At 31.4% G+C, this 57,671-nt stretch carries 53 protein-coding genes and 1 tRNA gene (2 of these 54 running past the window's edge); 25 read left to right on the forward strand and 29 right to left on the reverse strand.

Going from position 1 to position 57,671, the window contains the following annotated elements; all coding sequences use genetic code 11:
* The 3 genes in view from ACZ098_RS07510 to ACZ098_RS07520 are tightly spaced (at most 2 nt apart) and all read left to right on the forward strand, a layout consistent with a single transcriptional unit that may run on beyond the window.
* Positions 1-480, forward strand: the 3' portion of a protein-coding gene (locus ACZ098_RS07510) for a hypothetical protein (protein ID WP_487311124.1). It extends 468 nt beyond the left edge of the window; 480 of the gene's 948 nt are visible here — the last part of the coding sequence; the start codon falls outside the window, past its left edge; the stop codon is at positions 478-480.
* Positions 481-482: 2 nt separating this feature from the next.
* A complete protein-coding gene (locus ACZ098_RS07515) occupies positions 483-1,979 on the forward strand; it encodes an oligosaccharide flippase family protein (protein ID WP_487311125.1) in 1,497 nt (498 codons plus the stop codon).
* A complete protein-coding gene (locus ACZ098_RS07520) occupies positions 1,972-2,736 on the forward strand; it encodes a glycosyltransferase family 2 protein (protein ID WP_487311126.1) in 765 nt (254 codons plus the stop codon). Before ACZ098_RS07515 ends, ACZ098_RS07520 begins: the two co-directional genes overlap by 8 nt.
* Positions 2,737-2,757: 21 nt before the next feature.
* On the opposite strand, the gene ACZ098_RS07525 is transcribed toward ACZ098_RS07520, so the two are convergent.
* Together ACZ098_RS07525 and ACZ098_RS07530 are read right to left on the reverse strand one after the other, a co-directional pair.
* A complete protein-coding gene (locus ACZ098_RS07525; RefSeq protein ID WP_487311127.1) occupies positions 2,758-3,297 on the reverse strand; it encodes a hypothetical protein in 540 nt (179 codons plus the stop codon).
* Positions 3,298-3,341: 44 nt separating this feature from the next.
* The gene (locus ACZ098_RS07530; RefSeq protein WP_487311128.1) at positions 3,342-5,852 is read right to left on the reverse strand and encodes a DUF6311 domain-containing protein; all 2,511 of its coding nucleotides are present in this window, start codon (positions 5,850-5,852) and stop codon (positions 3,342-3,344) included.
* A gap of 121 nt (positions 5,853-5,973) precedes the next feature.
* Between ACZ098_RS07530 and ACZ098_RS07535 the strand changes: the two genes are divergently transcribed.
* Entirely contained in the window at positions 5,974-6,693 is a 720-nt protein-coding gene (locus tag ACZ098_RS07535; RefSeq protein ID WP_487311129.1) for a glycosyltransferase family 2 protein, read from the forward strand.
* 31 nt (positions 6,694-6,724) lie between these two features.
* Here ACZ098_RS07535 and ACZ098_RS07540 read toward each other — a convergent pair whose 3' ends face one another.
* The 11 genes from ACZ098_RS07540 to ACZ098_RS07590 all read right to left on the reverse strand — a co-directional run bounded on the left by ACZ098_RS07540 (position 6,725) and on the right by ACZ098_RS07590 (position 16,473).
* Positions 6,725-7,438: a glycosyltransferase gene (locus ACZ098_RS07540; RefSeq protein ID WP_487311130.1), complete on the reverse strand. Its 714-nt coding sequence runs from the start codon at positions 7,436-7,438 to the stop codon at positions 6,725-6,727.
* Complete coding sequence (locus ACZ098_RS07545; protein WP_487311131.1) at positions 7,426-8,181, reverse strand: hypothetical protein; 756 nt, start codon at positions 8,179-8,181, stop codon at positions 7,426-7,428. The genes ACZ098_RS07540 and ACZ098_RS07545 overlap by 13 nt, the downstream gene beginning before the upstream one ends.
* Positions 8,182-9,024: a dTDP-4-dehydrorhamnose reductase gene (gene rfbD, locus ACZ098_RS07550; RefSeq protein ID WP_487311132.1), complete on the reverse strand. Its 843-nt coding sequence runs from the start codon at positions 9,022-9,024 to the stop codon at positions 8,182-8,184. It abuts the gene before it with no gap.
* Positions 9,018-9,569, reverse strand: a complete 552-nt coding sequence (rfbC, locus tag ACZ098_RS07555) for a dTDP-4-dehydrorhamnose 3,5-epimerase (protein WP_487311133.1) — start codon at positions 9,567-9,569, stop codon at positions 9,018-9,020. The genes rfbD and rfbC overlap by 7 nt, the downstream gene beginning before the upstream one ends.
* A gap of 62 nt (positions 9,570-9,631) precedes the next feature.
* On the reverse strand, positions 9,632-10,498 hold the full coding sequence (gene rfbA, locus ACZ098_RS07560) for a glucose-1-phosphate thymidylyltransferase RfbA (RefSeq protein ID WP_487311134.1): 867 nt from the start codon (positions 10,496-10,498) through the stop codon (positions 9,632-9,634).
* A gap of 4 nt (positions 10,499-10,502) precedes the next feature.
* Positions 10,503-11,480, reverse strand: a complete 978-nt coding sequence (locus ACZ098_RS07565; RefSeq protein WP_487311135.1) for a hypothetical protein — start codon at positions 11,478-11,480, stop codon at positions 10,503-10,505.
* 11 nt (positions 11,481-11,491) lie between these two features.
* Complete coding sequence (locus ACZ098_RS07570; RefSeq protein ID WP_487311136.1) at positions 11,492-13,183, reverse strand: DUF6909 family protein; 1,692 nt, start codon at positions 13,181-13,183, stop codon at positions 11,492-11,494.
* Positions 13,184-13,226: 43 nt separating this feature from the next.
* Positions 13,227-14,096, reverse strand: a complete 870-nt coding sequence (locus ACZ098_RS07575; RefSeq protein WP_487311137.1) for a carboxypeptidase-like regulatory domain-containing protein — start codon at positions 14,094-14,096, stop codon at positions 13,227-13,229.
* Positions 14,097-14,129: 33 nt separating this feature from the next.
* Complete coding sequence (locus tag ACZ098_RS07580; protein WP_487311138.1) at positions 14,130-15,611, reverse strand: GH3 auxin-responsive promoter family protein; 1,482 nt, start codon at positions 15,609-15,611, stop codon at positions 14,130-14,132.
* 3 nt (positions 15,612-15,614) lie between these two features.
* Positions 15,615-15,965: an SdpI family protein gene (locus ACZ098_RS07585; protein WP_487311139.1), complete on the reverse strand. Its 351-nt coding sequence runs from the start codon at positions 15,963-15,965 to the stop codon at positions 15,615-15,617.
* Between the two features lie 4 nt (positions 15,966-15,969).
* Positions 15,970-16,473, reverse strand: coding sequence for a peptidase (locus ACZ098_RS07590; RefSeq protein WP_487311140.1), 504 nt, complete (start codon positions 16,471-16,473; stop codon positions 15,970-15,972).
* Between the two features lie 213 nt (positions 16,474-16,686).
* On the opposite strand from ACZ098_RS07590, the gene tatA reads away from it, so the two are divergent.
* Complete coding sequence (tatA, locus tag ACZ098_RS07595; RefSeq protein WP_487311141.1) at positions 16,687-16,866, forward strand: twin-arginine translocase TatA/TatE family subunit; 180 nt, start codon at positions 16,687-16,689, stop codon at positions 16,864-16,866.
* Between the two features lie 161 nt (positions 16,867-17,027).
* On the opposite strand, the gene ACZ098_RS07600 is transcribed toward tatA, so the two are convergent.
* From ACZ098_RS07600 to ACZ098_RS07620, 5 genes are all read right to left on the reverse strand, one after another.
* Positions 17,028-19,154, reverse strand: a complete 2,127-nt coding sequence (locus ACZ098_RS07600) for a Tex family protein (protein ID WP_487311142.1) — start codon at positions 19,152-19,154, stop codon at positions 17,028-17,030.
* A gap of 13 nt (positions 19,155-19,167) precedes the next feature.
* Positions 19,168-21,075: a DUF3858 domain-containing protein gene (locus ACZ098_RS07605; protein ID WP_487311143.1), complete on the reverse strand. Its 1,908-nt coding sequence runs from the start codon at positions 21,073-21,075 to the stop codon at positions 19,168-19,170.
* Complete coding sequence (locus ACZ098_RS07610; protein WP_487311144.1) at positions 21,072-22,931, reverse strand: DUF3857 domain-containing protein; 1,860 nt, start codon at positions 22,929-22,931, stop codon at positions 21,072-21,074. Before ACZ098_RS07610 ends, ACZ098_RS07605 begins: the two co-directional genes overlap by 4 nt.
* 130 nt (positions 22,932-23,061) lie before the next feature.
* Positions 23,062-23,493 carry a ribose 5-phosphate isomerase B gene (rpiB, locus tag ACZ098_RS07615; protein ID WP_487311145.1) on the reverse strand — a complete coding sequence of 144 codons (432 nt, stop codon included), beginning with the start codon at positions 23,491-23,493 and terminating at the stop codon, positions 23,062-23,064.
* Positions 23,494-24,189: 696 nt separating this feature from the next.
* Positions 24,190-24,423 (reverse strand): DUF2007 domain-containing protein, encoded by a 234-nt coding sequence (locus ACZ098_RS07620; protein WP_487311146.1) that lies wholly within the window; start codon positions 24,421-24,423, stop codon positions 24,190-24,192.
* Between the two features lie 109 nt (positions 24,424-24,532).
* Here ACZ098_RS07620 and rnr point away from each other — a divergent pair, with 109 nt between their 5' ends.
* From rnr to ACZ098_RS07640, 4 genes are all read left to right on the forward strand, one after another.
* Positions 24,533-26,713 carry a ribonuclease R gene (gene rnr, locus ACZ098_RS07625; RefSeq protein WP_487311147.1) on the forward strand — a complete coding sequence of 727 codons (2,181 nt, stop codon included), beginning with the start codon at positions 24,533-24,535 and terminating at the stop codon, positions 26,711-26,713.
* A 97-nt stretch (positions 26,714-26,810) separates the two neighbouring features.
* Positions 26,811-27,476: a head GIN domain-containing protein gene (locus ACZ098_RS07630; RefSeq protein ID WP_487311148.1), complete on the forward strand. Its 666-nt coding sequence runs from the start codon at positions 26,811-26,813 to the stop codon at positions 27,474-27,476.
* Between the two features lie 92 nt (positions 27,477-27,568).
* Positions 27,569-28,252 (forward strand): LysE family translocator, encoded by a 684-nt coding sequence (locus tag ACZ098_RS07635; protein WP_487311149.1) that lies wholly within the window; start codon positions 27,569-27,571, stop codon positions 28,250-28,252.
* Between the two features lie 10 nt (positions 28,253-28,262).
* The gene (locus ACZ098_RS07640) at positions 28,263-28,922 is read left to right on the forward strand and encodes a hypothetical protein (protein WP_487311150.1); all 660 of its coding nucleotides are present in this window, start codon (positions 28,263-28,265) and stop codon (positions 28,920-28,922) included.
* Between the two features lie 392 nt (positions 28,923-29,314).
* Here the strand turns inward: ACZ098_RS07640 and ACZ098_RS07645 are convergent.
* Positions 29,315-29,385 (reverse strand) — tRNA-Cys (locus tag ACZ098_RS07645).
* Positions 29,386-29,491: 106 nt separating this feature from the next.
* Positions 29,492-29,851: a dihydroneopterin aldolase gene (gene folB / locus ACZ098_RS07650; protein WP_487311151.1), complete on the reverse strand. Its 360-nt coding sequence runs from the start codon at positions 29,849-29,851 to the stop codon at positions 29,492-29,494.
* Positions 29,852-29,977: 126 nt separating this feature from the next.
* Between folB and ACZ098_RS07655 the strand changes: the two genes are divergently transcribed.
* The 4 genes from ACZ098_RS07655 (at position 29,978) to ACZ098_RS07670 (ending at position 33,290) form a co-directional block, all read left to right on the forward strand.
* A complete protein-coding gene (locus ACZ098_RS07655) occupies positions 29,978-32,074 on the forward strand; it encodes a glutamine--tRNA ligase/YqeY domain fusion protein (RefSeq protein ID WP_487311152.1) in 2,097 nt (698 codons plus the stop codon).
* Positions 32,075-32,352: 278 nt separating this feature from the next.
* On the forward strand, positions 32,353-32,682 hold the full coding sequence (locus tag ACZ098_RS07660; protein ID WP_487311153.1) for a YtxH domain-containing protein: 330 nt from the start codon (positions 32,353-32,355) through the stop codon (positions 32,680-32,682).
* The gene (locus ACZ098_RS07665; RefSeq protein ID WP_487311154.1) at positions 32,682-33,032 is read left to right on the forward strand and encodes a competence protein; all 351 of its coding nucleotides are present in this window, start codon (positions 32,682-32,684) and stop codon (positions 33,030-33,032) included. Before ACZ098_RS07660 ends, ACZ098_RS07665 begins: the two co-directional genes overlap by 1 nt.
* A 3-nt stretch (positions 33,033-33,035) precedes the next feature.
* Positions 33,036-33,290, forward strand: a complete 255-nt coding sequence (locus ACZ098_RS07670; protein WP_487311155.1) for a DUF6327 family protein — start codon at positions 33,036-33,038, stop codon at positions 33,288-33,290.
* 29 nt (positions 33,291-33,319) lie between these two features.
* Here the strand turns inward: ACZ098_RS07670 and ACZ098_RS07675 are convergent, their stop codons facing one another.
* Entirely contained in the window at positions 33,320-34,306 is a 987-nt protein-coding gene (locus tag ACZ098_RS07675; RefSeq protein ID WP_487311156.1) for an SPFH domain-containing protein, read from the reverse strand.
* A 73-nt stretch (positions 34,307-34,379) separates the two neighbouring features.
* On the opposite strand from ACZ098_RS07675, the gene ACZ098_RS07680 reads away from it, so the two are divergent.
* Positions 34,380-35,039, forward strand: coding sequence for a porin family protein (locus ACZ098_RS07680; RefSeq protein WP_487311157.1), 660 nt, complete (start codon positions 34,380-34,382; stop codon positions 35,037-35,039).
* Between the two features lie 22 nt (positions 35,040-35,061).
* Entirely contained in the window at positions 35,062-36,504 is a 1,443-nt protein-coding gene (locus ACZ098_RS07685; RefSeq protein WP_487311158.1) for a hypothetical protein, read from the forward strand.
* A gap of 33 nt (positions 36,505-36,537) precedes the next feature.
* Here ACZ098_RS07685 and gltX read toward each other — a convergent pair whose 3' ends face one another.
* Positions 36,538-38,055, reverse strand: coding sequence for a glutamate--tRNA ligase (gene gltX, locus ACZ098_RS07690; protein WP_487311159.1), 1,518 nt, complete (start codon positions 38,053-38,055; stop codon positions 36,538-36,540).
* 376 nt (positions 38,056-38,431) lie between these two features.
* On the opposite strand from gltX, the gene ACZ098_RS07695 reads away from it, so the two are divergent.
* The 6 genes from ACZ098_RS07695 (at position 38,432) to ACZ098_RS07720 (ending at position 48,603) form a co-directional block, all read left to right on the forward strand.
* Entirely contained in the window at positions 38,432-41,833 is a 3,402-nt protein-coding gene (locus ACZ098_RS07695; protein WP_487311160.1) for a hypothetical protein, read from the forward strand.
* A complete protein-coding gene (ybeY, locus tag ACZ098_RS07700; RefSeq protein ID WP_487311161.1) occupies positions 41,826-42,245 on the forward strand; it encodes an rRNA maturation RNase YbeY in 420 nt (139 codons plus the stop codon). The genes ACZ098_RS07695 and ybeY overlap by 8 nt, the downstream gene beginning before the upstream one ends.
* A 137-nt stretch (positions 42,246-42,382) precedes the next feature.
* Positions 42,383-44,251: a tRNA uridine-5-carboxymethylaminomethyl(34) synthesis enzyme MnmG gene (gene mnmG / locus ACZ098_RS07705; protein ID WP_487311162.1), complete on the forward strand. Its 1,869-nt coding sequence runs from the start codon at positions 42,383-42,385 to the stop codon at positions 44,249-44,251.
* Between the two features lie 290 nt (positions 44,252-44,541).
* Complete coding sequence (locus ACZ098_RS07710) at positions 44,542-45,393, forward strand: class I SAM-dependent methyltransferase (protein ID WP_487311163.1); 852 nt, start codon at positions 44,542-44,544, stop codon at positions 45,391-45,393.
* Positions 45,394-45,637: 244 nt separating this feature from the next.
* Positions 45,638-46,216, forward strand: a complete 579-nt coding sequence (locus ACZ098_RS07715; RefSeq protein WP_487311164.1) for an OmpH/Skp family outer membrane protein — start codon at positions 45,638-45,640, stop codon at positions 46,214-46,216.
* Positions 46,217-46,329: 113 nt separating this feature from the next.
* Complete coding sequence (locus ACZ098_RS07720; RefSeq protein WP_487311165.1) at positions 46,330-48,603, forward strand: helix-turn-helix domain-containing protein; 2,274 nt, start codon at positions 46,330-46,332, stop codon at positions 48,601-48,603.
* On the opposite strand, the gene ACZ098_RS07725 is transcribed toward ACZ098_RS07720, so the two are convergent.
* Genes ACZ098_RS07725 through ACZ098_RS07740 form a run of 4 tightly spaced genes read right to left on the reverse strand, consistent with a single transcriptional unit; the run spans position 48,600 to position 50,707 of the window.
* Positions 48,600-48,893, reverse strand: a complete 294-nt coding sequence (locus tag ACZ098_RS07725; protein ID WP_487311166.1) for a type II toxin-antitoxin system RelE/ParE family toxin — start codon at positions 48,891-48,893, stop codon at positions 48,600-48,602. The two genes, ACZ098_RS07720 and ACZ098_RS07725, sit on opposite strands and share 4 nt — an antisense overlap.
* Positions 48,890-49,129: a hypothetical protein gene (locus ACZ098_RS07730; protein WP_487311167.1), complete on the reverse strand. Its 240-nt coding sequence runs from the start codon at positions 49,127-49,129 to the stop codon at positions 48,890-48,892. The genes ACZ098_RS07725 and ACZ098_RS07730 overlap by 4 nt, the downstream gene beginning before the upstream one ends.
* Positions 49,130-49,163: 34 nt before the next feature.
* On the reverse strand, positions 49,164-49,547 hold the full coding sequence (locus tag ACZ098_RS07735) for a DoxX family protein (RefSeq protein ID WP_487311168.1): 384 nt from the start codon (positions 49,545-49,547) through the stop codon (positions 49,164-49,166).
* 11 nt (positions 49,548-49,558) lie between these two features.
* Positions 49,559-50,707: a DNA polymerase III subunit gene (locus ACZ098_RS07740; RefSeq protein ID WP_487311169.1), complete on the reverse strand. Its 1,149-nt coding sequence runs from the start codon at positions 50,705-50,707 to the stop codon at positions 49,559-49,561.
* Between the two features lie 154 nt (positions 50,708-50,861).
* On the opposite strand from ACZ098_RS07740, the gene ACZ098_RS07745 reads away from it, so the two are divergent.
* The 4 genes from ACZ098_RS07745 (at position 50,862) to ACZ098_RS07760 (ending at position 55,940) form a co-directional block, all read left to right on the forward strand.
* The gene (locus tag ACZ098_RS07745; protein WP_487311170.1) at positions 50,862-52,049 is read left to right on the forward strand and encodes a phosphoglycerate kinase; all 1,188 of its coding nucleotides are present in this window, start codon (positions 50,862-50,864) and stop codon (positions 52,047-52,049) included.
* A 97-nt stretch (positions 52,050-52,146) separates the two neighbouring features.
* On the forward strand, positions 52,147-54,456 hold the full coding sequence (locus tag ACZ098_RS07750) for a LysM peptidoglycan-binding domain-containing protein (protein WP_487311171.1): 2,310 nt from the start codon (positions 52,147-52,149) through the stop codon (positions 54,454-54,456).
* A gap of 40 nt (positions 54,457-54,496) precedes the next feature.
* Positions 54,497-55,480, forward strand: coding sequence for a DUF4837 family protein (locus ACZ098_RS07755; protein ID WP_487311172.1), 984 nt, complete (start codon positions 54,497-54,499; stop codon positions 55,478-55,480).
* 7 nt (positions 55,481-55,487) lie between these two features.
* Positions 55,488-55,940 (forward strand): GNAT family N-acetyltransferase, encoded by a 453-nt coding sequence (locus tag ACZ098_RS07760; protein WP_487311173.1) that lies wholly within the window; start codon positions 55,488-55,490, stop codon positions 55,938-55,940.
* Here the strand turns inward: ACZ098_RS07760 and ACZ098_RS07765 are convergent, their stop codons facing one another.
* The 3 genes in view from ACZ098_RS07765 to ACZ098_RS07775 are tightly spaced (at most 2 nt apart) and all read right to left on the reverse strand, a layout consistent with a single transcriptional unit that may run on beyond the window.
* Complete coding sequence (locus tag ACZ098_RS07765) at positions 55,941-56,771, reverse strand: OmpA family protein (protein ID WP_487311174.1); 831 nt, start codon at positions 56,769-56,771, stop codon at positions 55,941-55,943.
* Between the two features lie 2 nt (positions 56,772-56,773).
* Positions 56,774-57,589 (reverse strand): OmpA family protein, encoded by an 816-nt coding sequence (locus ACZ098_RS07770; RefSeq protein ID WP_487311175.1) that lies wholly within the window; start codon positions 57,587-57,589, stop codon positions 56,774-56,776.
* Between the two features lie 2 nt (positions 57,590-57,591).
* Positions 57,592-57,671, reverse strand: partial view of a S41 family peptidase gene (locus ACZ098_RS07775; RefSeq protein WP_487311176.1) — the final stretch only. Its footprint extends 1,555 nt past the window's final position; the window shows 80 of its 1,635 coding nt (coding positions 1,556-1,635); its start codon lies beyond the right edge, outside the window; it ends in the stop codon at positions 57,592-57,594.

Below are 57,671 nucleotides of genomic sequence, written 5' to 3' on the forward strand. Positions count from 1 at the left end.
ACTACAGATGTATTACAATTGGGCAGAAAATGGAATGAGTATCATGATAAAATTAAACCAATAGAAACTAGTTTTGTTTACAAATATGAAAAGCAAGCTGGGCAAATAATTTTTAAAACTCGCGATGAATTTTTAGAAGGATTAGCAAATTCTAAAATATCAATATGTGTTCCATCTGATATTACTCATCCGGAACGTACTGGCAAAATTTCTACGTTAACCAACAGATATTTGCAGTCCATGGCCTCAAGGTGTTTAATTTTAGGTAAATTACCTTACGATATGCAGTTTCTTTTTGATTACAATCCAATCATTGAAATTGATGAAGAAAATCCGATAGACCAAATCAATAGCATTCTTGAAAACTATTCTTCTTACATTCCATTAATTGAAAAAAATTATGAAATCGTTGTAAAGCATCATAATTGGAATGCAAGAATCAACCAAATGGAAAATTATATTTCTGATATAAAACTCTGATTTTGCAGAAAAATAAAATAATAAAAAACTCTCTTTCGGCAATTATTCAAGTAATAGTTGTTGGCTTAATTTATTTGCTTTTGTACCGTTATTTGCTCGATACTATTGGCATTGAGTTATTAGGAGTTTGGTCGTTAATTATTGCAACAACATCATTAGCACTAATTGCAAACTTTGGTATCAGCACCAGTATTATAAAATTTGTATCTACCTATTACACACGTGGAGATTTTGAAAGTCTCAAAAAATTAATCTTTACTTCCTGTGTTTTTATATTGATAGCTTACATCTTGATCTCTGGTGTAATATTAGTTTTAGGAAATTATATATTACCCCATTTCATAGAGAAAAATTACATTAACATTGCTTTAGAAGTTCTTCCCTACTCATTAATTAGCCTTGTTATAAATGCAGTAAGCGGCGTAATAAGTAGTTGTTTGGATGGTATTCAAAAAAATTATATAAAAAGTTATATCTTAAGTTTTAGTTCTATTTTATTATTTGGATTAAGTTTACTACTTACGCCACATTATGGATTGAAAGGTTTAGTATTTGCACAGATTTTACAAGGTATTTTAGTCCTTATTTTATCTTTTTACTTTATTTCTAAACACCTCAAAAATGTACTTTCGTTTCGTTGGAACTGGTCTAAAGAATTGTTTAAAGAAATCATAAACTACGGATTAAAAATGCAAGCACTGTCATTCATGCAAATGTCTTTTGAGCCTGTAACTAAGGCTTTTTTGAGTAAATTTGGTGGACTTGCTATGGTTGGTTATTATGAAATGGCAAGTAGGTTAGTTTCGCAATTTAGAGGATTAATTGTCAGTGCAAATCAGGTTATTATTCCGGTTGTTGCAGAAGCTAAAGAGCGAAATGACAATTCGGTTAAACCGTTGTATATTAAAACGTTCTCAATTATTTTATTTATAAACATACTTTTAACATCAGGTATCATTATCGTTGCACCGATTATATCCTATTTATGGATTGGTAAACTCATTCCTTTCTTTTTATTTTCAGTAAGTATAAACGCAATTGCAGTTTTTGTAAACATTTCGAGCAATCCGGCATACTTTAGTTATTTGGGAGAAGGAAAATTGAATTGGTTAATTATATCCTATGCGGCGATTGTAATTATAAATTCAAGTTTAAGTTACTTCTTAGGGAGTTATTTTAGCGGTTATGGCGTTGTATTAGCTTGGAACTTGGCTTTTACTGTCGGTTCTTTAATAGTGGTTTTTTCATTTCAAAAATCTAATGGTATTTATTGGAAAAATGTAATCTGTAAAAATGATATTTATATTATAAGTTTTGCTGGACTATTTTCTTATTTTGGATTTCAGACTGCACTTAATTATTTAGAAAATACAACAAATTTATTGTTTATTTGCATTTTCATACTAGCTACGGGTTTTTACATATTTGTAATTTTTAAAAACAAAAACTTTATCTTTATGAAAAATGAAATACAAAAGTTTTTAAAAAGAAATGAATAAGCCTTTTTTTTCAATAGTTACAGCATCTTACAATAGTGAAAAAACAATTTTTGATACTATTACTTCCGTTTTAAATCAAGGTTTTTCCGATTTTGAATATCTAATAATTGACGGTAATTCATCTGATAGAACACTTCAGATAATAAGGTCATTTGAAAATCAGTTTGCAGGAAAGAACATTAAATACACCTATATTTCCGAAAAAGATAACGGAATTTACGACGCTTGGAACAAAGGCATTAAACTAAGTTCTGGTCAATGGATAAGTTTTCTTGGTTCAGATGACATGTATTATCCAGATGCTTTAGAAAATTATTTTTATCAGATAAATAAAAAATCCGACACAAACTATATTTCTTCAAAGTTAGAACTTATTAATTCTAAAAAAGAAATTTTAACTGTTTTCGGCAAGCCTTATGTATGGGAAATACTTATTAGAAATATGGAAATTGCTCAGGTAGGTTCTTTCCATAAAAGAGAACTTTTTGAAAAGGTTGGGTTGTTTAACGATAAATATAAAATTGTTGGTGATTTTGATTTTTACATTAGATGTAAAGAATTTATCAAACCAAATTACTTTGATAAAATTACTGCAAAAATGCTTAACGAAGGTGTTAGTAATCAAATTTTTAAAGCATTAAAAGAGGCTTTGGATGTAAAATTAAAACACAAAAGCAGTTCTCCATTAGTTGCTTATTTCGATTTTACCACAATATTTTTAAAGTGTTATTATAACAAATTAATCAAAAAAAAATAGGAGCTAATTGCTCCTATTTTTTTATTTTTTACTGTATAATTTCAAAATCTCAGCTTTCAAATCCATCGTTGCTCCGATAATTGGATCATAAGGTTGACCTTCGATAGCATTGATTTTTGCAGTACTACTTGCAACATCAAACTCTACTTGAGCATTTGGATAAAAATATTTAAAAAATTGAGCTCCTTGTGCAGTAAATGATTTATCAAGGTAGTTTATTCTTAATTCTTTAAAAACAACTTGTTTTAAATCTTTATTGGCTCCAATATCAAATCTTAACGACATTGGTGCAGCGTCAGAAGGTAGTATAAAAACTAAATCTTGTGCTTCTGGCTTACCTTTAACTTCTATAGTAACTGCTTGTTCTGGTGGAAAAGCTTCTGCTCCGTCCTCGTTATAAAAAATTTGAAATACATCATCTTTTTCTACAATAGCGTTAACTGTTATTGTAAATGGAATATTGGTTGGCGTTTGAACTTCATCAGTTTTTTCAGTTTTATCATTCTTACATGAAGTAAACAAGATTAAAACAGCTGATAGTGATAGGATAAGTGATTTCATTTTTGTTAATTTTTATGCAAATATATAATATTTTATTTTTGAAATTATAAAACAATTGTTTTTTCACATAATTTAAAATAAGCCTTTTTAGTATCGAGATTATTGATTAGAATTCCTATTTTATATTCACCTCCAGAAAGGCTGTTTTTTTTGATTTTTAATGTAAATCCAGAGTTGTCATAATTAAACTTATCATTGTTAGCCTTTGTAACATCTTCTCTTATTATCATGTCGGTCTCAAAGGCGTAATATTTATTATTTTTTATTAAAACTATCTTTATTTGTGTCTTTCTAGAATCGTTATCTTTTATTGCTGCCCAACCATTAAGTTTTAAAATATCATTTTTTAATTCTACATTTTCAACATTAAAAATAATTTCGTTAGAGTTTTCAGGTTTTTCCTTTAATAAAATTGGTGTTTTATACGTTTTTTTACCCGGCTCAGAGATTCTATCAACAGCACCTTTATGATATTTACCGTTTTTATCTTTTATTACCAATGAAATTATGTATTTATCTTTTGGTAATTTATCTGTAAAAATATCTAATTTAAATCCCGAATTATCTAAATTCTCTGCTTTCGCAGCACTTGTTACATCGCCTCTTTTTACTATTTCGGTAGGAAAAAGATAGGTGTTAGACTTACCAGATAATCCTATAAAAATGGTATCTTTAGAATTGTTTTTTACATTTTTTAAATGCGCCCATCCTCTTGCTTTTATAACATCCTCTGAATTTGAAAAATCTTCTAAATTAAATTTCATACTATCAACCGATTCCCATTGACCATTAAAAACAATGTATTTAGAAGTTACTTTGTATCGGTTTTTTAAAGAATCTACGTATTTTATATTTTCCTCTTGTTCTTTGTACTCTTTCTTTAGCTTGTTTTCTTTAGAATAAAGAAAAATAAATTTGTCTAATCTTTTAATGTTTACTTTATCTTTATAAATAAGCACATTAAAATCTTTTATGTTTTCTGCATTAGTAACATAAACTCTGTTCTTTTCAATTTCACCTCGTTTAATTTGATTCAAAATTGTGTCGTTAAATGCTCTTCCACCAGTAACATTTTCACGAGCTACATATCCTATGGAAATTGGTTTTTTGGATTGTAATGCTACATACATTAAATCTTGATAATCCATTTTATATACCATATTATTGGAATACGCAGGATAAGTAATGATTTCGTCAAAATTATCAATAATTAACTTCCATTTTTTTTCGTCTAATTTTGAAACAAAAGTGCCGCTTTTTAAATCTCTTGATGTGATAAGATTTTCAATATCATAAATTTGAAGTATCGTTAAAAATAGTAGAACAGTAGTTATAGCAATCGATTTTATTCTGGCTTTACTAATAATTATAATTGACATAATTATCATTAAATAATAAAAGGGCCAAGAAAATCTTCCAACTGCTCTAAATATATTCCCAACTTTTTTTATTATTCCCAAAGTAGGGTAAGAAAATAACACTTCAGTATTTATTGATACTGTATTAGTTATTGCAAAAATTAACATTAGAAAACAAAGTCCAAAAAGTGGTAAAACAAATAAATATTTTTTATTAATTTTCTTGGTTGCTAAATGATATATAAATATGATAATTGAAATTACAACGATTACAATTAACCCTAAACCTAAATAAGCAAATCCTTCATGTTGTTGCTCGTTAATCATTCCCAATTGAGGAATAAACTTTGAATAAAAACCATATGAATTATAAAATGAGTTTAGATTGAAGGAATAAATGGTACCATAAATATCTCCAACGTCCAAATCAGTACTGTTATTAAACTCTATCATTCCAAATAGTATCCAAAAAAGAACTGCAACTGCAATTGATAGCAATGGCAATATAAAAGCTTGTTTTACTGAAACAGTTTTGTCAAAGAAAAAATTCTTAATAGCTAGAATTACAACAAATCCTACTGTCATAATTGCTAGATAAGGATTAATTGCCGCACTAAGCAACATTAACAAACCTTGTTTTTTAAAGTTACTCACTACATTATGTGTTGTGGTAGGTTTTAAATAGTAATAAAAAGAACCTAAAAACAGCCAATGAGTACATGCCGAAGCCTGCATTCCTCTAAAAATTAAAACTGGGTTGGTAACAACAAGCACACAAGCTAAAAGAATAATGTAGTTATTTACATTATACAATTTTAGTATTTTTTTTGTATAGTAAGCTGAAATATACATGCAACTAAACAACCAAAAACCATAATATTGAAAATTTTCTGGCAAGACAGCATCAAAAATTTTAAGTAAAAATGCCATTAACGGTATTGAGTCCGTAAAACCAACATTTGTTCCTACAGGATAGTAAAAATTATCCATTTTACCCAAAGGAAATTGCCATGGTTCATTCCGGTAATAAGCTGGACCTAAATAATGTTGTCCCCAATCGTGGTAAGCATTCAACAGCCATCCTGTGTTAGAAGGTAATAAGGTAAATAATCCGTAGGCAAAATGGTAGGCTACTAATGAGATAAAAAGTAGCATTAAATACAACTTGGTGTCGTCTTTTTTAAGAAATTTCAGCATATATTTTCATAAAATAAATTGAGGTAAATTTATGTATTTATTGCATTATTATTCAGAAATAAAAAATAAAAAATATTTATACCTTATTAATTAAAAAAGTTAAATTTGAAAAAAATAATAAATGCATTTTAATAAACTATCTATTGTAATTCCTGCCTACAATGAAGGGCCAACAATTTTTAATATTTTAAATAAAATTAAAAATGTATCGCTCATAAACAATATCCAAAAAGAAGTTATTATTGTGAACGATTGCAGTACAGATAATACTGCAGCAAGTGTCTTAGAATATATAAAAAACAATGCCGATTTACAAATAAGCTTCTATGAACATGCAGTAAACAAAGGCAAAGGAGCAGCGCTTCATACCGGAATTAAAGAAGCAACTGGTGATATAATAGTTATACAAGATGCCGATTTAGAATACGATCCTCAGGAATATAATATCCTCTTAAAGCCAATCGTAGATGGCTTTGCCGACGTGGTTTATGGAAGTCGTTTTATGGGAGGAAAGCCACATAGAATTTTATTTTTTTGGCATAGCATCGGTAACAAGTTTCTTACTTTTTTAAGTAACTCGATGACTAATTTAAATTTGACCGATATGGAAACATGCTATAAAATGTTCCAAGCTAATATCATAAAACCGTTACAACTTAAAGAAAACAGATTCGGATTTGAACCAGAAGTTACTGCAAAAATTTGTAAAATACCTAAAATAAGAATTTACGAAGTTGGTATTAGTTACTACGGAAGAACTTTTCAAGAAGGAAAAAAAATAAGTTGGAAAGACGGATTTAGAGCTATTTATTGTATTATAAAATACCGATTTTTTAATTGATAACAATCCAATTTTCGAGAATCTCTTTCTGCTAATATCTTAAAAACAACAATATAATTTCTTTTAAAACTCTAATTATAGATTTCCAATTGAGTTTTGATCCTTCTGCATGCTTCCATTCCAAAAGCGGAAATTCTTTTGCGTTTTTTAATAAATCGGCGTTTTTTAATCTCATAAAAACCTCAACGTCAAAAAGCCAAGAAGTATAAAATGGTTTTGAAAAAGCTACTTTTGCTAACGAAGTTTTTACTATTTTGGCGCCACATTGGGTATCATAAATTCCTAGCTTTAGCCTTAAATTAAGTACCGTTACAATTATTCTACCAATAGCGTGTCGGTACCATTTTCTTTCAATTTTAGCGTTTAATAATTTAACTCTCGATCCAAAAATAAACTCTGATTGACTACTATTTAATTCATCTAATAACCTAACTATTTCTGAAGTTGGAGTAGAAAAGTCGGCATCAAAATATCCAATATAATCATACTTTTCTAATTCGATTATCTTGTTAACTGTTTTATAGATGGTTTGTGCTTTGCCTTGGTTTTCTGCATAATTTATAGCAAAACATCTGTTTTTATATCGCTCTTGGATTGAATTAATGAGAGCACTTGTATTGTCTGAGCTTCCGTCGTTTGCAAAATAAATATCTACAAAAGTAGCATTTACTAAATAGTTGACGTACTCTTCTTTAAGTCGCTTAGCTTCATTGTAACACGGTATGATGATGGCTATTTTTTGCATAAGCAATAGGTTGATAATCCTGGTACTAGAATTCCTAATTTCTTTAAAAACAAACTTACGATAAAGTCGGTTTTTAAAATTGTATTAATTATAAATCCTTTAGTTTTACTTCCTGTCCAATTGTCTATAGATGCCTTTTTGTCTTTTTTCAGCACTTTATCCATCCATCTAAAAAGTAGTAATGAGGTAAAGTAATAGCCTTTGTCTTGTATGTAAAATTGATTTGTAGAAAGTAAATTTTTGAGCTGAGTTAAGGTATATCTTCGGTAATGTCCTAATAAAACATCGTGACTAGAAAATACCGATTGAAAAGCGGGTACTGCGAAAAAGTAGTAATTATTCCCAGTTTTTAAGTAATTTAGAATCTCGCTTTCGTTTTGTAAATGCTCTAAAACATCCATACATAAATACAATGTAGTTGCATCGGTAGCATGATCACTATAATATTGATCTAAATTAGGAATATAATTTACTTCGCTACTGCCATAATTTGTTTTTAATTGACTCACAACTTCTGAAGTGTAGGCAGTATCTATTGTAAAATATTCTTTGGCTAAATTTTCTTCAAGAAGTGAATGGATAACATATGCATCGCCACCACCTATATCAACAATGCGCTGAATTGGAAATTCAATCTTAGATTGTTGCAATAACTTTAATAACACATTTTTCCTAGAAACTTCCCAAGGATGTCGCTCGTATTTTCCTTTATTTTCTAGTCGTGAAAATTCTGAGATATCCATTTATTGTGGCGTTGAAATTAATCGTTCGTACCACGCAGAAATTTTGATTCCGAAAACAGTTTTAATCTTGCTTTTATCCAAAACACTATAGGCTGGTCTTTTGGCTGGTGTTGGAAAACTAGTTGTGGGTATGGGTTGCAAATTTATACCAATATTGTTTACTTCAAATATTTTTTGGGCAAAGTCATACCACGAACATTGACCTTCATTGCTGAAGTTGTAAATTCCAAAATCATTTTGGTTACTTAGGACAATTTTTATCAAAACTTCGGCTAAATCAACAGCGTTTGTTGGTGTTCCAATTTGGTCTGATACTACAGATAAACTATCTCGTTCCGACGCCAATCGAAGCATCGTTTTCATGAAATTATTCCCAAATTGCGAATAAACCCAAGAAGTTCTTATAATGAAATAGTTGTCAAATGTTTCCTGAATGGCTCTTTCTCCGTCTAATTTTGTCTGTCCGTAAACTCCAGTTGGATTTGGAAAATCTTCTTCGGTGTAAGGAGTTGTTTTACTTCCGTCAAAAACAAAATCAGTAGAAATATGCAATAATATTGTTGAAAATTCTTTGCAAACTTCTGCTAAGTTTTTGGCTCCAGTTACATTAATAAGGTATGCTTTTTCTGGTTCGCTTTCGGCTTTATCAACTGCCGTATAAGCTGCTGCATTTATACAAAAATTTGGTTGGTATTGGGTAAAAATCTCTTCGCATTGCTGCTTATTAGAAATATCTAAATCGGATGAAGAACAAAAAACAAAACCTATTTCTGGGAATTTATCAGAAACAGATTGTATAGCCTGACCTAATTGTCCTTTGGCACCGGTTACTAAAACTACCATACTTTTTTAGCATTTTTTAATGTTGGAAGTACGGTGTCTTTTTCAGAAATCAATAAATCGGAAAAAGGAAAATTCCAATTGATATTAACTATTGCATCGTTGTAAATTAATCCGCCTTCTGACTCCTTGTTGTAAAAATTATCGCATTTGTAAAAGAAGGTAGCAGTTTCAGAAAGTACTAAAAATCCGTGTGCAAATCCTCTTGGAATAAAGAACTGGGTTTGATTTTCTGACGATAATACTACTGAAACATACTGACCATAGGTTTCCGACTGTGGACGAAGATCTACCGCAACATCTAAAACTTCACCTTGAATTACCCGTACTAATTTGGCTTGCGCATGTTCTCCTGTTTGGTAATGCAATCCTCGTAAAACACCTTTAGATGAATACGATTGATTGTCTTGGACAAAATGAACGTTTGCTCCTACTCCATCTAGGAATGTTTTTTCGTTAAAACTTTCCATGAAATAGCCTCGTTCGTCGCGAATAATTTTAGGTTCTATTATAAAACAACCTTTTAGTTTTGTTTCTGTAAATGTCATATTTAATGTCAAAAAAATCGAATTCAATGTCAAAAATTCAATTTATTTTTATTTTGAAAATTTTATTTTTCTTGTAATAAACTCATTAGATGAACGCCGTAACCACTTTTTAATAAAGGTTGTGCTAAGTTTTTTAACTGATTAGCATCGATAAAACCCATTCGGTAAGCAGCTTCTTCTATTGCTCCTATTTTTAAACCTTGCCGCTCTTCAATAACTTGAACAAATTGTCCGGCTTGCATCAACGATTGAAATGTTCCTGTATCCAACCAAGCTGTTCCTCGGTCAAGAATACTTACTTTGAGATTTCCTCTATTTAAATACTCTTTGTTTACGTCTGTAATTTCAAGTTCTCCTCGATGGCTTGGTTTAATATTGGCAGCAATATCAAGTACAGTATTATCGTAGAAATAAATTCCTGGAACGGCATAATTGGACTTCGGCTTTTCTGGTTTTTCTTCTATTGAGAGTACTTTTCCGTTGGCATCAAAATCTACAACACCATAGCGTTCTGGATCATGAACATGATAGGCATAAATTATTCCACCATCAGGATTGTTATTAGCTTGCAACAATTCGGCTAATCCTGTTCCGTAAAAAATATTATCTCCTAAAATTAAAGCAACTTTATCATTTCCTACGAATTCTTTTCCAATAATAAATGCTTCTGCAAGTCCGTTTGGATTTTCTTGAACAGCATATTCAAAACGGCAACCTAGGTTTTTACCATCGCCTAATAATTGTTTAAACAAAGGCAAATCGTGTGGTGTAGAAATAATTAATATTTCGCTTATTCCTGCCCACATCAACGTTGACAATGGATAGTAAATCATTGGTTTATCATAAATGGGCATCAATTGCTTACTTACAGCAAGTGTTAACGGATGCAATCTTGTGCCAGAACCTCCGGCTAAAATAATTCCTTTCATGATATTATAATTTAGATTTTGCTAATTGTTTTTTGTAAAACGATTTAAAGATCGAGAAGCTAATGAATAGGAATACAAACAAAAACGGTAGTACAAGTTTCATTTTATTATTCAGTCCTGAATTGTTTTTGATGTTAGTTGAAATACTTATATCTTTAACTATTCGGTCGTAGTTCAATACTTCCATTCGATGTTTGCCTTGTTCGGTAATTAATGCTTCTTTAGTTTTTATGATATCGTTGAGCTGTGTGTTATCACTAATATTTACAAGTCCATTGCTTTTACTAGCACCATTGGATTTTTTAAAATTTCCAAGAAAATCATCTATTTGTTTGATGATAGAATCATTCTGTTGGTTTTTAATTTTGATATTATTCAAATACTCTTTTCTCATTTTCTGAAAATATTCAGAGCTGTTTAAATAATTTAAAAGTGGTTCTACAAAAGCATCGTTGGATAATTTCTTAGTAGTACTGATTTTTAACAAATGGAATGGATAATTTTTGCTAGTTAATTTATCCTTAGCAATTTTAGTAATATCGCCATCTTCTGCCATTAATTTTATTAGTTCAAAATTTTGTTCGTTATTACTAATGAACTTGTAAATATCAACTACCGGCTCTACTTCTACAACTGCAATTTTTTGGGTTTCTTTAAACCCTAACTTTTTTAAATATACTGTATCGCCTTCCATAATTTTGGAATTCAACAGATTTATTTTAGAATATAAATAATCATTAGAACTAAAATTAGGCGTAACAATTATTTCGCTGTCATAATTTTCGCTATTGCTATCTAGAAAAATTCCCAAACCCACTCCAAAAACAAATAAAACTACAAGAAGTATTAAATTTCGTTTTAGAAATAAAATTCCATTAAAAACCGAAGTAGCACAATTCTCGAAAAACTCGCCTACTTTTTTTGAAATTTGAGACAAGTCAATTTCTTGATTGTCGTTATTGACTTGAGGATTTGAACTCATAAAAAGTGAAATTAATTTACGTTAAAAATTTGTTCTAATATTTTAATTGTAATCAAGTACGTAGGCTTTACTCCTGTTGTTCCCAATCCTCCAGAAGCTAGTGTGCTTCCTGTTTCTAAAGGATTATCTGAGGCATAGTAAGCGTATCTAACTTTTACATTTGGATTGATACTTTTTCTAATTTTAGAAGCACTTTGAATTGCCTTTTGATAATAAGAACCTTCCATTTCCAATCCAATTGCAGCCCAAGTAGATTCGTGAAAAAACTTAAGCAAATCTCTGTTTTGCAACGATGTTCCTAAAACTGTAACCATTGGTCCAGCAAATACTGGAATGTCATTTCCTTCGAACATTTCAGGTTTTAATTCGTTTTCAAACGAGTAGTTGTCGGCAGTTCCTTCATTAATGTGCGCATTTGGAATCATGATATCGCCCTTTCCACCTTCCAAAATTCCGGCTTTACCCATAATAGAAACCGATTCAACATTAATAAACGTTTTGTTTTTTCCCTCTTTATATGGTTTTAACAACTCGTCAATAGTTTCATAGGCTTGTTCTCCAAAGGCATAATCCATAACTATTAAAACTGGTGCTTGTTTAGCAATTTTAGCCTTCGGAAACGATGATTTAGTCCAATCAATCTTGCCTGTATCAAACAATTGTACATCAATATTGGTTCCTGAAGTATCTGGTATAAATATCATACCTTGTTTCATAGCCGCTTCGGTTACTTTATCGCGAACATCATGAGCACCTGGCTTGCTAAGTTCTTCGTAAATGTAGAAATCAGACTTGTCTTTGAACTTGGCTTTATGCACATTTGGAGCAAAAATAGAGTTCATAACACTGTGCATGTTGGCCGAAATAATATGTATTGGACGCTCTAAAAGATCATTTATTTTAAGAACTTCTTTAATGTTATTGGCCCAAATTTCTCCGTGAATGTGATGTCCAAGTCGCTCTCTTAAAATTGGACTAAAAGTAATTGTACGTTTGTTATTATCAATTACTTCTTCAATAGCTAATTTCCCTAACCAATAAATTACATGAAGAAAGCGATCTGGTTTTTCGGTTGTAGCAAAAGCATCATAAATATCTAAAACTTCAGAAAACGTTCTTCCCAATACATTGGCCGTATGTGAAATGGCTTTTTCTTTTTCGATTAAAGTTAGTTTCTTCGTTTGTAACGCTGCTTGTTCTAGTTTTTGCCAATCGCGAGTTACTTCGTTATTGTTTTCATCTATTAAAACCCGATCTTTTATCTTGTGTGATTCGATGAAAATAAAGGTTAAGTGCGTTAGAATATCATAAATATCTGATCGGCCTCGGGTAATTTCAACGTTCATTTGCTCTTCGTCAATACGGTAGCAATTTCTTCTACGTTTAGGAGGAACAATAGCTTTGAAGTGCGATTTAGAATAGCCTTCGTCTGAAGTTAAGTTGATGTAACGGCATTCTTCAATTCCAACAGGAAGTCTTTCAATTACATACAAAAGTCCTGATAATTCTACTTTTTCTTCGGCAATACTACCGTAAATTTCTGGTCGAAGCGCTAGTAATGCTTCTCTTAAAGTGTCTCCTGAAACACCCATTGGTTTATAGAAACCTCTGTTAAATAAATGCCTCATGGTAATGTACAATCGTTCGATAGCTGCCGACGATTCTTGCGCTCTAGAACGCGAAATGTTTTTAATTTCCTTCATTAAATTTTGTTTTTCTAACCTGCAAAGATAGGGTTTTTATATTTTAGTTGGTTAGTATCAATGTTATTGCTGGCTCGTTTACCATCATTTTTTCTCCTGGTTTACCATTAGCTTTGGCTTGTTTTATCCATTTTCCACCAGAGTAACTGTATAAAAATTCTCTTTCTACATGATTGTAAAGCAGTAACGGAAAATAAGTTGTTGTAGTTTTTGTTGTGTTCGTATTGGCGTCGATGGTAGTTTTTTCTACTTTATTTTTTTCGATTAATAGCTTTTCAAATCCTACAAAAATTCCTGTTTTAGGCATTCTTAGGTTAAAATCGGCCACATTAATTAGAAATTTTTTTGTTCCACTTTTTACTGTTACGATAAAATCTTTTTCCAGCAACTCTTCTCCTGGAAAACCATTTGCATCTACAGCGTAAAAATGAACTTTTACGGTTGCGGTTTCAATTTTACTATCCGTAAATAAAGATACTTTTTTAATGTATTTTGTTTTACTATACGATGGCAAATACGGGAAAAACTTGGTGTCTAATTTTGGGCCATTTTCAAATGCTTGATAAGTTGCATTTTTTGTTTTTCCGATTTCAATTTCCTTGGTTTCTAGTTTTTTAGAAATGACTACTTCGTCCAACTGAAGCTCTTCTGTTTGCAATTTTACCTCCATATTGTTTGAGGCTTTTACTGTTATCTTTTTAAATCCTAAAGCAGAAAAAATCAGATTTTTATTTGGTTTCGTATTGATGATAAACGATCCATTTTCCTCGGTTGTTGCTCCAATATTTTCATTTTCAACCGCAATATTTACATAAGGAATGGGTTGTCCGGAAATGCTGTCTTTTACAACGCCTTTTATTTGAGCGGAGATTGAAAATGATGCTAATAATAAAATGTAAAGTAGATTTTTCATAATTTTTTGTAATACCTAGTAGGTTAAAAACCTTTAGAATAATTTATCAGCGATAATTCTGTCATTAGAAAGTCTAGGAATTTTGTTTTGACCTCCTAATTTTCCAATAGATTTCATGTAATCTTGGAATCCGTTTTTAGAAACTTTTGTAATTACTAATGTTCTTAAAACGTTTCCAACTAGTAAATCATCGTAATACGAATTCTGCTTTCGCATGGAACTGTCTATAGCTAAAGCAAATGTTTCTAAATCTTCTGGTTCATTTTCAAATTCAATAAACCATTCGTGATAAGGCAAACCAGAAGCTGGATTTATTTGCGGCGCAACTGTAAATTCATTTACTCTGACAGAAGTTTTTTCCATTGCTTCTTGTAAAGCTGTTTCAACTTCTTTACCTATAACATGTTCGCCAAAAGCCGAAATGTAATGTTTTATTCTACCAGAAACGATAACTCGATATGGTTTTAAACTTGTAAACTGAACAGTATCGCCAATATTATAAGCCCAGAGTCCGGCATTGGTAGAAATTATCAAAACATAATTCACGTTAAGTTCTACTTCGCCAATTGTATATCTTCTTGGATTGGTTGTAAAAAACTCTTCGGATTTTATAAATTCGTAGAAAATTCCAGCATTTAAAAGCAACAACATTCCTTTTTCTTTTTGCGAATCTTGGTAGGCAAAAAATCCTTCGGAAGCAGGAAATAACTCAATCGAATCGACTTTTCGACCAATTAAATTTTCAAATTTTGCGCGATACGGTTCATAATTTACGCCACCATAAATAAACAAATTGAAGTTTTTAAACAATTCGCCAACCGGTTTGTTGGATTTTTGACTGAGCTTTTCGAAATACATTTGAACCCACGACGGAATTCCAGAAATAACCGACATGTTTTCGTTAATGGTTTCATCAACAATGGCGTCAACCTTGGTTTCCCAATCTTCAATACAATTGGTTTCCCAAGAAGGCATTCGATTTTTTTGTAAATATTTAGGAACAAAATGCGCAACAATACCGGATAATCGACCTAGTTTTATTCCGTTTTTTTCTTCCAAAATTGGACTTCCTTGCAGGAAAATCATTTTGCCATCTACAAATTTTGAATTTCCAGTTTCGTGAATGTAACTCAAAATTGCGTTTCGTGCCGCTTGAATGTGAAAAGGCATGCTTTCTTTAGTAAGCGGAATGTATTTGGCACCCGATGTTGTTCCAGAAGTTTTAGCAAAGTACACTGGTTTTCCTATCCAAAGTACATTTTCTTCGCCTTTTACAACGCGGTCTACATACGGTTTTAGTTGTTCATAATCTCGAATTGGAACATGACTTGCAAAATCTGAAAAGGATTTGATGTCGGAAAAATTATGGTCTGTTCCAAACAGAGTATCATTTGCCTTGAGCACTAAATCCTGGAAAACTCTTTGTTGCGCTTCCACAGGATTGGAAGCCCATTTCAAAGTTTTTTTATGAATTTTCTTTGCGAATATTTTGGCCGCTATCGATTTTATTGACATGAATTAGGTGTTGGGAAATTTTGATTTTATAGCTTTTTCTGTAAAATAAATGATGTACACTATCGAAAATAGTAGTATGCTAAATCCAAGTATTGTTTGGCTTGAACTGTTTAAAACAAAACGTTTTTCTATAATAAATACAAGTACTGATAGCATGCCGCAATGCCACATTTTGACCGCTGCAAACTTTTGTGCAAAATCCCAAGTTTGCTGCGATTTCATTGAATTTGTAGTTTTGTATCCATATACAACGTTAATTTTTTTCGGAGGAAAATAATACAACAATATGCCGAAACAGAGGAACAAAATGGCTAGGAACAAAGGCATTTCTAAAAGTTGGTTATAAAAATCCATTGTATTATTTATTAGTTTTTTTTACCTTTTCAGATTTTAATTTTGCTTCTTCATCGGCAACTTCCTTTCGTAATTTAAGTTCTGCTTCGGTTGCGGTAAGTTGCAAATCGGGTAAAGTATCCACAGAAATCGCTAGAATGGAATCTTTATTGACTTTGGCATATTCCAAATCACCATTCAGTACTTTTTTTATTGATTCGAGATAGATTTCGTTTTTTTTGATTGCAAAAGCTAAAGAATCTGATTTTAATGCTAATTCGGTCGCCTCTTTTTTAATTTTGGAAGAAGTGTAACCCGGAATATATTCTCGTAAAGGTGTGAAAGCTATAATAAAAGTAGTTACTGTGATGATCAAAATTGCACCAATTGTTGCCACCACAAAAACATTCATTAAGGTTAATTTTAAAGAAAAAATTTCTTCGAAAGTATCTTCGTTCAAAATAACCAAACGATTTTTTGTAAAGAGTTTTTTTCTTAATACTTTCTTTTTTAAGCGTTTTTCAGACATAGCATTTGATAATATACAAATATAGAAAATTTAGTTGTGCTGATGTGTTTCTTGAAGATTAAGGTTTTTAAAATTCAATATTAGTGCGAAATATGTTATTTAACGAAAATTAACTATAAATATTTGGATTAAAAATAAAACAATATCAATTTCTTTTTACCTTTGTGGCTTGTAACTGATTACAAATTTGCGAAAGCAATTAATATATAGCTCATGGGAAGATTAGGTCCAACAGAAATAATTTTGATAGTTTTGGTAGTAGTTTTACTTTTTGGAGGTAAAAAAATTCCAGAATTAATGAAAGGATTAGGAAACGGAATTAAAGAATTTAAAAACGCTTCTAAAGAAGATACTGCAACTGCAACTTCTAAAAAAGAAGAAACTAAAGAGTAGGTTTTTTTATTTTGGGAAAACTAGGTGTTTTAGAGATTATATTAATTCTTGCGATAGTAGCAATACCTATTATTGTAATTTTGATTATAATTTTTTTAAGAAGAAATAAAAAAGACTTAATGTAAAACAAAAAAAGCAACTTTATGAGTTGCTTTTTTGTTTTATAAAATCATCGTCAACTGAATTCGTTTTCTGTCTTCATCAACCTCTACGACTTTTACTTGAACGTGTTGGTGTAGTTTTACAACTTCGTTTACATCGGACACAAATCCTTCTTTAAGTTGCGAAATGTGAACCAATCCGCTTTCTTTGATTCCGATATCAACAAAACAACCAAATGCGGTGATGTTATTGACAATTCCGGGTAAAATCATTCCAGTTCGCACATTTTTTATTGAAGTTACCGTTGGGTCAAATTCGAAAACCTTAGCGGATTTTCTTGGATCTAATCCTGGTTTTACCAACTCTTTTAATATGTCTTTTATTCCCAAAATTCCAATGGTTTCGTTGGTATAATTCTCGGGTTTTATTACTGCTATTTTTTCTTTATTGGCAATTAAGTCATTGGTTTTTAAACCTAAATCTTTTGCCATTTTTTCAACAATTGGATAGGCTTCAGGATGTACTGCCGAATTATCTAACGGATTTTTTCCCTCTTTAATTCTGATAAAAGCTGCAGCTTGTTGATACGCTTTTTCTCCTAAACGCGGTACTTTTTTAAGCTGTTTACGATCTTCAAATGCGCCATTTTCTTGACGAAAAGCCACGATATTTTCGGCCATCTTCTCTCCTATTCCAGACACATAACTCAACAACGATTTGCTCGCTGTGTTGATATTGATTCCAACCGAATTCACACAACGAACTACAACCGAATCCAATTCTTCCTTCAATTTTACTTGATCTACATCGTGTTGGTATTGCCCAACTCCAATAGATTTGGCATCAATTTTTACCAATTCTGCCAACGGATCGGAAAGTCGTCTTCCTATAGAAACCGAACCACGAACGGTAACATCGTAATTTGGAAATTCGTCACGAGCGATTTTGCTAGCAGAATACACCGATGCTCCAGCTTCTGAAACTACAAAAACTTGTATAGGTTTGTCGAATGCAATTTTCTTGATGAAGAACTCGGTTTCGCGAGATGCGGTTCCGTTTCCAATAGAAATTGCTTCAATATTATAGGCATTTACCATCGAACGGATTTTTTTCATCGCCATTGCACTTTCATTTTGCGGTTGATGCGGATAAATGGTTTCGTTGTACAATAAATCGCCTTTTTCGTCAAGACAAACAATCTTACAACCACTTCTAAAACCAGGATCAATGGCTAAAATTCGTTTTTCTCCTAATGGTGGCGCAAGTAAAAGTTGCCCTAAATTATTGGCAAAAACATCAATTGCCGTTTTATCTGCTTTGGCTTTGGCTTCTTGCAATGTTTCGTTAGAAATTGCGGGTTGCAATAATCGTTTATAGCTGTCTTCTATAGCTAGTTGAACATGATTGATCGACGGACTGTTGCCGTTTTTGATAACCAATTCATCAATTAGATCATAAACTTCATCAAGATTAGTTTCAATTTTTAGTTTTATATAGCCTTCATTTTCTGCACGCAACATTGCTAATAATCGGTGCGATGGCGCTTTGGAAATTGGTTCTGACCAATCGAAATAGTGCTTGAATTTTTGAGCTTCTTCTTCCTCGGCTTTCTTTTTTACCACTTTAGTTTCGATTACTGCTTTTCGATTGTATAATCTTCGTAAGCTTTGACGAACGGCAATATTTTCGTTAATCCACTCGGCAACAATATCCCGAGCGCCTTGCAGTGCTTCCTCTTCATTTTCTACATTATTATTAATGTATTGCGTTGCAAGAAAATCTACATCGTCATTTTTTTGCGCCAAAATTAATGTTGCTAATGGTTCTAATCCGTTTTCTCGAGCCACATCGGCGCGCGTTTTTTTCTTCTTTTTATAAGGCAAATACAAATCTTCAATTTCTTGTAAATCGAATGATTTTTCTATTTTAGATTTTAATTCAGGCGATAATTGTCCTTGTTCTTCAATGGTTTTTAGAATGCTCTCTTTACGCTTCACAATTTCGTCGAATTGCTTCGAAAGTTTGGCAATAGCTTCTATTTGAACCTCATCTAGATTGCCGGTTTGGTCTTTTCGGTAACGAGAAATAAACGGAATAGTGCAATCTTCTGATAGTAATTTTAAGGTTGCTTCAATGTTTTTTGGCGTAGTGTTTACTTGGCTTTGTATGAATTGTATTTGCGTCATTATGTAAACTAAATTATTTTTTTGGTTTTAAAACTAAGCTCGCTTTAGTAAAATCTGATGCTGCATTGATAACTTTTCTATATTCTGAATACAAATTTTTATCGTAGGTTATGTTGTCATAATTCTCGACAATATCTACGATTACTTGATTTCCTTCTACTTTTGCAGTAGATTTAAAAGCACATTCTTGACCGTTACTACTCGTCATTTTTTTATCGATAAGTAAATCATTATAACTTTCAACTTCGTAACCTGACGGAATGTTGAAGACGATTTTGTGCTTGTAAATTTTAGCATAGGATAAATCAACATCAAATTTTCGTTCGGTTTCTTGATATAAATCGGTCTGTTTTCCTATTACTTTTCCAAGGTTAATAATAAGAAGATTTCCTGCATTTTCAACTATTGATTCGATTAATTCGGCATTCAAATTCATGATGTATGGTGTATTTGAATGGTTGTTTTTAAATTCTTGATTGTCAAAAGTATATTTTAGTAATTTAATATCTAATTCTTTAAAAGTTCTAGCTTTAATAAAATCTACAAGTTCTTTTTCTTCTTCATTTTCCTTATAATATTTTACCGAATTTCTTAGCAATTGTGCTTCAAATCCTTGAGTAGCATAGGTTTTATCGACAGTAGCTTTAGCAAAATCTTCCGATAAGGTTACCGAACTTTTAGACTCCATAATTGTAAAACTCGCTGGTGCTGTAGAAAATGTAATTTGTTCACCGGTATAACTTTTTGCTGGATTGTACAAAATTCCTTTAGAACCTTGAATTTCATACATTGGATATCCATACGACAAGTATTTCTCGTAAGGCGATACAAATTTTTTAGTTTCTGGAATGTAATACATGAACTCGTGAGTAAGCGGCACAACATGCTTGGATGTAGAAACTTCTCCAATAAAACGTGACATTCCAACAGCAATTTGATACGGAATTTTTAATTCTTTGAAAGCAAATCCATACAAGTCAAAAATATCGCTTGCCGTAAGTTTGAGTTTACCTTCATTTAAGTTTTTAATTCTTTTCTCTTTTTCTCCACGCCATACAAAGTCAAAATTTTCTTTTATGTATTCGTCAATTTTAGTGACTTTCTCGTCGGTTGTACCAGTAGAAACATTTAGATTTTCGATAAAATCTTTGGCTTGTGTTTTTTTAAAATTGGTAAATGTTGGCTTCTTAAAAAATTGTGGTAAGAATGAACCCCAAACTAAGTTGTCTTGTCCAGGAACGCTAATCATGTAAATCAACTTGACTAAATTCTTAATATTTTTAGAGTTTTTTTCTTCGATAAATGGTGGAATATTTTCGGCAACGGCTATAGATTTTCCTTTTTCAACTTTCTTTCCAAATTCGGAAGACGCAAAAGTTTCAAAAATAACGCCGTCTTTACTTGTAATAAATTCTGCATATAAAACAGGTATGTCTTTTTGATAAATTTCTACACCATAAGGACTTGGCATTTCTTTTAGTATAAAATAATATTCTAGAATATCTCCAGCTTCTACACCTTCAAAAACAATAGATTTTACTTTATCAATTTCTGCTTCAACGATTTTGTCTTCGGGCAAAACTTTAATTTCACCATTAGGCTTGATAATTCTAGCATGAAAATCTCTTAAGGTTCTAATATACCCATTGTCTTCGGCTTTAATTTTATTGTATTTATTAATTTCTTCCGCTTTGTTTATTTTAATTGCACAATGATTCATTACAAATGATGCAAAGGCATAATAACCTACTCTTGTGTGTATCCAACGCTTGTCTAATAACACAACTGCTGGCTGGTTTTTATACTCTTCTGGAATTGTTTTAAAAACAGGTTTATCGTCCCAAGAATAGCTTTTTATTTCTTGTGAAAAACTAGTAATGGTAAGTAACAACAAGGTTAGTGATGCGATTTTTTTTATCATTTGGTTAGAATTATAGATTGGTTGTATTGTTTGTTTAGTGTTTTTATAAAGTTGTTCCATTTTTCAAAATCTGGTTTTTCTAACAATAAGATTTTAGATTCTACCTTTTGTATTACAATTATTTTATTGTTTTGAACTTTGTATTGAACATCAAACGAAGCCAAACTAGTTTCGTTTTTAGCATTTTCGGGCATGAATTCTACTTTATATTCGTTAGGAATTTCATATTGATACTGTATTTCATAGGCATAGTTGTATCTTTTTTCTATCGGAAATTTTCTTTTTTCAATATCTATTTGAGTTTCTTTTAGAGGCAAAATAATAATCGGTTTTAGCAATAATTTTCCGTTTACATTTTTTACCGCATCATCCAATTGAAAAGAAAATTCGGCTTTTGACGGTTGTAATTGATAATCGTTTTTAGATAATGTTGTAGGTGATAAAATTATCTTAGGATTGGATTCGTTGATCACATCTTTCCAAATCTCGTTTTGTTTTTGAGCGTAACTCGAAAGAAAATTTAGTAAATCGCTTTTAGGATAGCCATTAATTAAGGCAGAAGCAGTTCCTTTTAATGATGTTCCTTCAATTTTTAAATCCAATGCTATAGTTGTTTTGTTTTCTGATGCTGGAATTACAGGAACTTTTTCTATTTCAAATTTTTCTGATTTACCAATCAAGGCTTCTTTTCCTTGAATCATCGATGTAGGCATTGGAAACGGACAAAACTTATCGGTAGCATCAATAAAATAATTTTTCCCATCCAAAATTAAATTGGTTATCATGTGATTGTCTACTTGTGGTGTTGGAACATCTTGATAGGTATATGGTTTTGCTCTTGTTCCTATCCAAGTTAAACTGGACTTTAAATTAGCATATTTAAACATTTCATTCAAAATATTAGCCATGTCCTTACAATCGCCATACAATTTCGAATATACATCGGCCGCTTCTCTTGGTATAAATCCGCCCATTCCATTTTCAAAGGCAACATAATGCAAGTTTTGTTGTGCCCAATAATAAATGGCTTGTGCCTTTTCTACATCAGTGGTTTTATCTTTTATTAAGTTTAATGTGGTATTTTTTAGATTGGTTTGATCGGTTTTATTAATGTCTTGTACTAATGAATTGTACCAATTGTATAAGTTTTGAGTACTGTTTAAAAGTTCTTCTTGAACTCCGTTCTTGTTGTATTTTTTTATGTAATAAATAATATGAGGTTGAACATACAATCCGCTTGGCATGTCTTCTTCTGCTTCAAATTCTGGAATTTCAGTACCAGTCCAAGTATAGGTATCTATTGAACCTGCAGTGGTTTTGGTAAATTCTATTTTATCTTGATGATCACCAAAAATCTTGTACCCAAGTTCAATATTAGAATCACATCTAACAGTAAGTTTGCTTGTTTTGGTTTTTATAGGATTTTGAAATCTAAAATAAGATAAAAATCGCGGTTGTTTTAATTTGTTTTTATACGAATACTCAATTACCGAATTGTCTTCTACCATAGGCATAAAAAACTGCTTTATTTTGGTATCGCTTTTAAAAATATTATCGTGTTCCGCATCAAATTCACGAATAGAATAGGAAGATAAACTGTGCTTTTTATTAGTTTTTAAAATGGTTGTAGATCCTTTTATATCTGAAACCTCATTAAAACTATCGTATGGAATACTAATTACATATTCGCTTTGGTTTTTGCTTTTAGCAATCAACCTGCTTTCGTTAATAACGGATTGTATATCTAAACTGTTTTTATTAGAAATGGTAACAATTTCGTTTTTATAGATTATATGAGATTTATCTTGAGCATATAAAGAAGTAACTGCTAATAACAGAATATAATACTTTCGCATAGTTTTTTTTAAAAGTAAAAATAAAAAAGTTTTTCAGTTGATAACTATCAAAAATAGAAATAGTACAGAAAATAGCTTAAAATCAAAGATTCCATTTATTTTCTATACTACTTGATATACTGGTACTGTATTATTGACAAGCTATTTTATCAACTCGAGTAGCGTGTCTTCCGCCTTCAAAATCGGTAGTTAAAAAAGTATCTACAATTTCTACAGCTTGTTGAATAGAAGTAAATCGCGCCGGAATACTTACCACATTTGCATTATTATGTTGGCGCGCAAGCGCCGAAATTTCTTTAGTCCAACAAAGTGCAGCACGAATTCCTTGGTGTTTGTTGGCTGTCATAGCAATTCCGTTTCCGCTTCCGCAAATTACAATTCCTAGTTCTGCTTTTCCAGAAGTTACATCGGTTGCAACCGGATGACCAAAATCGGGATAATCAACACTATCAAAAGTATCGGTTCCGTGGTTTAAAATTTCGTGTCCTTTTTCTTGTAAATAAGCAACAATTGCTTTTTTATAATCTGGACCAGCGTGATCGTTTCCGATAGATATTTTCATAATAAATTGTGTTGTAGTTGTGGAAACAAATTTAGGTATTCTTATTTGTATTTCTATTTGATTTTTACCAAAAATATAACTCACTGATTTCCTTGTATTAAGGAAAAAGTGTTGATAACAATTATTTATAAGTAGTTGTAAATCATTACATTTTATTTAATTGAAATGTTAAAATTATACATTGTTAATAGTAATTTGTAATTCGTTGATAATCAGTTAACGTTAAGTTAACATTAATTGTTAACAACTTTGAATAGAAATTTAGAAGTTTTTCTTGGTTGTATGTAAATAAATTGTAATCAAAAATTGACTTTAAAAATCCAAATATAGTTTGAGGAATTTTTAGAAAAGTTATCAATACAAAATTTTAGTTTTTCAACAGAAATCAACAATCAAAGTTATCTACAAAAAATAGTATTTTAGACTTGTTAACAACTGTTGATTGTTTCTAAAAATAGCTTCAAAATGAACGATTTACTTTCTTAAAAGTATGTTAATAAATCGGTATAAAAAACTACAACTTGTAAATCAAGTTTTAAAATTTAAAGTTATTGTACAAATTAACACGCTATAATAACCACCAAAAATTTAATTAAATTTAAAATCTTTTTTTGTTGTATTTAATATATGTTGACAACTTTCAAAATTTTTAGAGAAAAAGAATTTGAGATTCCTACGGAATGATAAAATTGTATTTTAGACAATATCTAAATTAGTATTTAAATCGTTTAATATTTCTTTTACAATTTCGATATCGTTGGGATGAATTTTTAGATGGATGCCGCCGTATGCAAAACTCGCTAATGGATCGATAGCTATTAAATTTTCATTTTGGAAAAAATACTCTATTTCTCTGTGGTCTAAGACCGATTTTAAAACTGTAATTTCATAAGCAAAATTGAAAGTAGCGATTGTAATGAATTCAGTCATTTTAATTTTTTTATAAAGGTACAAAAGTTATTTTTTCAATAAATCTAATCTCTATTTTCTATTTTCTATTTTCTTATTTGTAATTTTAAACCTTATTAAGAAAAAGATTATGAGTAAATTCCCAAAAAAGTTTGGAAAAAAAGAGAAAACGTTCTCTGAAAAGATTTTAAAAATACTATCACAAAACGCAAATAAACCATTCAATTACAAACAAATATGTGCTGTTTTGGAATTGACCGATACAAAAAGTAGAAACGAAATTATCAAAGATTTAAAAATTCTTGCTTCACAAAAAGTTATTATTGAAAGCGAACCAGGAAAATATTTAGTGAAAGCCGTTTCACAAGATTACTACGAAGGAACGATTGACATGACTTCGAGAAAAACAGCCTATTTTATTTGCGATGAATTTGAAGACGATGTTTTTATTCCGACCAATAACTTGAATCACGCTTTAGATAAAGATAAAGTTAAGGTTTATGTTTACAATCGTCGTCGTGGTAAAAAGCCTGAAGGTGAAGTAATTGAAGTAATTGAAAGAAGTAAAACTGAATTCGTTGGAGTTATTGACATTCAAAAGAATTTTGCTTTCGTAACTACTGCCAATGCTAAAATGTACACCGATATTTTTATTCCAAAAGATAAATATAACGGAGCGGAACAAGGCGATGTTGTTGTTGTAAAAATTGAAGATTGGCCAAAGAAAGCCGATTCACCTTTTGGTTCGGTAATCAATGTTTTAGGAAAACCTGGAGAACACGATACCGAAATTCATGCGATCTTAGCAGAATATGGTTTACCATATGATTTCCCAGTTGAAGTTGAAGTTTTTGCACAAAAATTAGATACCGCAATTCATCCTGAAGAAATTGCAAAACGTCGTGACATGCGCGATACATTGACGTATACAATTGATCCAAAAGATGCCAAAGATTTTGATGATGCTTTATCATTCAAAAAATTAGACAACGGAAATTATGAAATCGGAATTCACATTGCCGATGTATCTCATTATTTGCAAGAAGGAACTATTCTAGATGAAGAGGCTTCCAACCGAGGAACTTCAGTTTATTTAGTGGATAGAGTTGTACCTATGTTACCTGAAGTTTTGTCGAATTTTGCTTGTTCATTGCGTCCGAATGAAGAAAAATATACGTTTTCGGCTATTTTCGAAATCGATCATAAAGCAACCGTTATCAATCAATGGTTTGGAAGAACTGTAATTAATTCTGACCAAAGATTTTCTTATGAAGAAGCACAAGTAATAATTGAAACAAAAGCTGCTACAATTCCCGCCGAAATTTCGTTAACTGGAAAAGAATACAATGCATCCGATGAAATTACTGAAGCGACTTTAAAATTAGACGAACTAGCAAAAATTCTCCGTAGAAAAAGAATGAGTGAAGGCGCAATATCCTTTGATAAAGTAGAGGTAAAATTCAATTTGACAGAAGATGGCGAACCCGAAGGCGTTTATTTCAAAGTGTCTAAAGATGCCAATCATTTGATCGAAGAATTCATGCTTCTTGCTAATAGAAAAGTTGCTGAATATATCGGAAAACAAAAGAAAACTTTCGTTTATAGAATTCACGATGAACCTAATGAAGACAAGCTTTTTGCAATGCAAGCGTTGATTTCTAAATTTGGTTATAAGATAGATTTACGCGATAAAAAAGACATTTCTAAATCGTTAAACCAATTAATGTCAGACGTTAACGGAAAGAAAGAGCAAAATTTGATCGATACATTGGCAATTCGAACAATGAGTAAAGCCAAATATTCAACAGAAAATATTGGTCACTACGGATTAGCATTTGATTATTACAGCCATTTTACATCGCCTATTAGACGTTATCCCGACGTTATGGTACATCGTTTACTTCAATATTATTTGGATGGCGGAAAATCGGTTTCTGCAGAAGTGTATGAAGAAAAATGCGAACATTCAAGTAATATGGAAAGTTTGGCTACAAATGCAGAACGTGATTCGATTAAATACATGCAGATTAAATACATGCAAGATCACAAAGACGAAGAGTTTTTGGGCGTAATTTCTGGTGTTACCGAATGGGGAATTTACGTTGAAATTGTATCAAATAAATGCGAAGGAATGTGTAGAATTCGTGAAATAAAAGACGATTATTACACGTTTGATGAAAAACAATATGCACTTGTAGGCGAAATTTCTAAGAGTTTATTACAATTAGGCGACGAAGTTTACGTTAAAGTAAAGAACGCCGATTTGGTTAAAAAGCAGTTAGATTTTACGTTTATTAGAAAAAATGAGTAATTATGAAATCGCTATTAATAACAAGTTTGCGCAAGCATACACCAATAAATAAAAAAGCGATAACATATATGACCAATAACAAATAAATTTTACATATATGAAAAAGTTAGTTTATAGTTTATTATTTATCAGTTCGATAGCATTTGCTCAAACTGAAAAAGAAGTTGGAGATTTTAATAAAGTGACCTCATTTGATAAAATTGATGTTACATTAATAGCGTCAGACGAGAATAAAGTAGTTCTTACAGGAAGTAATTCAGAGAAAGTTGAATTAGTAAATAAAAATGGAGAGCTTAAGATAAGAATGCCAATAAACAGATTATTGGATGGTGATAATATATCGGCAACCGTTTATTATAAAAAAATCGATGCGGTAGAAGCCAATGAAGGTTCAAGAATTTCTAGTAATGATGTTTTTAAAACTCCAAGTTTTGATATCATTGCCAAAGAAGGAGCAGAGGTAAAAGTTGCTGTAGAGGTAAGTTCTATTACAGTTAAAACATCTTCTGGAGCCAATGTTACCATTTCTGGAAAAGCCAATTCGCAAACTGCTGTTAGTAATACAGGTGGAAATTTAGATGCCTCAACATTAAAAACAGCTACAACTAATGTGACAGTAAATGCTGGTGGAAATGCCGAAGTTAACGCATCAGATGTTGTAGATGCTAAAGTTCGTGCAGGAGGAAAAATTATTGTTTTTGGAAAACCAAAGCAGCTAAATGAGAAAACTTTTGCTGGAGGAAAAATAGAGCAAGCCAATTAAATTTTTATATAGATTATAAAAAATGGATTATATTTGTTTAAATACAAATGTGATCCATTTTTTTTATGGATTAAAATGAAACTACAAATTAAATGATTCAAGATATTTTGATGGCAATTCCGTTGGGAATTTTGCTATGTTTTATGATTGGTCCTGTTTTTTTTATTTTATTAGAGACTGCTGCAACTAAAGGATTTAGAGCAGCATTGGTTTTTGATTTTGGAGTTGTTACAGCCGATTTTATTTTTATCGCAATAGCTTATTTTAGTAGTTATCGATTGATAAATAGTATCAAAGACGAACCAGCATTATATATTTTTGGAGGATTAATAATGGTAACTTACGGAGTAATATCTTTTATAAAATTAAAAAGAGCCGCCAAGTTGCAAGAAGAAGTTATAGAACTTGAAATCATTAAGAAAAACTATAGAAGTCTATATTTTAAAGGATTTTTATTAAACTTTATAAACGTTGGCGTACTTGGATTTTGGTTGTTGATATTCATTACTTTCGGACCACAATTAGAACTAAAAACTTCACGATTAGCAGTTTTTTTTGCCTCTGTAATTCTTACGTATTTAATGGTAGATTTAATTAAAATTGTACTTGCTAAGAAGTTAAAAAACAAAATGACAGCTACTAATATTTTAAAGATTAAGAAGTTAACAAGCATTTTGTTGATAATTTTTGGAATTTCAATAATGATGCAAGGTTGGTTTCCAAGCGATCAAAAATTGGTTAAAGAAGCTTTAGAGAAGATAGAACCGAAGCGGTAAACTCATTTATATGAAGAATATAAATATTTTAATTTTTCTACTTTTCACACTTTCATTTTATGGACAAAATGATACGATATTCGCTGAACAGGAATTAAAGATTAGTCAAGTTACTGTAAAAAGAAATAATATTATTTACAGAGGTATAAGAAATGAAATTTTTATAAAAGTTCCTAATCCTGAAACATTAACAGCTTCATCAACAGGTTTAACTATCGAAAGTAGCAGATTTTTTATTTCACCAGGAAAAGGGAACGAACAAACTTTATTTTTAAGTTTCAAGAATAATGAAGGGAAAATTGTTTTTGAAAAACATATTTTTAAAATAAAGCAATTAAAACATACTTTGGGAATTATAAATGGAAATAATTGTACTAATTGTATAGTTTTATTAAAAAGAGAAGACTTAAAAAACGCAAAAATTTCAATCATAATTCCAGATTTTAAAGAATTTGATTGTGGAAGTTTTAGAATATCTTATTATTCAAAAAAAGACAAAAAAACAATTGTTTTATATAATGATTTGAATATTTTATCAAATGAAAATTATACTAAATTATTGGAAATGAAGGAAGGAGAAAGATTTACTGTTTTTGATATAACTAATAAATTTAAATGTGATAGTTGTAGCGAATTTGTAGAGGTAATACAAGTAGAAATAATTGATTAAGAAAATTTTTTAACTGAGATCATTTTAACAAGAGACATAACTCGGATTCGAACATATCTTTAATCAATTTTTTTCTAAAAATTCATAACAATAAACTCTTTTCGAATGATTGTATTTTGTGAATCATCGACCGGATTCTAACATAACTTTAATCAATTTTTTCTAAAAATTTAAAACAAAAAACTCTTTTCGAATGATTGTATTTTATAAATCATCGTCCGGATTTGAACATAACTTTAATCTATTTTTTCTAAAAATTTAAAATAAAAAAAAAGAGACACATTTCTGTATCTCTTTCTTGAGGCATCGTCCGGATTCGAACATATCTTTAATTAATTTTTTCTAAAAATTTAAAATAAAAAAAAGAGACACATTTCTGTATCTCTTTCTTGAGGCATCGTCCGGATTCGAACCGGAGTAGGAGCTTTTGCAGAGCCCAGCCTAGCCGCTCGGCCACGACGCCAATTTATTTATTGGACTGCAAATATATAAAACTATTAATAATTAGCAATTGTTAATTAACAATTTTTAAAAATTCGTAATTCGTAATTTTTAATTCGTAATTATTTCTAATTCCTGTATTCTTCCATTTCAATGGTAACCGCTTCAACATCACCACCAATAGGAGGATTTAGTTTAGAAACATTAACAATTATTCTTGAAACAGAAGCAATTTCTTTAAAGATTCTGGTAATGATTCTGTGACCAACATGTTCTAATAAATTCGATCTAATTGCCATTTCTTCTATAACAATAGCATTCAAAAGTACATAATCAACCGTATCTTTAAGATCATCTGTTTCAGCAGATTTTCTCAAATCGGTTTTAATTTCCAAATCTACTCGGTAATCTGATCCTATTTTTCCTTCTTCAACAAGGCAACCGTGGTAAGAAAAAGTTCTGATATTTTGTAATTTGATGGTTCCCATTTATTTAGTATTCAGTGTTCAGTAATTAGTATTCAGTTAGAAAAATTTAAAAAATAATGCATCTATTCTCTATTCTCTATATTCTATCATCTAAATTTTTATCTTTGCTAAAATTACAAAATAATTATGTCAACCGAGGAGAAATCACTTCATTTTATAGAACAAATTATAGAAGACAGTTTATCAAGCGGTTTCGCTCAGGATAAGTTGCGTTTTCGTTTTCCGCCTGAGCCAAATGGGTATTTACACATTGGTCATGCCAAATCTATTTGTCTAAATTTTGGTTTAGGATTAAAATACAATGCGCCTGTAAATTTGCGTTTTGACGATACTAATCCGGCCAAAGAAGAGCAAGAATATGTTGATGCTATCAAAGAAGATTTACTTTGGTTGGGCTTCAATTGGGCAGAAGAACGTTATGCTTCCGATTATTTTCAGCAGTTGTACGATTGGGCAGTTGCGATGATTAAAAACGGAAAAGCTTATGTTGACAGTCAATCGTCTGAAGACATGGCAATTCAAAAAGGAACGCCTACACAACCTGGAGTTGATGGACCATATAGAAATCGTTCGGTTGAAGAAAATTTGCAATTATTTGAAGCAATGAAAAACGGAGATTTTCCCGAAGGAAGTCACGTTTTAAGAGCCAAAATTGATATGGCTTCTAAGAATATGTTGATGCGTGATCCTTTGATGTATAGAGTTTTACATCGTCATCATCACCGAACTGGAAACGATTGGAAAATCTATCCGATGTATGATTATGCACACGGCGAAAGTGATTATATCGAACAAATTTCACATTCAATCTGTACGTTAGAATTTGTAATGCACCGCGAATTATACAACTGGTTTTTAGATCAAATATATGATGCTACCAAAGTGCGTCCAAATCAATACGAATTTGCTCGTTTGAATTTGAATTATACTGTAATGAGTAAACGAAAACTATTGCAACTTGTTGAAGAAAAGGTTGTTAATGGTTGGGATGATCCAAGAATGCCTACTATTTCGGGTTTACGTCGTCGTGGTTATACAGCAAAATCTATTCGAAATTTCTGTGAAACTATTGGTGTTGCCAAACGTGAAAATGTAATTGATGTGTCGCTTTTGGAGTTTTGTTTACGCGAAGATTTGAACAAAACTGCTCTGAGAGTTATGGCAGTTTTAGATCCAGTGAAGTTGGTCATTACCAATTATCCAGAAGGAAAAGAAGAGTGGTTGGATGCTGAAAATAACCAAGAAGATGAAAGCGCAGGTTTCAGAAAAGTACCATTTTCAAGAGAATTATACATTGAAAGAGAAGACTTTTTGGAAGTTGCTCCAGCTAAATTTTTTAGATTAAGTATCGGAAACGAAGTACGTCTTAAAAATGGTTATATCATTAAAGGCGAAAGTGTTACTAAAGATGCAAACGGAAACATTACCGAGATTCAAGTAACGTATGATGAAGATTCGCGTTCGGGAAGTGGAAGTGAAGCCAGTCAAAGAAAAGTGGCCGGAACATTACATTGGGTTTCTATTTCGCATGCTATTGAAGCTGAAGTTCGTTTGTATGATAGATTGTTTATTGATGAAGCACCAGATGCTCACAAAGAGAAAAACTTCTTGGAATTCATGAATAAATCGTCATTACAAATCGTCAAAGGATTTGTAGAACCAAGTTTAGCTGATGTAAAAGCAAATGATAAATTTCAGTTCCAACGAGTGGGTTATTTTAATGTAGATAAAGATTCAACTGCTTCTAAATTAGTGTTTAACAAAACTGTTGGACTAAAAGATGCTTGGGAAGAAAAAGGTAAAAAAGAGGAAAATTTATTGATGAATACCTTAAAGGAACTCAATAAATATGTGAAAGAAAAAGATGAAAACGCTGCCGAAATTATCTTAAAACCAATTATTGAAAACATAAAAAGTATTGATAATTATAGTTTGATTATTAACACAATTCTGAAAAACATCAAGAACGATAATAATGCGTTGTTGTTTGCTAATTTAGTATTGAAACATTCAGATAAAGTTTCGTCAAAAGATATCGAAATCGAACAACTAACAAAATTATATTCGATGTCGTTGAAAAGTCAATTGTTCTCCGCTAGAATTTCAGCGATTGAAAATTTGAAAAATGACGAAGTGAATTTAAAAGATTTTCAATCACAATTATCAGAATTAAAAAATTCAGAGAAGAATGAAAAAGTTTTAGAATTGTTGAAAACTGTTTAATTTTAAACTATAGAATTTATAAATGAAAAACTCACTTTACAGTGGGTTTTTCTTATTATTAGTAATATCTATTATTAATTAATTATCATAGAAATTTCTAATCAAAAACGACCTTCATAAATCAGTTTTCATCGATTTTTTTAAACTTTTGATGTCATTTATCGTCTTTAAATAAATCTTTTAATTGTCGCCTTTAAAATAAGTTTTACCCATTTAACGGCATCTTAACAAGTAACTTTTAATTTTTTTGTAACTTTATAAAAACAAAATCAAAATTTATGTCAAACAACAGCGGAAATGGCGCATTAGCACTTTTAGTTGGTGCAGCAATTGGAGTAGGTCTTGGAATTCTATTTGCTCCAGAAAAAGGTTCGAAAACTAGAGAAAAGATAAAAGACAATTTTGACGATTTAAAAGATCAAGCCAGAGATAAATGGAGTTCGATAGAAGTAGACACAAAAGAAAAATTTTCTAAAACCAAATCAGATTTTAAAGATACGGTAGAAGAGTTTATTTCAAGTTCCTCTGTTAAAGCCGAAGAAGCAATTACATTTTTGGAACAAAAATTAGCAGAGCTTAAAAAACAAAACGCTAAACTTCAGAAATAATGGCTTTCGAAGAACTACAAGAAAAATCAGAAGCAATTCAAGAAAGCGCCAAAGCATATATCGACAGCACAGTTTCGTACTATAAACTTTGGGGTTTTAAAGTTGCCATGAAATCAACCACATTGATTTTAAAATTTGCATTGATTGCTTTTTGCTTACTGATTGTTTTATTGTTCGTTTCGGTTTCTGGCGCATTGGCTCTAGGCAATCTATTTGGCAGTTACTCATTAGGATTTTTAACAATCGCAATTGTATACCTTGTAATTGCTGGATTATTGTTTTTGATTAAAGACAAAATAGTAGAAGGACCAATCTTAGAGAAATTTTCAGAAATATTTTTTAATGATTAATTTATGCAGAAGAAAAAATATTCATCCTACGCTGAAATTGAAAATGATTTAGAAATTCTAAAACTAGAAAAAGAAATTAATTACAAGAAGTTACTTCTAAATGTTGATAAAACTAAAGAGAGTATTTTTCCATCACAGTCGGTTTCTAAATTCTATGGTTTATACAAAAATGTATTTTCTGGAGTGTACGGAACGGTTTTAAAGCTTGCAATTCCATACCTTATTAAATGGTTAATAAACAGAAAAAGAGGCAATTAAGCCTCTTTTTTATTTGAAATAAATTCTATTTAAACTTCTTCAGTTGGATTTGAAGTATCACTCGGATTGTAATCTGTTGAAGTAGTATCATTTTTAGATTTTACTCTTTTAGGTTGATTTTTCATCGTTTCACCAATTTGGTTACTTGCCGAAAAACTTGCCACCATATTATTCAACATATCGCTTCCAGCTTGTGGAGAATTTGGTAACAAAATCAAATTCGAATTGGTATCTGCACCAATTGCCTGTAAAGTATCGTAATGTTGCGTCACAACAATCAATGCCGACGCTTCTTGTGAATTTATTCCAACCGAATTCAATACTTCAACACTTTCTACCAATCCACGAGCAATTTCTCTACGTTGGTCGGCAATACCTTGACCTTGTAATTTTTTACTTTCAGCTTCGGCTTTTGCTTTAGCTACAATTCTGATTCTTTGTGCTTCACTTTCGAATTCTGCAGCCGTTTTTTCTCTATCGGCAGCATTAATTCTATTCATTGCATTTTTCACCTGAATATCTGGATCGATATCAGTTACTAATGTGTTGATAATATCATATCCATAAGTCGTCATTGCTTCGTTCAATTCACGTTTTACCGCAATTGCAATATCATCTTTTCTAACAAATACATCATCCAAAATTAACTTTGGTACTTCTGCACGTACTACGTCAAATACATAAGCTGTAATTTGATCGTGCGGATATTCTAATTTATAAAATGCCTCATATACCTTATCTTGAATCACTTTGAACTGAACTGAAACTTTCATTTTGATAAACACATTATCTTTAGTTTTGGTCTCAATCAATACGTCAAGTTGTTGAATTCTGAGGTTTACTCGTCCAGCAACTCGGTCAATAATAGGAATTTTAAGCTGTAATCCCGAATTTCTAATACTTGTAAATTTACCAAATCGTTCAATTACAACAGCTGTTTGTTGTTTAACAGTAAAAAACGAAGCAAATAAAATAAATAATCCGAAGACTATTAAAACAATAATAAATGGGTTCATATGGAATAATTAAGTTGTTAATACGATAATTATACGAGAATAACTTATGTTTGTTACAAATTATAATTTTATAATGAAGAAATCTTTTTTTTGTTTACTCGCTTTATTTCTTTCTAATACAATTTTGGCTCAATATGGTCAAAAAGACGGAAATCGAATCGGTATTACTGCCGGAATTTCGCAATCAAATTTATTTACAGATAATTTTAATGCCAAACCCGGAATAGGATATAATGGTGGACTTTCAGTGAGAGGAAATTACTATAACAATTGGAGTATGATTTTCGGAATGCAGTTTTTTCAAAACACCTTTTCGTTAGAAACTACTTCGTTAACGTCTCCTTTCAGGGAAACCGAATTCAGTTTGAATGGAGTACAAGTGCGATTATTACTGAGTTATAACGTGGTTAAAGATCATGTATCGCTTGATTTTGGTCCTGTTTTACAAGTAAACGGAAAATTAATAGTTAAAGATACAGACGAAACGAATATTATAAACGGAACGTTGCTTCAAGCGCAACAAATTCTAGATATAACCAAAATTAACGGAAATTTATACCTAGGATTATCAGCTGGAAACCGACGTTTAAGAGCGGTACTTTTTTATCAATATGGCGTAAATAATATCTTGAATAATTTAAACAAAGATGATGGTTTACGCTTGTTAAATGGCAATAACGATTTGAAAGGAAATTTTGGAACGGTTAGTGGTCAGATACTATTTAATTTATAATTTAATCTTTAAAAATAAACCAATGAGAAAACTTTTATTAATTATTTCCCTATCATTTTTTCTAGTTTCTGAAGCACAGACAACCATTTTAAAAGAAGATTATGTAAGAGGTAACAAACCTGTTAATTATACATATTTAAGAAAAAGCAAAAAGATAGTTATAGAGAAAGGTAAAAGGATTGGCGGTTTAATTGCGGGCTCTAAAACTACAGGAATTTTTATGTATGATTTAGACGGAAAAAAATCAACGATTATTGAAAATGCAAATTTATATTCAACTCAATTTTCTAATACTGAGAAAACGTTAAGAGTTCATGATATTACTGGAAGTATTTTTAAACCATTGGAAATTTATTTTGTAAACAATAAATTTTCAAAATCATACAGTATGATAGAATCAGACGCGTATGCCAAACAATTTCCATATTACAACAACTTCAATGATAAATATACGTTTAAACTAATAAATCAGAAAAATTCGCAAAAAATAGATTATCAAAATGATGTTTTAAGAATCCAGAAAGTTGATAATATTACTAGAAAGAGAAAAATCAGTAAATTTATCAAGCCAAATGTTGATAGATTAATAGGTCCGGGTTATGTTCAACCTAGTAAAAAATTAGGATTAAATTTACTTTTTATAGAGGACAATATAGATTTTATAACTAAATCAATAACATCGGATTACTCAACAACTACACTTTATAAAACATCATACTCGCCTATAACTGATAGTATTGTCGGAGATATTTCGTTTGAAGTAAAACTTACCGACGGTAAAACATTGGTTTATTCTAATAATGGTGGCGGATTTACAGATACTTATCCAAATAATGATCTTCCTTTTTTCAATGATGATTTATCTATAAATAGCTTTATAATTGATAAAGAAACTGGCGATATATTTATCTATGGATTATATGGCGACAAAGTATTTAAGCTAAACGATGAGGCAAATCCAAAAGGATACTATGTTTTTAAATTTGATAAAAATGGCAAGAAAATATGGGAATCGGTAAATGCAATTGATGATAAAAAATTTAATAAAGACCATTACATGTATTTTACCGATACAAGTTTGTCTGTCATAAATAATAAATTATGTTTTTATGCATTTATAAACGAGCATGCAGAGTTTGTACACTACGGAATTATTGATAAGGAAACTGGAAAGGAAGAAAAGTCAAACAAAGTCGTTTTTCATGAAATAAAATCATCGTTTAAAACTGGAAGTGAGTTTTTTAAATTAGATTTTAATATTGAAAATGTCAAAGAATTAAATGATAAAAGGTTTGACATTGAAGGTATAATTGCCTACGATTTGCATCCAAAATTTGCTGAATATGTAAAAAGTGCAGTGTCAAAAAATAATCTACATTTCTCGACTGTGTTTACAGATATTGGTTTAATTGTTGTTGAAACAGATAATAAAACTTATTACAAGGCAACTCACTTTAAAGAATAAGAAAAGTCCCGATTCAATCGGGACTTTCCTTTTTTATAAACTAGCAATTGCTTTTTCCAATCGCTTGATGGTTTCTTCTTTTCCAATTACTTCGACAATATCAAAAAGATGCGGACCTTTCAAAGCACCAACCAAACTCAATCGGAACGGTTGCATTACTTTTCCCATTCCAATTTCGTTTTTCGTCATCCAGTCTTTTACAGTAGTTTCAATATTTACCGAAGTAAAATCTCCAATATTTTCTAAAACAGAAATCAGTTGCTGCATTAATCCTGGTGTTTCTTCTTTCCAATTTTTAGCAGCTTTTTCATCGTAAGATGTTGGTGCTACAAAAAAGAAATCACTCATTTCCCAAAATTCCGAAACGAAATTAGCACGCTCTTTTATTAAGGAGACAATTTTTACCAGCTTTGTCATTCCGAACGAATCAGAGATTCCTTTTTCAGCGACAATAGGAGCAAAGGCTTTCGCCAAATCGTCGTCCGATTGTTTTTGCAAATACTGATGATTGAACCATTTGTTTTTCTCAGGATCAAATTTTGCTCCAGCTTTATGAACTCTATTCAAATCGAATTTTTCTGCCAATTCTTCCAGCGAAAATAATTCTTGATCGGTTCCATCATTCCAACCCAATAAAGCTAAAAAGTTAACAACTGCTTCTGGAAAAAAACCTTTTTCTCTATATCCATCCGATTTTATCATGCTGGAAGCATCTGTCCATTCCAAAGGAAATACAGGAAATCCCATTTTATCTCCATCACGTTTGGATAATTTTCCGTTTCCGATAGGTTTCAAAATCAATGGTAAATGGGCAAATTCTGGTGCTTCCCAACCAAAACTTCTGTACAATAATACGTGCAACGGCATCGATGGCAGCCATTCTTCACCGCGAATAACATGCGAAGTTTCCATTAAATGATCATCAACAATATTCGCTAAATGATAAGTTGGCATTCCGTCACTTTTAAACAAAACTTTGTCGTCTAGTAAATTGGTTTCAAATTTTATATCGCCACGAATAATATCTTGCAAATGCAATGTTTCATCAATCGGAGTTTTAAATCGGATAACGTAGTGTTCTCCTGCAGCAAGTCTTTTATCAGTTTCTTTTTTAGAAATTACTAATGAAGTATCCAATTTTTCACGGTTGCTCCAGTTGTAAATAAAAGTTTTTCCTTCAGTTTCATATTCTTTTCGTAAACTATCCAAAGCTTCAGAAGTATCAAATGCATAATAAGCATTTCCTGAATCAATCAATTGGTCAGCATATTGTTTGTACAAATCTTTTCGTTCTGATTGTCTGTAAGGTCCAAATTTTTCATTCGTTCCAATGGTTTCACTTGGCGCTATTCCCAACCATTCCAATGCTTCCATGATATATTCTTCGGCACCAGGAACAAATCGGTTTTGGTCGGTATCTTCAATTCTCAAATAGAAAACACCACCATTTTTCTTGGCAAATAAATAATTAAATAGGGCAGTTCTAACACCACCAATATGCAAAGGTCCAGTTGGACTTGGTGCAAAACGCACACGAACTTGTTTAGACATTTTTTTTGTATAAAATTAATTCAATATGCAAAGATACAATTTCAAAAATCAATGGCAATTTCAATTTCAAAAATCAATTTCAAAAATCAATTTCAAAAATCAATGGCAATTTCAATTTCAAAATCAATTTCAAAAACCGATTTCAAAAATCAATGGCAATTTCAATTTCAAAAATCAATTTCAAAAATCAATTTCAATTTCAAAAGTCAATTTAAATTATTTTTTTTAATTATATGTTGAAGATTGAGCCTTTAAATTGAGATTGATATTGCCATTTTCATTGCCATTGATATTGCTCGTTTCTTTTGAAAGATTTAACTTTTGTGCTTCGTATAAATTTGTAATTTTATCGGTTATAAACAAATTATCAACAATTTTGGAGAATCAAAATATAATTTACAGTAAACTTGAACAGTTTATTAAGAAGTTTTACACAAATGAATTACTACGTGGAACAATTTTCTTCGTCGGTTTGGGTTTGTTGTATTTTATTTTCACACTTTTTGTCGAATATTTTCTTTGGCTTAAGCCAATGGCAAGAACTGTCTTATTTTGGATGTTCGTTGCAGTAGAACTTTTTTTATTCTTTCGTTTTATTTTGTTTCCAGTTTTTAAACTTTTTAAACTTCAAAAGGGAATTGATTTTGACGAAGCTTCCAAAATTATTGGAAATCATTTTAACGAAGTAGGTGATAAGCTAACCAACTTTTTACAACTTTCAGATGATAAAAATAAATCAGAATTATTACTAGCTTCAATCGAACAAAAAGCTTCAAACTTACAACCAATTCCTTTTGGAAATGCTGTTAATTTTGGAACCAATAAAAAGTATTTGCCACTGGCGATTATTCCAATTTTGTTTTTTGTTTTCTTTTTGATTTCAGGTAAAATTGATATTATTTCACAAAGTTTCAACCGTGTAGTAAATTACAAACAACAATTTTTGCCACCAGCGCCTTTTGAATTTCAAGTTTTGAACAGGAATTTACAAACAGAGCAGAACCAAGATTTTCTACTTAAAGTTAAAACAAATGGTAAAATCGTTCCTGAAAATGCTATGATTTTTATTGGTGATGAGAGTTATTTTATGGAAAGCAATAAGGCTGGTGAATTTCAATTTGTCATTCCAAAACCTAAAGAAAATCTTGAGTTTCATATCGAGGCTAACGACGTCTCTTCAAAAGATTATGAGTTGGCAGTGGTAACCGTACCGTCTATTTCTAATTTTGAAATGGTTTTGAATTTTCCATCCTATCTGAATAAAAAATCTGAAGTAATCAAAGGAACTGGAAATGCTGTTGTACCTGAAGGAACTAGAATTACATGGAGAATGAACACTTTAGCAACTCAGAAAGTAGACTTTGTGGTTGCTGCTACAAAATATAATTTCTCTAAAAAAGACAATCAGTTTTTATTATCAAAAAATATTACTCAAAATACAGATTATCAAATTCTTACATCCAATGATCTGGTTCAGAATCATGAGAAATTGAACTACCAGTTATCGGTTGTAAAAGATCAATATCCTACAATTACTGTTGGTAATGCTCCAGATAGTTTGAAAATTGAAAAAAATTATGTTTTAGGTCAAGTTTCAGACGATTATGGATTGTCTAAACTTGCTGTTGTTTATTATCCAAAAGACAAACCTAATGCAGCGAAACGTGGAACTATAGCAGTTAAAAGAGATAATTATGATCAGTTTGTTTTTGCGTTCCCAAGTAATCTTCCAGTGGTACAAGGCGTTTCGTATGAGTATTATTTTGAGGTATCTGATAATGATGCGCTTCACAATTTCAAAACTACTAAGTCATCAGTGTTCTCTAATCGTATTGAAACTGATGTCGAAAAAGAAGATCAGATTTTGCAACAGCAAAGTGATAATATTAACTCGTTATCTAAATCTTTAAAAGCCCAAGACAAGCAGTTGAACGAGATGGAGAAATTACAAAAAATGGGTAAGGAAAAGGAATCTTTGGAATTCAAAGAACAGCAGAAAGTTAATGATTTCCTTTATAAGCAAAAACAGCAAGAGGAGATGATGAAGAATTTTGCTGAAAAAATGAAAGATAATTTAGATAAATTCCAATCTGAAAAAAGTGATGAAAAGAAAGAATTACTAAAAGAACGTCTTGACAAAGTTGATAAGGATTTTGAAAAGAATAAAAAACTATTGGACGAACTTCAGAAGCTTAATGAGAAATTGGATAAAGAAGAGTTGTTCGAAAAGATGGATAAGCTAAAGCAGCAAAGTAAAAATCAAACCAAAAGTTTGCAACAACTTGTTGAACTTACTAAGAAATATTATGTAGAAAAAAAGGCGGAGCAAATTGCTGATAAATTAGAAAAGCTTTCAGAAAAGCAAGATAGTTTATCTGAAAATGAAAAAGAAAATTCGACTGAAAAGCAAGATGAGATTAATAAAGAATTCGATAACATTCAAGAAGAATTAAACGATTTGAAGAAAGAAAATAAGGAATTGAAAGCTCCTATTGAATTACCTGAAACTGCGCCAAAAGAAAAGAGTATTGATGATGATTTGAAAAAAGCTTCAGATGAATTAAAGAAAGAATCTAAAGCCGGTGCTAAACCGAAACAAAAAAGTGCTTCCAAGAAGATGAAGGAAATGAGCCAAGATATGGAGGCTAGTATGGAAGGTGGAGAAATGGAACAAATGGAGGAAGATATTGCTATGTTGCGTCAAATTCTTGACAACCTTTTAGCATATTCTTTTTCTCAAGAAGACGTAATGGGTCAATTTAAAGGTTTGAAAAGAGGTTCGCCATCGTTCAATAAAAACCTTAAAATTCAGCAAGATTTAAAACAGCAATTCAAACATGTTGACGACAGTCTTTTTGCTTTATCACTACGTAGACCAAAAATTGCTGAAGAAGTAACTAAGGAAGTTGGTAATGTAGAATATAATGTAGATAAAGCAATCGAAACACTTGCCGATGCTAATGTTTCAAAAGGGGTTTCGCATCAACAATTTGCTACAAGTTCTTCAAATAAACTTGCTGATATGTTAGCTGAAACCTTAACCAACATGCAAATGTCGATGTCCATGTCAGGTTCAGGAAAAGGTAAGGGCAAACCATCGCCAGGAAAAGGTTCTGGTGGCGATTCACAGCTCCCAGATATTATCAAGAAGCAGGAAGGTCTTGGTAAAAAAATGAAAGACGGAATGAATCCTGGTGAAAAGCCAGGTAATAAACCTGGAGAGAAACCAGGCGAAGGAAAAGACGGCAAGTCGGGAGAAAAACCTGGTGGAAAAGACGGAAAAGGAAAAGACGGAAAAGACGGTAAATCTGGTTCAGGAAGTTCAGGTCAAGGGAATAAAGATGGAGAAAATGGCGAGGATGGAGAAGGAGATGCTAAAGCTATTATGGAAATTTATAAAGAACAGCAACAACTGCGCGAAGCATTGCAAAATGAATTAAACAAGCAAGGCTTAGGCGGTCAAGGTCAAGGAACTTTAGATCAAATGAAGCAAATTGAAAAGCAACTTTTAAATAAAGGTTTTAACAATGAAACGCTGCAGCGTATGTTAAACTTAAAGTATGAATTGCTCAAATTAGATAAAGCTATTCAACTTCAAGGTGAAGAAAAGAAACGTCAGGCCGAAACTAACAAGAAAGAATTTAATAATACTTCGAGTGCTTTACCAAAACGTTTACAAGATTATTTGAATAGCGTTGAAATTTTAAACAGACAAACATTACCTTTGCGCTCAAATTTCAACCAAAAGGTTCAAGAATATTTTAAAAGCAATGATTAGTTTTAATTACGAAAGTGATTTTGAATTAGAAAACGAGAAACAAATATCAAGTTGGATTTCGTCCGTAATTCTATCCGAAAACAAAAAGGAAGGTGATATCAATTACATCTTTTGCGATGATGAATATCTATTAAATTTAAACGAACAGTATCTGGATCACGATACATTGACCGATATAATTTCTTTCGACTACAGTGTAGGAAATGAATTACACGGAGATATTTTCATTTCTATCGAAAGAGTTCAAGACAACGCCAAGGATTTCGCGGTAACTTTCGACGAAGAATTGAAAAGAGTACTTGTTCACGGCATTTTACATTACTGCGGCTACAAGGATAAATCAGTAACAGATGAACAGATAATGCGCCAAAAGGAAGACGAAAAAATCAAGATGTTTCACGTGGAACATTAATGACTTTTCAATTTTTTAAATTGATGCGATTGGATTTTTCAGAATGATTTTTACAAACGTTCCACGTGGAACAAATACAATTGATTTAATAATTATGATTTATTCGTAATTTTTAATTCGTAATTTTTAATTAATTTATGTTTAATACATACGATGTTATAGTAGTTGGAGCAGGGCACGCAGGTTGTGAAGCAGCAGCAGCGGCGGCAAATTTGGGTTCACAAACTTTGTTGGTAACAATGAGTCTGCAGAATATTGCGCAAATGTCTTGCAATCCAGCAATGGGCGGAATAGCCAAAGGACAAATTGTGCGGGAAATAGATGCGCTTGGCGGTTACTCTGGAATAGTTTCAGATAAAACTGCTATCCAATTCAAAATGCTTAATAAGTCAAAAGGTCCGGCAATGTGGTCACCAAGAGTGCAGTCAGACCGAATGCGATTTTCTGAAGAATGGCGATTGATGTTAGAGCGTACACCCAATCTAGATTTCTATCAAGAAATGGTTTCAGGTTTAATTATCAATAACGGTAAAGTGGAAGGAATAAGAACTTCTCTAGGAATTGAAATCAAAGCCAAATCAGTTGTTCTTACCAATGGAACTTTTCTAAATGGATTAATTCATATTGGAGAAAAGCAATTTGGTGGAGGAAGAGCTGGTGAAAGTGCAGCCTACGGAATCACAGAAGATTTAGTAAAAGCAGGTTTCGAATCGGGTAGAATGAAAACCGGAACTCCACCAAGAGTGGATGGACGTTCGTTAGATTATTCTAAAATGAATGAAGAACCAGGTGATGTTCGTCCAGATAAATTTTCGTATTCAGACGAAACCAAACCGTTAGTTCATCAACGATTGTGTCATATGACGTATACTTCGTTAGACGTGCACGATATTCTTCGAGAAGGATTTGATCGTTCGCCAATGTTTAATGGTAGAATAAAATCTCTCGGACCAAGATACTGTCCTTCAATTGAAGATAAAATAAATCGATTTGCAGATAAAGAAAGACATCAACTATTTATAGAACCTGAGGGTTGGGATACGTGCGAAGTTTATGTAAATGGATTTTCAACATCGCTTCCAGAAGACATTCAATTTAAAGCTTTGAGTTCGGTTGCAGGATTTGAAAAAGTAAAATTCTTTCGTCCTGGATATGCTATTGAATATGATTATTTTCCACCAACGCAATTAAAACATACATTAGAAACTAAATTGGTTGATGGTTTATATTTTGCCGGACAAATAAACGGAACAACTGGTTATGAAGAAGCTGCTTCTCAAGGAATGATGGCTGGAATTAATGCAGCATTAAAAGTTCAAGAAAAAGAGCCAATGATTTTAAAGCGTGATGAAGCTTATATCGGAGTTTTAATTGACGATTTAATTACAAAAGGAACAGAAGAACCCTATCGGATGTTTACTTCTCGTGCAGAATACAGAACGCTTTTGCGCCAGGATAATGCCGACCAACGATTAACGCCAAAGTCATTTGAAATTGGTTTAGCATCTGAAAAAAGAATGCGTCGAATGGAAGAAAAATTTGCTGCAAGTGATAAAATGGTTACTTTTTTTAAAGAAACTAGTGTATCATTAGCTGAAGCAAATCCTATTCTGGAAGAAAAAGAGAGTTCTCCTATTGTACAGCAAGATAAAATGTTTAAGATATTTTCGCGTCCTCAAATAGATTTGGAAGACTTTTTAAAATTCGAAAAGGTTGCTAATTATGTTTCTGAAAATAATTTGGATAGAGAAGTTTTAGAACAAGCCGAAATCCAAGTTAAATATTCGGGTTATATTGAAAAAGAACGTGCAAATGCAGAAAAATCAACACGATTAGAAAACGTAAAGATTCCAGAAGATTTTAATTTTGAAAGCATCAAATCAATGTCGATAGAAGCAAAGCAAAAGTTAGCGAAGATTCGTCCAGCAACAATTGCACAAGCATCAAGAATAAGCGGAGTTTCTCCAAGCGATATATCGGTGTTATTAATTCACATGGGTAGATAGGGAATATTAGATTTCAGATATTAGATTGCAGATATTAGATTGCAAATATTAGATTTTAGATTTCAGATGTTAGATTTTAAATTTTAGATATAAGATTTTAGATGTTAGATTTCAGATATTTTAAATTTAGTATGATAGATGTCTAATATTTAAAATCTAATACCTATTAGTATTTTTGTTCCACGTGAAACTACGCTGTGAAGTCAAGGATACAAAGACTTCAGCAAAATAAATTTTTTCATACCATTAAAAATTCGTAATTCGTAATTTTTAATTATTTAATTAAATTAATGGATTTATCAAATACAAAACATTTTTTAAATGTAAAAGACCATTCTGTTTCGCAAGAAGTTTTTGAACTTCTTTACAATCAAGAATTGGATATGTTGGTTACGCATCCGCAACCAAGTTTAGAAAAACTTCCTAGTTATTATGAAAGCGTAAATTATATTTCGCATACCGATGGAAACAAAAATTTATTTGAAAAAATGTACCAATTTGTAAAATCAATTGCATTAAAAAACAAATTAAAACTTATCAATTCGCAATCTCAAAAAGGATCAATTTTAGATATTGGAGCAGGAGTTGGTGATTTTTTATCTGTTGCAAAAAATGATGGTTGGCAAACTACTGGAATCGAACCAAGCGAAAAAGCAAAGGCAATTGCTATTTCTAAAGGAGTTTCATTTGTAGAAAATTTGTCGCAATTGCAAAACAATTCATTTGATGTAATTACCATGTGGCACGTTTTAGAACATGTTCCAGATTTAGAAAATCAAATTTCAGAATTAAAAAGATTGATAAAACCATCGGGTACAATTATTATTGCGGTTCCAAATTTTAAATCATTTGATGCAAATTATTACAAAGAATTTTGGGCCGCTTATGATGTTCCAATTCATTTATGGCATTTCTCTAAAACGGCAATTCATAAATTATTTGCAAAACAAAATTTAGAATTGGTCAACGTACTTCCAATGAAATTTGATAGTTTTTATGTAAGTTTATTATCCGAAAAATACAAAACTGGAAAGATGAATTTCATCAGGGCTTTTTTCATCGGATTGAAGTCAAATTGGAAAGGAAGTCAAAATTCGGAATATTCTTCACATATTTACGTCATAAAAAACGCTAAAAACTAAAATAAAGCTCGTTTTTAAACAAAAACAAGTATAAATGTGAATCAATATAAAGAAAAAGAGAAGCTTGTTTAAATTGCTTTATTTGAATCGGGTTTTAATAGAGTTTAATTATTTTAAAAAACAAAGCAATAATAATTACCAATAGTCATAAAAAATAGCCAAGATTGTAATTTTTATTCATTACAAACTAAATTTTTATATTTTTGGCAAATATTAAAAACAACAAAAATCAATAAATAGAATAATGAAAAATTTAATTGCAATTTTAGCACTATCAATTACTGTTTTATCTTGTAACCAATCGTCAACTTCTGGTGAGTACAAAACGGCATACATTGATACGTCTAAATTAATGGAAGAAAGTACCGAAGCTAAAGATATCGAAGCTAAATATAAAGCAAAAGCGGAAGAAATGGGTGCCGAGTTAAAAGTAGAAGCTACTAAATTGGAAGGTGAAAAAAATTCATTTCAAGCAAGCGCACAAAAAAATGGTCAGGTATGGGCTCAACAAAAATATTCTGAATTACAACAAAGAGAGCAACAATTGCAATATGCTCAGCAAGGAATGTTGCAACAACTGCAAGGTGAAAGCGGTAAAGAAATGGACAGCTTGGTTAGTAAACTTAAGAAAGTTTTCAAACAATACGGAAAAGAAAAAGGTTTTGACTATATCTATGGAACAGGAGAAGCTGCAACAGTTTTATATGCTAAAGATAGCTATGACATTACAAAAGATGTTATAAAAATTGTGAATGACAAATACAAAACAGAGGGTAAAAAAGAAGAAAAACCAGCTGACACAAAAGCGGAAGAAAAGAAATAATTCTATTCTATCTAAATAATTAATTCCAAATTCTAAAACTTTAGAATTTGGAATTTTTTTATTTGTAAATTGATATTCAATATTTTACATTTGTATTTCTAAATAAAAGCCAAATGGAATCCATATCTGCCGAAGCAAATTATGTTTTACGCTTCATTAATCAAACCAATCGGTCTGTTTTTCTTACTGGAAAAGCAGGAACTGGAAAAACAACTCTTTTAAAAGAAATTCTAAAATCTACTCACAAAAATACAGTAGTAGTTGCACCAACTGGAATTGCAGCGTTAAATGCCGGTGGTGTTACGATCCATTCCATGTTTCAGTTGCCCTTTGGTGGTTTTATTCCCGACAGTAATGTAGAAGGTCAGTTTACAGAAAGTGTAAAATTTGAATCCAAATATACGTTACGACGTCATTTTAGAATGAGCGCAATTAAAAAAGCAGTCATTCAAAAGATGGAATTGCTCATTATTGATGAAGTAAGTATGCTGCGGTCTGATTTGCTCGATGCCATCGATTTCATGTTGCAAAGTGTACGCAAAAAAAAGATTTCTTTTGGTGGTGTTCAAGTACTTTTTATTGGCGATTTGCTTCAACTGCCACCAGTAATTCGCGATGACGAATGGCGAACGCTTCGTAAATACTACAAAGGAAAATTCTTTTTCCATTCGCATGTTATTCAGCAAAATCCGCCTTTGTATATTGAGTTGTCTAAAATTTTTCGTCAGACGGACGAAGTCTTTATTGATTTACTTAACAATTTAAGAAACAACACTATAACTCAGAGTAATGTTTCATTTTTAAACCAATATGTACAACCTAATTTCGATTTAAAAGCCAATAAAGGTTACATCACTTTAACGACACACAACAGCAAAGCCGATTCGATTAACTCACAATCAATCAATGATTTAGAAGGTATTTCTAGAAAGTATAAGGCTAGAATTGTTGACGATTTTCCAGATAAAATATATCCATTAGACGAATATTTAGAATTAAAAATTGGTGCTCAAGTAATGTTTATTAAAAACGACTTGTCATTTGATAAACATTATTTTAACGGAAAAATGGGCGTAATATATTCATTATCAGATGATGAAATACGAGTTCATTTTCCAGAAGAAAATAAAATTATCGAAGTAGAGCGATACGAATGGCAGAATATTCGCTATTTCGTAAATCCAATGACCAAGGAAATTGAAGAGGAAATATTGGGAACATTTACACATTACCCAATAAAATTGGCTTGGGCAATTACCGTTCATAAAAGTCAAGGCTTAACGTTTGACAAAGCTGCGCTTGATGTTTCGCAAGTTTTTCTACCAGGACAAGCTTATGTCGCACTTTCGCGTTTACGTTCTTTAAATGGCTTAATTTTGCTTTCTCCGTTACGAATGAATGGCATTTCTAACGATGATGATGTGATGGATTATGCCACTAACAAAGCATCGGCAGAAATCTTACACACTACTTTACAAAACGAAACCAAAGGTTATATCCATAAGTTTCTCAGAAATAGTTTTGATTGGCATGAATTGGCTCAGGAATGGCGCAATCATAAATTTAGTTATTTGGATAGTGATAAATCGGCCAAGTCGAAGCACAGCAAATGGGCTACCAAACAAATGGAATTCTGCGAAAATCTTATTGATCCAGCGAGTAAATTCATGTCGCAATTGGATAAATTATTTCGTGATGAAAATGTAGACTTCAAATTTATAAACGATAGAATAGTAGCAGCTTACAATTACTTTTTTGAAAAATTGGACGCGTTAGTTTATGAGCTTTTATACAAAATTGAAGAAGTAAAACGTATAAAACAAGTCAAGCAATTTTACGATGAATTGATGGTTTTAGAAGAACTTCAAGTAAATGCCATTTTGCGATTGATGAAAGCCAAAAAACTAATTGAAACGGTAATTGACGATAAAGTTATCAGTAAAGAAAGCCTGAATTCGCAAGAAATAAAGGCTTACAAAACCATAAAAGTGGAGCGAGTTTATGAAGATTTCAAACGCAATAATGCCAATTTGATTGAAGATAAAGAGAACGTTGGTTTATACGCTCCAAAGAAAAACAAAGCTGAAAAAACACCTAAGAAAGCGACTTCGCAAATAACTTATGAGCTTTGGGTTGAAAAAAATTCGATTGCCGAAATTGCACTTTTGAGAAAACTAACCGAAGGAACAATTTACGGTCATTTCACTAAATTGATTCAAGATAAAGCCGTTAGCATAAAAGACGTTTTGCCATCCGACAAGTTAGAAGCATTAGAAAAAGCCTTTCACGGTTACAAAGAAGAATCTTTAAATCCGTTAAAAGAACAAGTTGGTGATGCCTTTTCTTGGGAAGAGTTGCGAATGTTTAAAGCGAGTTTGAATAGTTAAAATCGAAGTTTTCTTGGATTTTGATAAGAAGAGAATACATCTAGAATGTAAATTCTTGAAGGTTCTATTCGGTATATAATTTTAAAATTCCACTTAGGAAAAAACCGAATGAATTCAGAATTATAAATCGGATCCATTGGGTTTTTTTCTGGAAGAATATTTAATTTATCCCCAATTTCAAAAAGTGAATCCAAAACTAATTCTGCGTTTTGCGGACTTTCTTCAAAGATATAATCATATAAAGCTTGAAGCGAAATTAATGCTTCATCCGACCAGAAAACTGGTTTCACTTTCGAATTATTTTACTTTTTGCTTCTTCAGTTGTATAACCAATAGTTCCAGAATCTGATGCAATTATTATTTGATCCAAATGATTTTTATATTCTTTAACCGTAAATGGTTTTCCAGAAGTCGAATAGCTGTAAATATCATTGTCCAATAAAGCTTCTATTTGAGACAATAGATTATTATTTTGAACATCTAATATTCTGTGAACTATGTTTTTGCGTTGTGTTTCTAGATCCATAATAACAAAATTAGTTAAAAAAAGCTTATGATTTTTAACTCAACCAATAAACCGCTAAAACCGCTGGAACAAAATATATTGCAATGGTTCTTGCGCCATCATAATCTTTAGCCAATCGCTGTCCTAGTAGTAAGAAAATCAAAGTTATACAAGAAAAAACTGCTCCATAAAAACCGAACATTCTTCCACCATTTAGGTACAATTCGAAGATTCCGACAATGCTTAAAATTCCAGCAATAAGTTCAAGAAATAGCACAATTCCAAGTGAAAGTGGTACCACATTTTTTAGAATCGACTTTGCAAAATGTTCTTTAAGCCAAGAAATATTGTCATTCCAATGAAAAACTTTGTCGTGCGCAGATGTAATAAAAGTTACAGCTAGAAAAACCAAAACGATAACAGATGCAGTATTGTTCATAATAAGTAGTTTTATTTTCGATGAATTAATCGAGTTAATTTTATAGATAAATCGGTTAGAATTATTTTGGCATTACCGTTGCGTTCTATATGATAAATAGCATCAGAAAGTTCATTAAAAATTTCTGAAATATTACTTCCATTTACGAAAGGAGCAAAGTTTTCTAGTTTAAATTTTTCTACAGTTGGTTCAATATAAACTAGTTTTTCTGCTTGGTAATTTAGTAATAAGGCTTGACGAAACATTTCTACACAATAGTTCAAGAACTTTTTTTGTGCTTCACGTCCTAAACCAGCAATTTGCTCGCTCCAAGAAATTAAATCCTGAATTGCAGCAGCATTTCCTTTGGCTCTAAAAGCAGCGCGAACCCAATCGACAAACCATTTTTCAAAAGGCAATTCGTCATTATCTTCATGTAAAATATGCAATGCTTTGTTATAATTTCCTTGTGCTTGATGTGCAATTTTATTCGCTAATTTTTCATCGACAGAATTTCTAGAAATCAATGCATTGGTAATTATACTTTCGGGCAAAGCATTAAAATGCAACACTTGACAACGAGAACGAATGGTCTGGATTATGTCTTCTTCATTTTCAGAAATCAATATAAAAACCGTTTTGTCGGTTGGTTCTTCCAATAATTTTAATAATTTATTGGATGCTGCAATATTCATTTTATCGGCCATCCAAATTATCATTATTTTGTAACTTCCTTCTAACGATTTTAAGGATAATGCTTTCAAAATTTCTTGAGCATCATCTACCCGAATTTCTCCTTGCTTATTTTGAACTCCCAAAATTTTATACCAGTCGAACAATCCGCCGTAAGGATTTTCAGTTAAAAACTGACGCCAATCTTGAATGAAATCTAGGCTTTTCGGATTTTTTTTAACATCTTCAGTAGTTACTGTTGGGTATACAAAATGCAAATCGGGATGCGAAAGGTTGTTGAATTTTAAATTACAACTACTATTTTCACCTTCATTTTCAGCACCAGTATTTTGACAAACTATATATTGCGCATAAGCAATGGCCATAGGTAAAGTACCAGTGCCTTCGGGACCAATAAACAACTGAGCATGTGGAATTCTACCTTCACTTGCGCTTTTAATCAAGTGATTTTTAATGTGTTCGTGACCTAATAGTTCTGAAAAATGCATAAGCAAAGATAACAGAAAAATTCATTTACAAACATGCATTTTATCATACTTTCACGAAAACATTGTTTGTAACTTACACAAAATTGACACTCAATTTTCTATAAAAATCAAATTCCCTATATTTGCTTTTTTAATTAAAATATTGATCATCAAAATGAAAACTGTAAACGACTTCAACTTCAAGAATAAAAAAGCACTAATTCGTGTAGATTTTAATGTACCATTAGACGAAAATTTTAAAGTAACCGATGTGAATAGAATCGATGGTGCAAAACCGACTATCGATAAAATTCTTGCTGATGGAGGAAGTGTAATTTTGATGTCGCATCTTGGACGTCCAAAAGGAAAAGAAGAAAAATATTCGTTAAAACATATTGTTGAAACAACTTCAGAAGTACTTGGAGTTGAAGTGAAATTTGCAGAAGATTGTCGTGGTGAAGTAGCACAAAATGCTACTAAAAATCTACAACCAGGCGAAGTTTTATTATTAGAAAATTTACGTTTTTATCCTGAAGAAGAAGCTGGAGATGTTGCCTTTGCAAAAGAATTAGCGTCTCTTGGAGATATTTATGTAAACGACGCTTTTGGAACTGCGCACCGTGCACATGCATCAACAACAATAATTGCCCAGTTTTTTCCAGAGCATAAATGTTTTGGCTTACTTCTTGCTAAAGAAATAGAAAGTTTAAACCGAGTATTAAATAATTCAGTTAAACCGGTAACTGCAGTTTTAGGTGGATCTAAAGTATCTTCTAAAATTACCGTTATCGAAAATATTCTGGACAAAGTAGATCACATGATTATTGGTGGCGGAATGACTTTTACTTTCGTGAAAGCACTTGGCGGAAAAATAGGTGATTCTATTTGTGAAGATGATAAAATGGAATTGGCATTAGAAATTTTGAAAAAAGCCAAAGAAAAAGGAGTGCAAATTCACATTCCAGTTGATGTAGTTGCTGCCGATTCTTTTTCTAATGATGCACAAACGCAAATTGTTGATGTTCGCGAAATTCCTGACGGATGGCAAGGTTTAGACGCTGGTCCAAAATCGTTAGAGAACTTCAAAAAAGTAATAATGGAATCTAAAACTATACTTTGGAATGGACCTTTGGGTGTTTTTGAAATGGAAAGTTTTGCAAAAGGAACCATTACTTTAGGTGAATTTATCGCAGAATCTACTCAAAATGGAGCGTTTTCATTAGTTGGTGGTGGCGATTCCGTTTCGGCTGTAAAACAATTCGGATTAGAAGAAAAAATGAGCTATGTTTCTACTGGTGGCGGCGCGATGCTAGAAATGTTAGAAGGACAAACCTTACCTGGAATACAAGCCATTTTAAGTTAAAGTATTGATTTTTAACAATAAATAGACAATTTAATACGTTATTAGTCGGTATGTTTGCATTGATGAACGTGACTTTAAAATATTGAAAATATAAAATATGACTATAAAAAATAATCTAACAGCAGTTTTGTTATTAGCTTCAACAGCATTTTACGCCCAAGAAATTACTACTCAAGATACCGTTGTTAAACAAGAAATAGTAGTAAAACAAGAACCAAAAATATCCTTTTTAGATTCAATTAAAAAAACTTTTGTAAACGATGAAATGGCCTCATGTGTAGACAACATGTGGACCAAAGAATTGAGTTCATTAGACGTTTATGAAGACTTATTGACAGACATTAAGAATGTAAATCCTGATGTTAGCGTTGATTATGAACTTCCTACCGAATTACTAAAAGAACGTTTGAAGTTATTGGACGAGAAATCTCCGTTTAACATTGAATACAATATCGGATTAGAAAACGTAATCAAATCGTTCTTAAAAAATAGAAAAAAAGGATTTGAAAGATTGATGGGAATTTCTCAGTTTTACTTTCCAATATTCGAGGAAGAATTGGCTAAGAAAAACATTCCGCTTGAAATAAAATATCTTGCGGTTGTAGAATCAGCTCTAAATCCAAGAGCAGTTTCTAGAGTAGGAGCTACAGGATTGTGGCAGTTTATGTATCAAACCGGAAAACAATACGGGCTGAATATTTCAACCTACGAAGACGAACGAAGCGATCCTTTGAAAGCTAGTGCTGCTGCTGCTCAATACATGACCAATATGTACAAAATTTTTGGCGATTGGGATTTGGTTTTAGCATCTTATAATTCTGGTCCTGGAAATGTTGCCAAAGCTATTCGTCGTTCTGGTGGACAACAAAATTATTGGAACATTAGAAAAAATTTACCTAAAGAAACACAAGGTTATCTTCCAGCTTTTTTAGCTACAATGTATATTTTTGAATACCATAAAGAACACGGAATTGTACCTAACAAAGCAATTGCAAATCATTTTGCCACCGATACAGTGATGGTTAAAAATCACATGACCTTCAAGCAAATTTCAGATTTATTAGATATTTCAGTTGATGAATTACAATTTTATAATCCTTCATACAAACGAAATGAAATTCCGTTCGTTACAGGTGATAGTAATTTCTTAAGGCTTCCAAAAGATAAAATAGCAATCTTTACTTCTAACGAAGATAAGGTATATGCTTATGTAAAATACCAAGCTGATCAACGTGAAAGGCCTCATGAAAGAATTGCATCGGTAAAACAAAACGATCCTTCAAATCCTTCTAAAGACGAAAGTGAATTTACATCAAGAACCAAATACCACAAGGTTAGAAAAGGTGATAATCTAACTGAAATTGCCAACCGATATGATGTGACGGTTACACAAATTAAAAAATGGAACGGTTTAAAAAGCAGTAAAGCACCACTAGGTAGAAGCCTTAAAATTATATCTACTGAACGTGTTGCGTATAAAGACAATAAAGAAATAGTAAAAGATACCGTTGCTAAGTCTGAAAATAATGAAGTTGCAGTTTCTGAAAACAAATTAGAGAAAGTTTTTAAAACAGAAAAAGTAGTTACTTACAAAGACGTTGTGAAATATCACAAAGTAAAAAGTGGCGACAACATTGGTGAAATAGCTTCTAAATATGATGTTTCTGCAGCCGATATTAGAAAATGGAATAAAATTAAAGGAAACAGTATTATCGCTGGTGCAAGCTTGAAGATTGTAAAAAATGAAAAAATCACTAAAACTGTAAAAACAGAAGTGAAACAACCGTTGACAGTTAAAAATACTGCAATAGCTGAAAACACTAAGAAAGCGAAAGCAGAACTTAAGAAAGACGAAAAAACAGCAACAACAACTTCAGATTATTATGTGGTTGAAAAAGGTGATAATTTAAGCGCTATTGCTAAGAAAAATAACGTTTCGGTACAAGAATTAAAAGACTGGAACAATTTGCCAGACAATAATGTAAAATTAGGTTCTCAGATGGTTGTTACTGGAAGTACAATTGCAGAAACATCAGAAAACAAAGAAACTAAATCAATAGAACACACCGTTGCAAAAGGTGAATTTTTAGGAACAATTGCTAGAAAGTACAATGTATCTATAAACGATATTTTAGAGTGGAATTCACTTTCTGATACCAATATTAAACAAGGTGATAAATTGATTGTTGGAAAAGAAGTTGCTTCAGATTCTAAAAATAAAAGTAAAAAAGAGTACGCAGCTGTAGCTAAAAAATCGAATGAAAAATTATATCAAGTTCAAAAAGGAGATTCATTATTTAAAATCTCACAAAAGTTTCCTGGTGTAACCGTTTCAGATATTAAGAAATGGAATAATATTACAGGCGAAGGAATTCATCCTGGAATGAAATTAAAAATTAACGGATAATACCAAAAATCTTCTATAAATTTGGGCTTTATTTCTAACTATGAATAAAGCCCATTTTTTTTGTCTGTTACTTATCGTACTATTTTTTTCATGCAACGAAAAAAAGTCGCGAAGTACTACCGAAATTTCAGGAAAAATCAATACAGTATCTGTAATTGTTGACGATCAGTTATGGAATGGCGAAGTTGGCGATAGCATTCGAAATAAATTTGCATCACCAGTTTTAGGACTTCCGCAAGAAGAGCCTATTTTTTCTTTAAATCAATATCCCGTAAAATTACTTGAAGGCTTTATGAGTAACAGTAGAAATATTATTGTTATAAAAAAAGAAGCCAAAAGCCAATTTCGAATAGTTTCCAACGAGTTTTCTAAGCCACAAGTAGTTGTTCACATTTCAGGCAAGACGGTTCAAGAGTTGCTGGACTCTATTCAATCTAACGATTCGTTAATTGTAAATACGATTAAAGAATCGGAAATAAAAACACTACAAAATCAAATCAAAGAAGATTCGATTGTCGACACTAAAAAAATTTCTGAAAAATTTAATATAAAACTTACGATTCCCAATAAGTATCGAATGGTAATGCATGGAAAAAAATTCATGTGGTTCAAAAAAGAAATAACTAGTGGTAGCTTGAGTTTAATTATGTATCAAATTCCGCTTTCAAGTTTAAAAAACGATTCTAAAGCCATAAATCGTATTATTAAGATTCGGGATTCTATAGGAAATATTTACATTCACGGCGCTGTTCCAAAAACACGAATGATTACCGAACCTGCTTTTGCTCCTTATTTTTCTAAGACTAAAATTTTTGGAAGAGAAACATTTGAAACCAAAGGTAATTGGGAATTGAAGTACGATTCGATGAGCGGTCCGTTTATTAATTACGCTATAATTGACAAAAAAAACAACCGAATACTAGTTCTCGAAGGATTTTGTTATGCACCATCAAAGCAAAAACGAGATCTTATGTTTGAGCTGGAAGCAATAATAAAATCGGTACAATTTTTAAAGAAAAAATAATTACAACATGTCCGAAACAATAAACTGGAAAATAAAGCCATTTAAAGAACTTTCTTTGCAAGAACTATATAAAGTGCTTCAACTGCGATCTTTTGTCTTCGTAGTAGAGCAAAATTGCGTTTATCAAGACATGGACGGTAAAGATGAGAAAGCCTTGCATTTGATTGGCGAGTATAACAATCAAATTGTAGCTTACGCCAGATTATTTAAAAGCGGCGATTATTTTGATGATGCTTCCATTGGTCGTGTCGTGATTCATCCCGATGCGCGGGATAAAAAGTTTGGTCATGACATGATGAAACAAGCCATTGCGGGAATTGAACACAATTACAATGAATCCAAAATTACCATTTCGGCACAGCTGTATTTAAAAAAGTTTTATGAAAGTCATGGCTTTGTTCAAACCAGCGCAATGTATCTGGAAGATGATATTGAACATATTGAAATGAAACGCAACTAATTACAATTTCACAATTACAATTTCTACCCGTTTGTTGAGCAATTCAGCTGTATTCGGGATAGGAAATTTTCTGCCAAAGCCAGCATGTGCCATTCTGTTTTCAGATATTCCTTTAGAAACTAAGAAATCATAAATTTTTTTAGCTCGAGTTTCCGATAAGTTGTTTTTTCCAGATTCCACATCTCTAGCATCTTTAAAAGCTGTGCTAATGCAGCATACATGACCGTGAATTTCTATTTCAACTGTTGGATGTTCTTTCAAATAAAGAAAAATTCTAGATAATTCTTTTTCGGCAATTTCGCTGTCCTCAAAGTGCGTCAAACTACCTTTAAAAACAAGGTTTTCGATAAGAATTTTATCACCAATTTTCAGCGTGTCATCAAGCTTTTTATAACCTATGTATGAGGTTAAAAGTGTTGGAACATCTTTTTTAGTTTTTATAGAAAAATTAATTTTTAAAGTCGATTTTCTATTGTTTTTTCTAATTTCATCGGTATTTATACCGGATGAATTTAGTTCAATTTCACCATTACCTTTGAGTGCATCAACTTCAAGATTGTAATTGTCTTGAAGGTATTCTGCAACTGCATTGGCTCGTTTTAGCGATAGAGTTTTATTGGCTTCAGTACTTCCAATATCGTCACAAAATCCGTTAATTTCAATACTTGAAATCAACATTTCTGAATCAGAAAAAAATGAATTCAATGTTTTTTCGGCATCTTGGTTGATTGAGAAATCATTTGAACTGAAAAAAACAGTAACAACTTTTTGTTGTTCTTGTGCGAATCCAAAACGTGTAACTAGTAACAATAATAAACCAATTTTTTTCAAAATCATATTTTGGTAATTACAAGTTCTACGCGTCGGTCGTATTCAGGATTTTTTCCTAGTGGTACGGTGTTTCCGTATCCTTTAAATTTCATTCGGTTTTTAGAAACTCTTCTAAAAGCAAGGTATTTATAAACCGATTCGGCTCTGTTTATAGAAAGATGGCGTTTGCGTGTGTCTTTATCGATGGCGTCTTTTTGGTTTAAAGGAGTACAACATACATGGCCTTGAACTTCAAACTCAATATTTTTATATCTTACCAGTAATAAAGCTACTCGGTCTAGTTCGGCTTTGGCTTTCAAGCTAAGTTTGCTACTGCCTTTGTCAAACAAAATGTTTTCAAGGTAAATGTGGTCGCCAACTACATGATCTTTCTGAATGGTATTGTAAAATCCAGATAGTTTTAATTTCGGTAATTCCTTAAGATTTAAAACCACATCCACACGACGGTTTTTAGAGCGTTTTTCGGGAAGATTATCTACAATATCATCGTCAATTAGTATTCTTCCTTTTCCTTCAATAGTGACAATAATTTTGTTTTTTATACCGTTTTCTAACAATTTGTTCTGAATGGTATTTGCTCGGTTGGTAGACAATTTAAAATTATAAGCATCCTTGCCAATATCGTCGGTGTAACCGTAAATTTGTATGGATTCTATTCGGGTTGAATCAGTGTTTTTTATAAAATCGACGATGTCCTTTGCCTGTTTTTCGTCTAAGGAATATTTATCAAATTCAAAGTAAGCCGATTGAACTACTTCTTCTTGAGCTTGAAGAAATCCTAGGCAAAGCAAAGGCAGAAATTTTAAAAAGCGAAGCATTATTATTGCAAGATTTTGTTGTACTCTGAGGTATTGGCCAAAACTTCTTTTGCCTTACTTATTTCAAAGTTGTTCTTGGTGT

The sequence above is a fragment of the Flavobacterium sp. SP2 genome, assembly GCF_057626655.1.

Excerpts from the sequence above, each read along its gene's own strand:
- ACZ098_RS07665 (WP_487311154.1), top strand. The coding sequence starts at position 32,682 with ATGGCTTTCGAAGAACTACAAGAAAAATCAGAAGCAATTCAAGAAAGC.
- ACZ098_RS07660 (WP_487311153.1), top strand. The coding sequence starts at position 32,353 with ATGTCAAACAACAGCGGAAATGGCGCATTAGCACTTTTAGTTGGTGCA.
- rnr (WP_487311147.1), top strand. The coding sequence starts at position 24,533 with ATGAGTAAATTCCCAAAAAAGTTTGGAAAAAAAGAGAAAACGTTCTCT.
- ACZ098_RS07535 (WP_487311129.1), top strand. The coding sequence starts at position 5,974 with ATGCATTTTAATAAACTATCTATTGTAATTCCTGCCTACAATGAAGGG.
- ACZ098_RS07720 (WP_487311165.1), top strand. The coding sequence starts at position 46,330 with ATGGAATCCATATCTGCCGAAGCAAATTATGTTTTACGCTTCATTAAT.
- ACZ098_RS07580 (WP_487311138.1), bottom strand. The coding sequence starts at position 15,611 with ATGTCAATAAAATCGATAGCGGCCAAAATATTCGCAAAGAAAATTCAT.
- rfbC (WP_487311133.1), bottom strand. The coding sequence starts at position 9,569 with ATGACATTTACAGAAACAAAACTAAAAGGTTGTTTTATAATAGAACCT.
- ACZ098_RS07585 (WP_487311139.1), bottom strand. The coding sequence starts at position 15,965 with ATGGATTTTTATAACCAACTTTTAGAAATGCCTTTGTTCCTAGCCATT.
- ACZ098_RS07565 (WP_487311135.1), bottom strand. The coding sequence starts at position 11,480 with ATGAGTTCAAATCCTCAAGTCAATAACGACAATCAAGAAATTGACTTG.
- ACZ098_RS07640 (WP_487311150.1), top strand. The coding sequence starts at position 28,263 with ATGAAGAATATAAATATTTTAATTTTTCTACTTTTCACACTTTCATTT.
- ACZ098_RS07540 (WP_487311130.1), bottom strand. The coding sequence starts at position 7,438 with ATGCAAAAAATAGCCATCATCATACCGTGTTACAATGAAGCTAAGCGA.
- ACZ098_RS07750 (WP_487311171.1), top strand. The coding sequence starts at position 52,147 with ATGACTATAAAAAATAATCTAACAGCAGTTTTGTTATTAGCTTCAACA.
- rfbA (WP_487311134.1), bottom strand. The coding sequence starts at position 10,498 with ATGAAAGGAATTATTTTAGCCGGAGGTTCTGGCACAAGATTGCATCCG.
- ACZ098_RS07675 (WP_487311156.1), bottom strand. The coding sequence starts at position 34,306 with ATGAACCCATTTATTATTGTTTTAATAGTCTTCGGATTATTTATTTTA.
- ACZ098_RS07685 (WP_487311158.1), top strand. The coding sequence starts at position 35,062 with ATGAGAAAACTTTTATTAATTATTTCCCTATCATTTTTTCTAGTTTCT.
- ACZ098_RS07570 (WP_487311136.1), bottom strand. The coding sequence starts at position 13,183 with ATGAAGGAAATTAAAAACATTTCGCGTTCTAGAGCGCAAGAATCGTCG.
- ACZ098_RS07730 (WP_487311167.1), bottom strand. The coding sequence starts at position 49,129 with ATGGATCTAGAAACACAACGCAAAAACATAGTTCACAGAATATTAGAT.
- ACZ098_RS07605 (WP_487311143.1), bottom strand. The coding sequence starts at position 21,075 with ATGATAAAAAAAATCGCATCACTAACCTTGTTGTTACTTACCATTACT.
- ACZ098_RS07630 (WP_487311148.1), top strand. The coding sequence starts at position 26,811 with ATGAAAAAGTTAGTTTATAGTTTATTATTTATCAGTTCGATAGCATTT.
- folB (WP_487311151.1), bottom strand. The coding sequence starts at position 29,851 with ATGGGAACCATCAAATTACAAAATATCAGAACTTTTTCTTACCACGGT.
- ACZ098_RS07590 (WP_487311140.1), bottom strand. The coding sequence starts at position 16,473 with ATGTCTGAAAAACGCTTAAAAAAGAAAGTATTAAGAAAAAAACTCTTT.
- ACZ098_RS07745 (WP_487311170.1), top strand. The coding sequence starts at position 50,862 with ATGAAAACTGTAAACGACTTCAACTTCAAGAATAAAAAAGCACTAATT.
- ACZ098_RS07715 (WP_487311164.1), top strand. The coding sequence starts at position 45,638 with ATGAAAAATTTAATTGCAATTTTAGCACTATCAATTACTGTTTTATCT.
- ACZ098_RS07680 (WP_487311157.1), top strand. The coding sequence starts at position 34,380 with ATGAAGAAATCTTTTTTTTGTTTACTCGCTTTATTTCTTTCTAATACA.
- ACZ098_RS07635 (WP_487311149.1), top strand. The coding sequence starts at position 27,569 with ATGATTCAAGATATTTTGATGGCAATTCCGTTGGGAATTTTGCTATGT.
- ACZ098_RS07545 (WP_487311131.1), bottom strand. The coding sequence starts at position 8,181 with ATGGATATCTCAGAATTTTCACGACTAGAAAATAAAGGAAAATACGAG.
- ACZ098_RS07525 (WP_487311127.1), bottom strand. The coding sequence starts at position 3,297 with ATGAAATCACTTATCCTATCACTATCAGCTGTTTTAATCTTGTTTACT.
- tatA (WP_487311141.1), top strand. The coding sequence starts at position 16,687 with ATGGGAAGATTAGGTCCAACAGAAATAATTTTGATAGTTTTGGTAGTA.
- ACZ098_RS07770 (WP_487311175.1), bottom strand. The coding sequence starts at position 57,589 with ATGCTTCGCTTTTTAAAATTTCTGCCTTTGCTTTGCCTAGGATTTCTT.
- ACZ098_RS07655 (WP_487311152.1), top strand. The coding sequence starts at position 29,978 with ATGTCAACCGAGGAGAAATCACTTCATTTTATAGAACAAATTATAGAA.
- ACZ098_RS07620 (WP_487311146.1), bottom strand. The coding sequence starts at position 24,423 with ATGACTGAATTCATTACAATCGCTACTTTCAATTTTGCTTATGAAATT.
- ACZ098_RS07575 (WP_487311137.1), bottom strand. The coding sequence starts at position 14,096 with ATGAAAAATCTACTTTACATTTTATTATTAGCATCATTTTCAATCTCC.
- ACZ098_RS07755 (WP_487311172.1), top strand. The coding sequence starts at position 54,497 with ATGAATAAAGCCCATTTTTTTTGTCTGTTACTTATCGTACTATTTTTT.
- ACZ098_RS07760 (WP_487311173.1), top strand. The coding sequence starts at position 55,488 with ATGTCCGAAACAATAAACTGGAAAATAAAGCCATTTAAAGAACTTTCT.
- ACZ098_RS07670 (WP_487311155.1), top strand. The coding sequence starts at position 33,036 with ATGCAGAAGAAAAAATATTCATCCTACGCTGAAATTGAAAATGATTTA.
- ACZ098_RS07520 (WP_487311126.1), top strand. The coding sequence starts at position 1,972 with ATGAATAAGCCTTTTTTTTCAATAGTTACAGCATCTTACAATAGTGAA.
- ACZ098_RS07610 (WP_487311144.1), bottom strand. The coding sequence starts at position 22,931 with ATGCGAAAGTATTATATTCTGTTATTAGCAGTTACTTCTTTATATGCT.
- ACZ098_RS07710 (WP_487311163.1), top strand. The coding sequence starts at position 44,542 with ATGGATTTATCAAATACAAAACATTTTTTAAATGTAAAAGACCATTCT.
- ybeY (WP_487311161.1), top strand. The coding sequence starts at position 41,826 with ATGATTAGTTTTAATTACGAAAGTGATTTTGAATTAGAAAACGAGAAA.
- ACZ098_RS07740 (WP_487311169.1), bottom strand. The coding sequence starts at position 50,707 with ATGCATTTTTCAGAACTATTAGGTCACGAACACATTAAAAATCACTTG.
- mnmG (WP_487311162.1), top strand. The coding sequence starts at position 42,383 with ATGTTTAATACATACGATGTTATAGTAGTTGGAGCAGGGCACGCAGGT.
- ACZ098_RS07530 (WP_487311128.1), bottom strand. The coding sequence starts at position 5,852 with ATGCTGAAATTTCTTAAAAAAGACGACACCAAGTTGTATTTAATGCTA.
- rpiB (WP_487311145.1), bottom strand. The coding sequence starts at position 23,493 with ATGAAAATATCTATCGGAAACGATCACGCTGGTCCAGATTATAAAAAA.
- ACZ098_RS07600 (WP_487311142.1), bottom strand. The coding sequence starts at position 19,154 with ATGACGCAAATACAATTCATACAAAGCCAAGTAAACACTACGCCAAAA.
- ACZ098_RS07735 (WP_487311168.1), bottom strand. The coding sequence starts at position 49,547 with ATGAACAATACTGCATCTGTTATCGTTTTGGTTTTTCTAGCTGTAACT.
- gltX (WP_487311159.1), bottom strand. The coding sequence starts at position 38,055 with ATGTCTAAACAAGTTCGTGTGCGTTTTGCACCAAGTCCAACTGGACCT.
- rfbD (WP_487311132.1), bottom strand. The coding sequence starts at position 9,024 with ATGGTAGTTTTAGTAACCGGTGCCAAAGGACAATTAGGTCAGGCTATA.